Origin of the sequence: Shewanella sp. MBTL60-007 (genome assembly GCF_019654915.1) — a bacterium.
Lineage (GTDB): Bacteria > Pseudomonadota > Gammaproteobacteria > Enterobacterales > Shewanellaceae > Shewanella.
Window position 1 is genome coordinate 1 of sequence record NZ_BPET01000019.1, and the last position, 57671, is coordinate 57671.

At 46.8% G+C, this 57671-nt stretch carries 46 protein-coding genes (1 of these 46 running past the window's edge); 28 read left to right on the plus strand and 18 right to left on the minus strand.

The features are described 5' to 3' along the window. The coding region (locus tag K5Q92_RS08685; protein WP_220768611.1) for a hypothetical protein at positions 1–321 on the minus strand (321 nt) is incomplete at its 3' end. Positions 322–1052: 731 nt separating this feature from the next. Here K5Q92_RS08685 and K5Q92_RS08690 point away from each other — a divergent pair. Together K5Q92_RS08690 and K5Q92_RS08695 are read left to right on the plus strand one after the other, a co-directional pair. Further along, a complete protein-coding gene (locus K5Q92_RS08690; RefSeq protein ID WP_220768612.1) occupies positions 1053–1529 on the plus strand; it encodes a winged helix-turn-helix domain-containing protein in 477 nt (158 codons plus the stop codon). 11 nt (positions 1530–1540) lie between these two features. Continuing rightward, positions 1541–1984, plus strand: a complete 444-nt coding sequence (locus K5Q92_RS08695; RefSeq protein WP_220768613.1) for a hypothetical protein — start codon at positions 1541–1543, stop codon at positions 1982–1984. Between the two features lie 139 nt (positions 1985–2123). On the opposite strand, the gene K5Q92_RS08700 is transcribed toward K5Q92_RS08695, so the two are convergent. Further along, positions 2124–3218, minus strand: coding sequence for a fimbrial protein (locus K5Q92_RS08700; protein ID WP_220768614.1), 1095 nt, complete (start codon positions 3216–3218; stop codon positions 2124–2126). 470 nt (positions 3219–3688) lie between these two features. On the opposite strand from K5Q92_RS08700, the gene K5Q92_RS08705 reads away from it, so the two are divergent. The 6 genes from K5Q92_RS08705 to K5Q92_RS08730 all read left to right on the plus strand — a co-directional run bounded on the left by K5Q92_RS08705 (position 3689) and on the right by K5Q92_RS08730 (position 12848). Further along, positions 3689–5980: a nitric-oxide reductase large subunit gene (locus K5Q92_RS08705; protein ID WP_220768615.1), complete on the plus strand. Its 2292-nt coding sequence runs from the start codon at positions 3689–3691 to the stop codon at positions 5978–5980. Positions 5981–6316: 336 nt separating this feature from the next. Further along, positions 6317–7867 (plus strand): nitric oxide reductase transcriptional regulator NorR, encoded by a 1551-nt coding sequence (norR, locus tag K5Q92_RS08710; RefSeq protein ID WP_220768616.1) that lies wholly within the window; start codon positions 6317–6319, stop codon positions 7865–7867. 101 nt (positions 7868–7968) lie between these two features. After that, positions 7969–9405, plus strand: a complete 1437-nt coding sequence (locus K5Q92_RS08715) for a pitrilysin family protein (RefSeq protein WP_220768617.1) — start codon at positions 7969–7971, stop codon at positions 9403–9405. Between the two features lie 35 nt (positions 9406–9440). Further along, positions 9441–10967 carry a pitrilysin family protein gene (locus K5Q92_RS08720; RefSeq protein ID WP_220768618.1) on the plus strand — a complete coding sequence of 509 codons (1527 nt, stop codon included), beginning with the start codon at positions 9441–9443 and terminating at the stop codon, positions 10965–10967. Positions 10968–11120: 153 nt separating this feature from the next. Continuing rightward, positions 11121–12134, plus strand: coding sequence for a plasmid segregation protein ParM domain-containing protein (gene parM, locus K5Q92_RS08725; protein WP_220768619.1), 1014 nt, complete (start codon positions 11121–11123; stop codon positions 12132–12134). A gap of 9 nt (positions 12135–12143) precedes the next feature. Beyond that, on the plus strand, positions 12144–12848 hold the full coding sequence (locus tag K5Q92_RS08730; RefSeq protein ID WP_220768620.1) for a hypothetical protein: 705 nt from the start codon (positions 12144–12146) through the stop codon (positions 12846–12848). Between the two features lie 136 nt (positions 12849–12984). Here the strand turns inward: K5Q92_RS08730 and dsdA are convergent, their stop codons facing one another. Together dsdA and dsdX are read right to left on the minus strand one after the other, a co-directional pair. Continuing rightward, on the minus strand, positions 12985–14307 hold the full coding sequence (gene dsdA, locus K5Q92_RS08735) for a D-serine ammonia-lyase (RefSeq protein WP_220768621.1): 1323 nt from the start codon (positions 14305–14307) through the stop codon (positions 12985–12987). 22 nt (positions 14308–14329) lie between these two features. Continuing rightward, positions 14330–15667, minus strand: coding sequence for a D-serine transporter DsdX (gene dsdX / locus K5Q92_RS08740; RefSeq protein ID WP_220768622.1), 1338 nt, complete (start codon positions 15665–15667; stop codon positions 14330–14332). A gap of 231 nt (positions 15668–15898) precedes the next feature. Between dsdX and dsdC the strand changes: the two genes are divergently transcribed. The 3 genes from dsdC (at position 15899) to K5Q92_RS08755 (ending at position 18070) form a co-directional block, all read left to right on the plus strand. Next, positions 15899–16843, plus strand: a complete 945-nt coding sequence (dsdC, locus tag K5Q92_RS08745; protein ID WP_220768623.1) for a DNA-binding transcriptional regulator DsdC — start codon at positions 15899–15901, stop codon at positions 16841–16843. Between the two features lie 110 nt (positions 16844–16953). Next, on the plus strand, positions 16954–17223 hold the full coding sequence (locus K5Q92_RS08750; RefSeq protein WP_220768624.1) for a hypothetical protein: 270 nt from the start codon (positions 16954–16956) through the stop codon (positions 17221–17223). Between the two features lie 163 nt (positions 17224–17386). Then, on the plus strand, positions 17387–18070 hold the full coding sequence (locus K5Q92_RS08755; RefSeq protein ID WP_259649530.1) for a leucine-rich repeat domain-containing protein: 684 nt from the start codon (positions 17387–17389) through the stop codon (positions 18068–18070). A gap of 100 nt (positions 18071–18170) precedes the next feature. On the opposite strand, the gene K5Q92_RS08760 is transcribed toward K5Q92_RS08755, so the two are convergent. From K5Q92_RS08760 to glnE, 5 genes are all read right to left on the minus strand, one after another. Continuing rightward, a complete protein-coding gene (locus tag K5Q92_RS08760) occupies positions 18171–18683 on the minus strand; it encodes a DUF3592 domain-containing protein (RefSeq protein ID WP_259649531.1) in 513 nt (170 codons plus the stop codon). 522 nt (positions 18684–19205) lie between these two features. Further along, a complete protein-coding gene (locus K5Q92_RS08765) occupies positions 19206–19451 on the minus strand; it encodes a hypothetical protein (RefSeq protein ID WP_220768625.1) in 246 nt (81 codons plus the stop codon). A gap of 638 nt (positions 19452–20089) precedes the next feature. Then, positions 20090–20512, minus strand: a complete 423-nt coding sequence (locus tag K5Q92_RS08770) for a hypothetical protein (protein WP_220768626.1) — start codon at positions 20510–20512, stop codon at positions 20090–20092. Positions 20513–20665: 153 nt separating this feature from the next. After that, complete coding sequence (locus tag K5Q92_RS08775) at positions 20666–21415, minus strand: DUF4347 domain-containing protein (protein ID WP_220768627.1); 750 nt, start codon at positions 21413–21415, stop codon at positions 20666–20668. A gap of 260 nt (positions 21416–21675) precedes the next feature. Next, complete coding sequence (glnE, locus tag K5Q92_RS08780) at positions 21676–24531, minus strand: bifunctional [glutamate--ammonia ligase]-adenylyl-L-tyrosine phosphorylase/[glutamate--ammonia-ligase] adenylyltransferase (protein WP_220768628.1); 2856 nt, start codon at positions 24529–24531, stop codon at positions 21676–21678. Between the two features lie 349 nt (positions 24532–24880). Between glnE and K5Q92_RS08785 the strand changes: the two genes are divergently transcribed. The 8 genes from K5Q92_RS08785 to K5Q92_RS08820 all read left to right on the plus strand — a co-directional run bounded on the left by K5Q92_RS08785 (position 24881) and on the right by K5Q92_RS08820 (position 31816). After that, the gene (locus K5Q92_RS08785) at positions 24881–25840 is read left to right on the plus strand and encodes a hypothetical protein (protein WP_220768629.1); all 960 of its coding nucleotides are present in this window, start codon (positions 24881–24883) and stop codon (positions 25838–25840) included. 13 nt (positions 25841–25853) lie between these two features. After that, positions 25854–26753: a DUF350 domain-containing protein gene (locus K5Q92_RS08790; protein WP_220768630.1), complete on the plus strand. Its 900-nt coding sequence runs from the start codon at positions 25854–25856 to the stop codon at positions 26751–26753. Positions 26754–26917: 164 nt separating this feature from the next. Beyond that, entirely contained in the window at positions 26918–28645 is a 1728-nt protein-coding gene (locus K5Q92_RS08795; RefSeq protein WP_220768631.1) for a polyamine aminopropyltransferase, read from the plus strand. A 91-nt stretch (positions 28646–28736) separates the two neighbouring features. Beyond that, a complete protein-coding gene (locus tag K5Q92_RS08800; protein WP_220768632.1) occupies positions 28737–29150 on the plus strand; it encodes a YjfI family protein in 414 nt (137 codons plus the stop codon). Between the two features lie 12 nt (positions 29151–29162). Further along, entirely contained in the window at positions 29163–29852 is a 690-nt protein-coding gene (locus K5Q92_RS08805; RefSeq protein WP_220768633.1) for a PspA/IM30 family protein, read from the plus strand. An 11-nt stretch (positions 29853–29863) separates the two neighbouring features. Continuing rightward, entirely contained in the window at positions 29864–30514 is a 651-nt protein-coding gene (locus tag K5Q92_RS08810; protein WP_220768634.1) for a hypothetical protein, read from the plus strand. 116 nt (positions 30515–30630) lie between these two features. Continuing rightward, on the plus strand, positions 30631–30960 hold the full coding sequence (locus K5Q92_RS08815) for a hypothetical protein (protein ID WP_220768635.1): 330 nt from the start codon (positions 30631–30633) through the stop codon (positions 30958–30960). Between the two features lie 58 nt (positions 30961–31018). After that, positions 31019–31816 carry an ion transporter gene (locus K5Q92_RS08820; RefSeq protein WP_220768636.1) on the plus strand — a complete coding sequence of 266 codons (798 nt, stop codon included), beginning with the start codon at positions 31019–31021 and terminating at the stop codon, positions 31814–31816. Between the two features lie 88 nt (positions 31817–31904). On the opposite strand, the gene K5Q92_RS08825 is transcribed toward K5Q92_RS08820, so the two are convergent. After that, complete coding sequence (locus K5Q92_RS08825; RefSeq protein ID WP_220768637.1) at positions 31905–33392, minus strand: inorganic triphosphatase; 1488 nt, start codon at positions 33390–33392, stop codon at positions 31905–31907. A gap of 232 nt (positions 33393–33624) precedes the next feature. On the opposite strand from K5Q92_RS08825, the gene K5Q92_RS08830 reads away from it, so the two are divergent. From K5Q92_RS08830 to K5Q92_RS08855, 6 genes are all read left to right on the plus strand, one after another. Further along, positions 33625–34305 (plus strand): TIGR00153 family protein, encoded by a 681-nt coding sequence (locus K5Q92_RS08830; RefSeq protein ID WP_220768638.1) that lies wholly within the window; start codon positions 33625–33627, stop codon positions 34303–34305. A gap of 25 nt (positions 34306–34330) precedes the next feature. Further along, positions 34331–35599, plus strand: a complete 1269-nt coding sequence (locus K5Q92_RS08835) for an inorganic phosphate transporter (protein ID WP_220768639.1) — start codon at positions 34331–34333, stop codon at positions 35597–35599. A gap of 162 nt (positions 35600–35761) precedes the next feature. Beyond that, positions 35762–36337, plus strand: a complete 576-nt coding sequence (locus K5Q92_RS08840) for a TIGR04211 family SH3 domain-containing protein (RefSeq protein ID WP_259649532.1) — start codon at positions 35762–35764, stop codon at positions 36335–36337. Positions 36338–37033: 696 nt separating this feature from the next. Continuing rightward, positions 37034–40225, plus strand: coding sequence for a bifunctional proline dehydrogenase/L-glutamate gamma-semialdehyde dehydrogenase PutA (gene putA / locus K5Q92_RS08845; protein ID WP_220768679.1), 3192 nt, complete (start codon positions 37034–37036; stop codon positions 40223–40225). A 382-nt stretch (positions 40226–40607) separates the two neighbouring features. Further along, positions 40608–42488 carry a methyl-accepting chemotaxis protein gene (locus K5Q92_RS08850; RefSeq protein ID WP_220768640.1) on the plus strand — a complete coding sequence of 627 codons (1881 nt, stop codon included), beginning with the start codon at positions 40608–40610 and terminating at the stop codon, positions 42486–42488. 302 nt (positions 42489–42790) lie between these two features. After that, positions 42791–44671, plus strand: a complete 1881-nt coding sequence (locus tag K5Q92_RS08855) for a methyl-accepting chemotaxis protein (protein WP_220768641.1) — start codon at positions 42791–42793, stop codon at positions 44669–44671. 99 nt (positions 44672–44770) lie between these two features. Here K5Q92_RS08855 and cydC read toward each other — a convergent pair whose 3' ends face one another. The 4 genes from cydC to K5Q92_RS08875 form a co-directional block, all read right to left on the minus strand. Next, positions 44771–46510, minus strand: a complete 1740-nt coding sequence (gene cydC, locus K5Q92_RS08860) for a cysteine/glutathione ABC transporter ATP-binding protein/permease CydC (RefSeq protein ID WP_220768642.1) — start codon at positions 46508–46510, stop codon at positions 44771–44773. Then, positions 46510–48363, minus strand: a complete 1854-nt coding sequence (gene cydD / locus K5Q92_RS08865; RefSeq protein ID WP_220768643.1) for a cysteine/glutathione ABC transporter permease/ATP-binding protein CydD — start codon at positions 48361–48363, stop codon at positions 46510–46512. The genes cydC and cydD overlap by 1 nt, the downstream gene beginning before the upstream one ends. Before the next feature lie 352 nt (positions 48364–48715). Further along, entirely contained in the window at positions 48716–49063 is a 348-nt protein-coding gene (locus K5Q92_RS08870; protein WP_220768644.1) for a DUF3622 domain-containing protein, read from the minus strand. A gap of 206 nt (positions 49064–49269) precedes the next feature. Continuing rightward, positions 49270–49485, minus strand: a complete 216-nt coding sequence (locus K5Q92_RS08875) for a DUF3565 domain-containing protein (protein ID WP_220768645.1) — start codon at positions 49483–49485, stop codon at positions 49270–49272. A 395-nt stretch (positions 49486–49880) separates the two neighbouring features. Here K5Q92_RS08875 and K5Q92_RS08880 point away from each other — a divergent pair, with 395 nt between their 5' ends. Beyond that, entirely contained in the window at positions 49881–51437 is a 1557-nt protein-coding gene (locus K5Q92_RS08880; RefSeq protein WP_220768646.1) for a DEAD/DEAH box helicase, read from the plus strand. Between the two features lie 72 nt (positions 51438–51509). Here the strand turns inward: K5Q92_RS08880 and dbpA are convergent, their stop codons facing one another. The 3 genes from dbpA to K5Q92_RS08895 form a co-directional block, all read right to left on the minus strand. Next, entirely contained in the window at positions 51510–52919 is a 1410-nt protein-coding gene (dbpA, locus tag K5Q92_RS08885; protein WP_220768647.1) for an ATP-dependent RNA helicase DbpA, read from the minus strand. Between the two features lie 297 nt (positions 52920–53216). Further along, positions 53217–53897 carry a DUF3313 domain-containing protein gene (locus tag K5Q92_RS08890; protein ID WP_220768648.1) on the minus strand — a complete coding sequence of 227 codons (681 nt, stop codon included), beginning with the start codon at positions 53895–53897 and terminating at the stop codon, positions 53217–53219. Between the two features lie 140 nt (positions 53898–54037). Continuing rightward, positions 54038–54244 carry a YheV family putative zinc ribbon protein gene (locus tag K5Q92_RS08895; RefSeq protein ID WP_220768649.1) on the minus strand — a complete coding sequence of 69 codons (207 nt, stop codon included), beginning with the start codon at positions 54242–54244 and terminating at the stop codon, positions 54038–54040. 152 nt (positions 54245–54396) lie between these two features. Here K5Q92_RS08895 and K5Q92_RS08900 point away from each other — a divergent pair, with 152 nt between their 5' ends. After that, positions 54397–56307, plus strand: coding sequence for an ABC transporter ATP-binding protein (locus K5Q92_RS08900; protein WP_220768680.1), 1911 nt, complete (start codon positions 54397–54399; stop codon positions 56305–56307). Positions 56308–56387: 80 nt separating this feature from the next. Further along, on the plus strand, positions 56388–56861 hold the full coding sequence (locus K5Q92_RS08905; RefSeq protein ID WP_220768650.1) for a TIGR02444 family protein: 474 nt from the start codon (positions 56388–56390) through the stop codon (positions 56859–56861). On the opposite strand, the gene K5Q92_RS08910 is transcribed toward K5Q92_RS08905, so the two are convergent. Beyond that, positions 56858–57671, minus strand: the 3' portion of a protein-coding gene (locus K5Q92_RS08910; protein WP_220768651.1) for a GMC family oxidoreductase. The gene runs 776 nt beyond the window's last position; only the last 814 of its 1590 coding nucleotides appear in the window; its start codon lies off the right edge, out of view; its stop codon occupies positions 56858–56860. The two genes, K5Q92_RS08905 and K5Q92_RS08910, sit on opposite strands and share 4 nt — an antisense overlap.

Below are 57671 nucleotides of genomic sequence, written 5' to 3' on the forward strand. Positions count from 1 at the left end.
AGATTGTGCATCGATTTGCTTATATTTCTCTCGAATAAAGTCCAATTGTCGCTTCACAAGTCCAACAGAAAATGACCAACTGCTTGATACTAAGTATTCACTCGTATCAACAGGCTGTTGCTTATCTTTGCTTCGATCAATTAATATTTCGTAACCTAACACCTTACGTTTTCTACTAACTATGGGTTCAAACTTAAACCCTGTATTGTTCAATTTTGTTTGAATGGGATCACACGGAGGCTGTTTAGAAAAACGTTCGTATAAATAGCCACAGACTACCCCACCACTCGTTTGGATAATTTGAATATCTTCATCCAACATATTAGCCTCCCTTCAAAAACGAAATAACACGCAAATCCATCTAGAAGCTAATTCTATGACGCCGACTTAAAAAACTTAAATTAATAGTTATTATGAAAATTAATCTGACTACTAAAAACATAAAGAAGGAGCAGTAAGCAAAAGCCACTCATATTAAAACTTATTAAGATTTCACAGCATCGACACAAAACATAAGACTGAGAAACTACACTTTCCCAAAAAGTCATCACATAGAAGCCAGCCCTGTTATTAGATAACAGTATTAGATAACAGTATTAGATAACAGTATTAGATAGCAGTAGTATTTCATTGGGTAAGCATAAACAACTTAACGCTTTTGGCTTGCAAGTAAGTGTTTTGATAATATTGCATTTTTACTTTTTGTTGCTCGCTTTAGCGTCGTATAGTCGCGTACAAAACGGTTATTAAAGGCTAAAGCGATAATTTATTAAACGAGACTATTTACTAAACGAGACTATTTCAAGTAAATGATAGATTCAGGTAAATGATAGAAAGCAGAATTATCATTTTTTTGATAATCCGCACATCTACGCCCCTCCCTCTGTTTAACAACACTGCTTTAGCCTTAAAACAGTTTGTCACCGCATAGCTCCCTACCACCTAGCCCCTATCACCCCCTATCACCTTGACTACATTTTGTACAGAAACTTACCTAACAAAGCACAAACCTCTAGAATGGCGCGCAAATTCACCTAGATCCGACTGCAATCATGTTAATAAGAGTTACTTTTAACAAGCAAACTAGAAAATTGACCAATGAACTAACAGGTGAGACTAGCGTTAATTTGTTGTCGCTATCAGAGATCAAAATCCTTGAGTCATTGATTGAAGAGCAAGCAGGATGCAGTCGGGAAATGCTATTAGATGCAGCATGGAAAGGAAGGGTTGTTACTGGCACATCGCTAAATGTAGCCATAAACAACATAAGAAAGCTTACCAAAGAAGTTGGTGGGCCGAATCCAATCGACGCCATACGAGGATTTGGTTACAAACTTTCTGAGCAGGTAGTATTTACATTGGGTGATACAACAGCCAGTATTCAGACTGAAAAGACCTTAAACAAGCAAACAAAAAACGTAATAAATAAGGAACCTGTACTTTCTGTATACCTTGCTAAGCTGCCTCTATTACTTGTCAATATCGGCTTGTTAATAGTGATCATTAATCTCATAAAACTGTATTTTTAATTATGATTCTATTGAAAAAAATATTCTGGCTTCAGCTAGCTCTTGCCGTGTTATTGACCGCACCAATTGTGTATAGAACAATGGCGACTGAAACCACAGCTATCGTTGAATTTGATAACTATAAAGTAAAATGGGTATTCGATAAGAACCGTTTTTTCGCTATATCAACAAATCGCATAGGCACACTTGATACTATCAAAGGTAACTCTATTAAAATATCTGATAAGCATTATGTTTTATATAACATTGAGTATAAAACAAATCCTGAGACCTTACATGCAGAGAAGTTTAACTGGCTGACAGCTTTAGACGTCAATGTTAATGGACAAGACGTGACTATTGAACTATACCCTAGTGATTTAGTAATCAAGGGAAAACTCACAGAAGTCGCCAGCAAAGTAGGTCTATTTAACCAAGACTACTACAGCAAAAGAAATGAGTTTAGCCTGAATTAATACCAATCAGTATAAAACACATATTCAAATATATTATTAGCCTTACTTATAAGCGTTATTAATAATTTATATTAATACCAGTTAGTGTAAGGCCATTGCCCACTAAAAAGAAAATACCTCATAGTTATCACTCTTTACATTAAAGATACTCAACAATGAGGGTTAAATTGGTGTCTATCTTTCCGGCAGTGGTGTTTTCAGTATGCAAATTAGCGTTAAAGCTAATTCGATTCGGTAGGCTATTAGCCTGTGCATTAAAATCATAACCTCCAAATAAATTCACATTATCACCTTCAAGATCGGTAAAGGTAATATAGGCGCCATCTGCGCAATCAGTGTCGTTGCAATTGGCTAACCGTGTACCAGACATATTGATTCTAGACGAGGCAAAACTCAGCTTAGCGCTAGCTTTAAAATCGATAAGATCTTGACCATCACAGCCTGTTAGCCAAATATCAAAGGACTTAGTGTATACATCAGAGCCTCTTGTCCGTTCCCCAAAGTCGATGGTTTGATTATGGCCAGCCATAAAACAATTTGCTGCTTCAAAAGTAGCGTGCACAAATTGAAGATCCCATTTACCAACACTCGCAGTATATGAGCCTTTCTCCCAACCTAAAGAATAAAGGCTAAAGTTTGGCAGCGAATAAGTTCCTGCTGGTATGGTCCCCACTCGTACTATCTCAGCAAACACACCACTATAATTTGCCGTCGTTAGGCTTCCGTTTGCGATGGTAATTAATCGATTAGATGATTGGTTCGCCCCCATTCCACAGGGAACAACATCACCATCTGCATTATAAAATCTTACCCCCATACCTGAACCATTAAACTCAGGCAGTAGGCACACAGTTGGGTCTCCAATCCAGCCGGAGGCAAAAGTTGTTGGAAAACCTAGGAGCCAATGTCCAGATTTAGGATAAGCTGGATAATCATAATCACGGTTACAATAGAAGTTCCATTGTCCTCCTACTGGCGCAACAGTAGTAATGACCTCACCTACACTGGTGTTAATTGAAACTTCTGTATTTTGGAGCTCAGCAACTAAAGTCCATTCCCCGTTAGAGCTGTTGGTTGAACAACGAGATTGCCCTTGCCAACTAGAATTTGAAGGAATGCTTGCGTAAGCAGTGGCATTTAACCCTATTAATAATCCAATTGTAAACGCTAGCAAAACACACCATTTTAATTTAAATAAGCGCACTTTTTGATAATCCCATATTGATAATCCCATACCGCCCTCTCCTTGATTGTGCTAACGCCTCCATGACATTGTGGTTTTATCATCCAAACCTTGGCACCAACAGCCAAATAGAATTAAAGCTTATTAAAAGTTATCAAAATAATTAACAGCAACGAGTAACCAATTGATATACATAAAAATAAAATAGTGAGATTTTATTGCTATTTGCACCCTAATTATTGCTATTGGCAGTCGTTGTAAACTAGATATCACCATTTGAATTACAGAAGAAATAACCTAGTGAGCATTAGATACCAATTTAGAAATGATAAGAAATTGTCAATTTGACTTTCAAGCGTCATAAAGACACTCAAACCCAATGTTAAAATGACACTAAAAACCTGTACAGCGCACTCGTAAATAAAAAATAAGCCCATAAAAACAATAACAAAGCAATTTGGCACACTCTTAGCAATAACAGGGCTCGCCTGTATCAAAAAGACTTTGCGCTAAGAGGAAATATGAGCAAACAAAAAATCACCGCAATCGCACTGCTGCTAGTGCTAATTGCTTCCTTCACTGTACTCCTGAGCATAGGCAGTGAAATTTATCGAGAAAAGCCACCTATCCCGACGGCTTTTGTCGATAACCAAGGAGAAACACTATTTAGTCAAAACGATATTGAACGCGGACAGCTGGTTTGGCGCTCTATGGGGGGGCATCAACTAGGCTCAATTTGGGGACACGGCTCATACGTGGCACCGGACTGGACTGCCGACTGGTTACACAGAGAAGCGCAAGCTTGGCTCAATATTACCGCTAAGCAACGCTTTAATACCGAGTTCGCTAAACTGAACTCCCAGCAACAAGCTGGACTTGAGCAAGCGCTACGTGAAGATATACGTAAAAATACTGCACTGACAAAAGCCAACGGCGAAATAGAAATTAGCTTGTCACCAACCCGTATTGCCGCAATTAAACAGGTTGAGCAACATTATCTAGCTCTGTTCGGTAACGACCCTAAGCTATCGGCCTTACGTGAGCAATATGCGATGAAAGAGGGCACGGTGCCTAGCCTTGAGCGTCGTGAGCTGTTAAATGGCTTTCTATTTTGGGGAGCCTGGGCCGCAGTAACCGAGCGTCCTGATGCCGATTACACCTATACCAATAACTGGCCGTTTGACCCACAAATTGGTAATACGCCGACCTCTGACAACGTGGTTTGGTCGATCCTCAGTATCGTCACCTTGATTGCCGGTATTGGCGCTCTGGTGTGGTACCACGCTGCGGGTAAGCACGAAAGCTTGCCAACTCCTGCAGAGCAAGATCCCTTGTTCTACAACAAACCAACCGCTTCTCAACGCGCCGTGGGTAAGTACTTTGTCACTGCAATAGGGCTATTCCTGCTGCAAATTTTATTAGGCGGCATCACGGCTCACTATGCGGTTGAGGGGCAAAACTTCTACGGTATTCCGCTTGCAGAAATTCTACCCTATTCAGTTACCCGCACTTGGCACACCCAGCTCGCGGTATTTTGGATTGCCACAGCATGGCTTGGTACCGGACTTTATATCGCTCCTGCACTTTCGGGATATGAACCTAAGTACCAACGTTTAGGTGTTAATGTGCTTTGGGTAGCACTGGTAATTGTGGTGCTGGGATCAATGGCGGGGGAATGGATTGGTGTACAGCAGTACTTCGATCTCGATATGAACTTCCTGTTTGGTCATCAAGGTTATGAGTACATTGATCTTGGTCGTGTATGGCAGATACTACTCTTGGCCGGTCTACTCATCTGGTTAGCACTGGTCACAGCATCGATGCGCCCAGCATTAAAGGTAGATAGTGAAATGCGCCCTGTTATTTGGGTGCTATACGCCTCTTGTGTTGCTATCGGCTTATTCTACGGTGCCGGCCTATTTATGGGTAAGCACACCAACTTAGCCATTGCCGAATACTGGCGTTGGTGGGTGGTTCACCTATGGGTAGAAGGCTTCTTTGAAACCTTTGCCACCTCAGTCATTGCCTTGATGTTAGTTCGCCTTGGCCTGATCCGCGCGCGAAGTGCCAATGCAGCGGTATTATTTGCCACAGTAATCTTCTTAACGGGTGGATTAATCGGTACCTTGCACCACCTATACTTTACTGGCACACCAACCTCTGTGATTGCTTGGGGTGCCATCTTCTCGGCGCTAGAAGTCGTGCCACTTGCACTTATCGGTTTTGAAGCAGTTGAAAGCTACCGCTTGCGGGCAGCTAGCCCATGGATGATCCGTTATAAGTGGGCAATTATGTTCTTTGTTGCAACCGCGTTCTGGAACTTAGTCGGTGCTGGCATACTTGGATTCTTAATCAATCCACCTATCGCGCTGTACTTTATTCAAGGCTTGAATACCACCGCGACCCACGCTCATGCAGCCTTTATGGGGGTATACGGCATGCTAGGTATGGGGCTAATGTTGTTCTGTTTACGCGGTTTAACTGGCCAGATGCAGTGGAACGAGAAGCTACTAAAAGGCGCGTTTTGGACTATGAATATTGGTCTTGCGGCTATGGTATTTATATCACTGCTTCCAGTTGGAATTGTGCAGTTCTTTGCGGTAATAGATAACGGTTACTGGTTTGCCCGCTCACCCGAGGTGATCCACAGCCCACTGGTTGAAACCTTAGTCTGGATGCGTATGCCAGGTGATGTACTGTTCAGCTTCGGTGGAATATTTATGGGCTGGTTCCTATTCGATATCATCAAAAAAGCCATCGCTAAGAAAAAAGCGGTTGCCGTGATTGATGATGAACAATCGGTAAACGCTTAAGTTTAAAGAAGGCTCTAGGATTGAAACAAGGTTCTAGAGCCTAGAAAAAACTGGAAAAGCATAAATGGAGACCGACATCTAAACTAGAGTCTTCAGAGCTAGGGCTCTTCAGATTGGAGGCCCTAGTTTTTAATTACCATCTTGTCATCAGGTTAAAATCAACACCATTTGCAGCTTGCCACCAGCCCTGTTGCTAGACTAATCGGCTCCCCCACGCTTATCAGGGTGTAAAATTGACATATAAACAGCAGAATTCAATACTGTTAAAAAGACACTACCTAGCAGTGCTAAATACTAAAGCAAGGTTACACTGTTAGCCATAAATTGGAGTTCATCATGGCACTAAGCCAAAGCGATCTTACTCGTATCGCACTCGATATCACTTCAGGTCTTTCCGACCATGACCGCTTCGCTCGCCTGTTAGATACCATACGGCAAACCCTACACTGTGACGCGGCCGCATTGCTGCAATTTAGTGGTAAACAATTTACCCCACTAGCTATCGATGGCTTGAGCCCCGATGTGCTCGGCAGACGCTTTATTCTGTCTGAACATCCAAGGTTAGAGGCCATTGCTCGTGCGGGCGACGTGGTGCGCTTTCCTGCCGACAGTGAGCTGCCAGACCCATACGATGGCTTAATTCCCCATCAAGGAGATCATTTGATGGTGCATGCTTGTATTGGCCTGCCCTTAGTTGCCGATGGGGCTCTTATCGGCGCGGTCACTATCGATGGTTTCGACCCAGAGCAATTCAATCGATTTAGCGATAAAGAACTACGCACCTTAAGTGCTATCGCTTCAGCCTCACTCAGTAATGCACTACTTATCGAAAAGTTAGAAAAACAGGCTGTGCAATCGCAAGAGCCATCATCGTTTAATCATAGCAGCGACAGTGAAGTGGAGATTATTGGTCAATCACCTGCCATGCAAGCGATGCGAAATGAGCTTAAGGTCGTGGCCAGTACCGATCTCAACGTTTTAATTCTAGGCGATACAGGCACCGGTAAAGAGCTAGTTGCTAAGTCGATTCATCAGGAGTCACTACGCGCCAATAAACCTCTGGTGTATTTGAACTGCGCCGCACTGCCTGAATCTGTCGCAGAAAGTGAGCTGTTTGGTCATGTAAAAGGTGCCTTTACTGGTGCCATTAGCCACCGCAGTGGTAAGTTTGAAATTGCCGATAACGGCACGCTGTTTTTAGATGAGATAGGCGAGTTACCCCTGTCATTACAGTCGAAGTTATTACGAGTATTGCAGTACGGCGATTTACAAAAAGTCGGCTCAGACAAAAGCCTTAAGGTCGACGTACGTATTATTGCCGCCACCAATAAAGATCTTAAACAAGAGGTATTGGCAGGGCGTTTTAGGGCTGACTTATACCACCGCTTGAGTGTATTTCCCATCGTTGTGCCACCGTTAAATGAGCGTGAGGGTGACGTGATTTTATTAAGCGGCTTCTTTGTCGAACGCAGTAGAGAAAAGCTCGGTTTAAAGAGCCTAAGCTTGAGCCCTGATAGCATTAGCCTATTAAATAATTATGACTGGCCAGGCAATGTTCGTGAACTCGAACATGTACTGCGCCGAGCGGCCGTATTATCAAGAGCCCAGTCTCAGTCTGATATTGCGGTGATCACTCCGCAGCACTTTGCTCTGTTAGGGCAAGACTCACAAGGACAGCAGTCTTTACATAGGCCTCACGTTGAACTAAAAACGGGCAGCCAAATCAATTCAGGGCACTCATTAAAACAAGCCACTGAGTCATTTCAGGCGCAATATATCCGTCAAGCATTAGCCGCCAATGGCAATAACTGGGCTGCGACGGCTCGTGCGCTCGATCTAGACTCTGGTAACCTACACCGTCTCGCAAAGCGCATAGGATTAAAGTAAAAACACGCCTGCTACCGACTATAGAACACCGCAGATTAAGCTGATATAACTTAACTTGTTTATTAGTGCTAAAAAGCCGTTAAAAAGGAATTGAGACTAAATTGAAGCGATTAATAATAAGCTGCATTACTGTTTTATACGCGGCCTCTTTGCCAGTCTGCGCAAAGGACACTGATAAACCAAAAAGCTGTGCGCTCAGTACACTTGCCCAGCCACTCTATGATGCAGAGCAGAAAATTCAATATCGCCAGCTCGATAATGGCTTACAAGTGCGCACTCTGCCCCTTAAAAACACCCAAGCCGTCTCCATTGCTAGCCAGTTCGATGTAGGATCTCGCAATGAAGTGAAAGGCCAAACCGGTTATGCCCATCTATTTGAACATATGCTGTTTAAAGGCAGTAAAAATGCCCCCGGCGATAGCTATACCCAGACCATGAGCGCCTTAAGTGGCCAGTTTAATGCCAGCACCTTTTTTGATTTCACCAACTACTACCTGACGATTCCCTCTCAGGCACTCGAGTTGAGTCTATGGCTGGAGGCCGACCGCTTTCGTTACCCAACGCTCAATGAAACCACAGTCAAAAATCAGCAAGGGGCTGTGCTTGAAGAGATGGCCACCAGCATAGATAACCAGCCCTATGTACGCAAAGCGATGGAGTTTTTACTGTCACAGGTTGAAGGCACGCCCTATGGCCATGCGGTGATCGGCAGTGTAGAAGATGTCAAAGCTGCGACACCCGAGAGTTTAAATGCATTTCATCAACAGTTTTATCGCCCCGATGCCATGCAGCTCAGCTTAGTGGGCGATATTCCGCCTCAGACGCAATCATGGATAGACGCGCAGCTTGGCGACTGGCAGGCGCCGGATATCGAACGCCTCCAACTGAGCGACCTTAAGATACTTCCTAAACCTGTGCATGGCGAAATCATCGATGAACGTGGCCCTTGGCCGGCAGTGCTCTTTGCTTGGCATACCGCTGGGACCAATTCAGCCGATGCTCCGGGACTAGCGTTGCTCGAAGCCTACTTGTTTCAGAACAAGAGCAGTTTAATTCAGGGCACTAGCCTTAAGGATCCCGACCAACTGCTGAGTTACTCGATTCCCTTAACCATGGCTCACCACGGCATGACAAACTTAGTATTGGTGCCCCGCGCCCGCACTTCGCTCGATAAGCTCAGTGACAATGTCGAGTCATTGATAGCCTCTGTTGCCGCACAGCCCATAGATGATGAGCAGCTTTGCCAGTTAAAGCAGATCTGGCTCAACAAGGCGTTATCCACTCTAGACTCGCCGTCACAGCTAGCGAGAAGCCTTTCGGCTACTCAACCACGAGATAGACTCCATCCCCTCACCGAGCCATGGCAACGTATCGATGCAGTTAGCGCTAAAGAGCTACAAGCCATCGCCCAAAAGTACTTTAGCGGCAATACTGTGCGTCTGGATCTGCTACCACCTTGGTATATTCGCGCCACCAAATCGATTCTAGAGTTCCTCCCTAAAGGAATGACCGACAGCCTTGAAGAGAGCGTGATGTGATGCCCCATATAATAACGCTACTGATGAGAATGCTAATGAAACCTCTGACAAAGCTCGGCTCATATACTCTCACAGCTGGCATACTCCTGAGTGCGCTTGGCTGTCAGCAGACGCATATCGAATTTACCCCAAAGGCTGAACCGCAACTCCCCGTATTCGATAAACTAAAGGGCGCACCAGAAATTACGCCGCTTAACTATAAAGAGTGGCGCCATTCTGAGCCTGTCTCTATTACTCCCAAACTTGATCTATACCTGTTTGATGACACCTTATCGGGTCTAAACCACCTCTCATTGGTTGCTTACAGCAGCATGCCGATGATAAATCTAGATGTACTCGTGCAAGCTTTTAAGGAGAAAAGAACTTGGCTAGTTCAGCAATCAACACTTGCCTGCGCAGAGAGCCTAAGTATTCGCCCAAGTATGCACAGCTTGACCATTAGTATCGACTGCCCAGACTCCCCCGCTCTTACCAGTGAGCTGTTGATGCAATTTTGGCAAGCAGGTAGTTTTGACGAGCTAGACATAGCGAATGTGCGCCGCCAACTCAAGTTGGCTAAACATATTAACGCCTACAGCGGCGCCGAAATCGATGATGTGTGGGCTAAGAAAATTCTCGGTGAACAGCATGTTTATAACCAAGCGCTCAACGATAAAACCCTTGCCGATGAGCTCGATTTAGACAAACTGAATCAAGTTAAAAAACAAATTTTAGGCCAATCTAATTGGGCGCTTTTAATCAATTCTAGCCTTGAGCAAGACAAGGCGTTTATCTCAGCGCTGAGCCAACAGTTTGAGTCGAAAATTGCTAGCACGCCATCAACCCTATCTGTCATCAATAGCGAAGCTAACACTGAGCCCAACTTAAACAATAGCCTTAGCAATAACCCTAACAATAGCCCAGTGAACAGCCCAGCCATCCCCCTAGGCAATGATAACAAGACACTGTTTATCATCGATGCTCCGGGTAGCGTGCAAACACAAGTACGTATTGGCTATCCACTGAATGCGAACAACAAAAATATCGAAAGTATTCAAGACTGTAAGCTGCTGGCCAGCTGGCTTGGGCGCAGCTTTTCTGGACGGCTTTACTACGATCTTCGCGAAGTGCGCGGCTTAACTTACGGCATTTATGGCCGCTGCTTTGATAACCCGCTATCACGCACACTGAAATTTTATGGCAGCACTAAGCTTGAGCACACTGGCGCCTTTATCAGTGGCGTGCTGGATCACCTCACATTGGCGACACAAACGCCCCCATCGGCTGTCGAAGTGGACGCCTTAACCACTTACCTCACCAGCCAAAAGATGCTACGTCAGGCAAACTTTCGCGCGGTAGAGGTCGATACCATTAAGCAACTTATCCGCGGTGGGTCGCCTGAGCAGGAGCAACAAGCAGCAGACAGACTCGCAGCACTCACACCTGAGCAATTACAACAGATTGCCAGCTCGGTGTTTAACAACACTCCCTACATCGTCATTCGAGGCGATAGAGATAAGATCGAAGCCGATCTAAAAGACAAGTTACCTGAATGGAAGATAGTCGAAGCCATGGCAGACTAGCCGCTGAAGCTTTAACTGGATAAGCTTTAAACAGAAAACAGCGTTTTTTGGTGGTGTCGCCACATCCTAGAAAATAAACCCAATAAAGATTTCAGTTCTTTGTAAATCGGGTCGCATTAACTTGCAAAATTGGGTTTATTTATAGGAACACTCATGCATTCAAGCATCATGAAATTCGCCATCGACGATGGCTCGACCAACGTTAAGATCAGCTGGCTTGAGGACGGTCAAGTGCGTAGCGTGACCTCGCCTAACTCTTTCCGCAAAGACTGGAAAAGCGCAGCGCTACTTAGCGACCGTAAGGTGTTCAACTATCAAATCGCGTCGACCAAATATACCTACGATGCCACCTCTGACAAGGCACTTTCGACGACCCATGTTGCCTTTCAGTACGATGACTTAAATCTACTATCAGTACACCATGCTCTACTACAGACAGGTGTTAAGCCTTGTCCCGTTAGTATCCTAGTCACCCTGCCTATCACCGAATATTACAAGGCCGATGACTGCCAGAAGAACGAAGACAACATCGCTCGCAAGAAAGCCAACCTAATGCGAGAAATAACCCTTAACAAGGGCGAGCTATTTACCATAGTCGATGTTGAAGTGCTACCCGAGAGCCTGCCAGCGGTGCTAACCACCTTAATGGATTCAGGGGTCAATGAATTTGCCAAGTCTTTAGTTATCGATTGCGGCGGCACCACCCTTGATATGGGTGTCATTGTTGGTGAGTTTGACGATATCTCCGCCGTGTACGGCAATGCCGAGATTGGCGTATCTATGGTCACCAACGCAGCGCGCAAAGCCTTGGCCGCAGCCGACAGCGACGCCAGCTACTTGGTGGCTAACGAGCTGATTAAGCGCCGCCATAACCGCGAGTTTGTTGAAGAGGTGATCAATGACATCAGTAAAGTTGATTGGGTGCTAGAGCGTATCGAAGATAAAATTGCCGAGCTAGGCGCGGCAGTTGCCTACGAAGCCAAGACCTTCACTCGCAACCCAAACCGCATCTACTTAGTAGGCGGTGGCGCTATGCTAATTGAAACTGCGATTCGCGAGGCCTACCCTTCGCTAAACGATAAAATTGTCATGGTCAAAGATCCTCAAGAGGCCTTGTCCCGTGAGATCTGCTGCTATCACGCGGCAGAACCAAGCGACGCGGCGTAAGAGGAAGCTATGCGCATTCGATTCAATGTTAGCCTAGAACCTGAGCTCTACGACTCCCATAGCTACGCCATCGCCAGCCTTAGGCAGTGGCAACAAGCGGAAAAAGAGCGTGATGACGACTCCGATACAGCACTGGTGCGGCGCAATCGCTTTCATCGTAATCTGTATCTGTCAGGGCTGTTCCTGCATGAGCTCGCACCTCAGCTACCTTCTATGCTGGTGCAGATGTTGCAGCAAGACAAGGTGAACTGCAAAACCTTAGCGTCTCAAGTGCGCGCCGTTGGTCTGCCGCTGGAGAACGCTAACACTCGCGCGCTTACTGAACCCCAGTGGCAGAAGCTAACATCGCTACTCGAAAGCGCCAACTTACCCGAAGCGCCTGTAGAAGCGCTTGGCGAAACAGCACTCATTAGCGAGCTAGCCCTCGAACAATTGCAGCAACAACTCAGCCTTTTACAACAGGGGCAGCAGCAGATGTTAACCGCTTTGGCAGACTTAGCAGCGGGAGCGGCTTCAACGGAAACGGGATCTGATTTTAGCGCTCACTTTAGTCAGCTAAAGCGCGGCCAAGATAAGCTGATGACCCAGATTAACACCCTGCGTGAGCAAGTTTCTGGTTCAGCTATTCCAACGACGCAGGCGCTAGCCGACAGCCCGAGTATCGAAACCCAGCTCGAACGTGCCAGCCGAGTAAAATCTAAAGGCCTGTGGTAGGCCTTTAACCTACTCTCTAGCATTCTAAATAGAAGATTAGAAACAACAAAGGCAGAGCCAAGACTGAATATCCCAGTCAACGCTCTGCCTTTTTTGTTATTGCGCTTATCTAGTGCGATAAACTAGCGCTTATACATTAGTTAGCCGATTGCGCCAGATACTTGGCCATCTCTGTGGCTGGCACCATTCCGCCACCTGTCGCCCACACCACGTGCGTCGCGTTCGCCATCATATCGCTTGTCAGCCCCATACGTGCCTGATATTCGCTATCAGCGCTCACTCTCAGTGCGCCCGGCATACCTGCAAGCGCCGATGGCTCAAGCTCGATACCTTCGCTCTTAGCCAGTAGACCGAGTAGATCATACATGTGCTGATCGCTTAGTGTGTAGTAACCATCGAGCATACGCTCCATGGCGCGGCCGACAAAACCTGATGCGCGACCTACCGCTAAACCATCGGCTGCAGTCACGTTATCGATGCCTAAATCTTGCACCGCGATTTCGTCATGTAGACCCGTATGCACACCCAGTAACATACAAGGAGAATGTGTTGGCTCGGCAAAGAAACAGTGTACGTTATCACCAAAGGCTAGCTTAAGACCAAAAGCCACACCACCTGGGCCACCGCCCACACCACAAGGTAGGTAAACAAATAGCGGATGCTCACTATCCACCTTGATGTCAGCCGCATCAAACTGCGCCTTTAAGCGCTCGCCAGCCACCGAGTAACCTAAGAAGAGGGTGCGCGAGTTTTCATCATCGATAAAGAAGCAGTTAGCGTCAGACTCTGCCGCCTTACGGCCTTGCTCAACCGCAACGCCATAATCTTGCTCATATTCATGTACCGACACGCCGTGGCTACGTAGCTTGTCTTTCTTCCACTGGCGCGCATCGGCAGACATGTGCACGCTCACCTTGAAACCAAGCTTGGCACTCATGATGCCGATAGACATGCCTAAGTTACCGGTCGAGCCTACCGCAATACTGTAACCACTAAAGAAGTTACGCATCTCTTCAGTGAATAGCATTTGGTAGTCGTCAGACTCTTTGAGTTTACCCGCTGCAATCGCTAGCTTTTCGGCGTGGGTCAGTACTTCATAAATACCGCCGCGCGCCTTGATAGAGCCTGAGATCGGCAGGTGACTGTCTTTTTTCAGCATCAATTTACCGGCAATCTTTTGGCCGTACTTGGCTTCTAGCGCCTGCTTCATCTGAGGGATTTCAACCACTTCAGACTCGATAATACCGTTAGCCGCTGCCGTTTCAGGAAAAGCTAGTGCTAGATAAGGCGCAAAGCGCTGTAAACGTGCACTGGCATCGGCCACATCTGTGCTGTCTAAACCTACAAACGGCAGGGCTTCGACTAAGTTAGTCGCCTTAGTTTCAAACCAGCTAACTTCTTCTAGCTTGATAAGCTGAGTCAGCAAAGGGAAGTCGTTTATCAGTTGTTCAGTGTTCATGGTTTTAGTTCCCCTTTTAGGATTAAATAACATAAGACAGTGCGAAAGTCGCAGCCAATGCCACCAGCGAGGCGATAAAGGTTGCGGTGGTGTAATAGATAAATGTTTGTTTCATGGTGGCGCCTGTGTACTGCTTAACCAGCCAGAACAGTGAGTCGGTAACAATAGTGCAGCCAATTGCACCAGAGCCGATAGCCAAGGTCACGATAACTGGGTTTAAGTCTGGGTACAGCACCAACAGTGGTGACACAATCGCCGTTGCGCCCATCATAGCTACGGTGGCTGAGCCAACTGCAGCGTGCAAAATGATGGCAACTAGCCAAGCAAGCAGCACTGGATGCATATCAAGGTTAGCCAGAATTTGCGCCAAGCTGTCGCCCATGCCGCTGCCACTTAATACGCCGTTAAACGCGCCACCCGCACCGATGATCAGCAGGATGTTAGCGATTGAAGCGAAACAGTCTTCGGTTTTGGTTAGCAAGCTACCCATGGTCATCTTGTTGCGCAGACCTAGCAGGTAGTACGCCACAAAGGCTGCGATAAACATCGCGGTGATTGGGTTACCGATAAACTCAAGGGTTGTGTAAAGCGTGCTGCCCGGCTCCATGTACAGCTCGGCCACTGTTTTAACCAACATCAAAATAATTGGCAAAAGGATGGTGAACAAGGTGGTGCCAAGTGAAGGTAGCTCACTCTCTTGGCGAGTCGACACTTCGTTAAACTCAGCAGGTACGCTTAAGTGTGGCAGCTTGTCGCCAAACAGCTTAAGGAACAGTGGACCGCCAATTAACGAAGCCACTAGGCCTATTAGCAGACCCCAAATAATCACCGAGCCAACATCAGCCCCTAGTGCGTTAGTCACAAACAGCGCAGCTGGGTGTGGCGGCACGATGCAGTGTACGGCCATCAAAGCGGTACATAGCGGAATGGCGAGCTTTAGCAAAGAGGTATTGGTTTTACGTGCAATAGAAAATGCCAATGGAATAAGCAGAACTACACCCACTTCCACGAACAGGGTGATGCCACAGATAAGACCCACCAGCACCATGATCACATCAGGGCTTAAGTAGCGTGACTTTAACAGGGTGATGCCAATTCGCTCGGCTGCGCCTGAGATCTCCATCATCTTACCTAAGATGGTGCCAAGACCGATAACGATAGCCAAGAAACCGAGAGTACCACCAATACCAGACTCCATCGCCTTGATCATTTCAAGTGGTTCCATGCCCATCATGCCGCCCACAAAGAAGCTGGCTAACAAGAGCGCTAGAAAAGGATGCAACTTGAACTTAACGATGCTGATGACAATCAACAAGATACTGCTAAGCAGAGTACCGATAATCCACAGTTGTGATTCCATTGTATTTCTCTATTTAGTTAAAAGAAGTAAAAAGTGGCGCTATTAAAGCCAATCAATGAAATGCTGACAAAAGATATAAATTGCTGTTCGCTTGAGCCAGATTGTGGCAACAAGCGCTCAGGCGTCACAAAAGTGGGGGTTACATGATCTAAGCTTCAACTGTGTTGATGTAATCGGCGCTAAAAAGTGACTTAGGGTAAAATGCTCACATCAAAATTTGAGAAGTTAGTCATGTACTCCCAACAAGATGTGTTCAGCAGAAGTCGCCTACTCAGCAGCTATCAGCTGGCAAAACTGCATACCTTCGAAGTGGTGGCACGCCACCAATCCTTTTCCCTTGCCGCCGAGGAGCTTTGCGTTAGCCCCTCAGCCGTGAGTCATCGAATTACTGCACTGGAGAATGAGTTAGGCTTTAAGTTGTTTGCTCGCTTTCATCGCAGGATTGAGCTAACAGAAGATGGCAAGCGGCTGTTTTCAAAGTTGAAAGACAGCTTAAAAAGCTTGAATCAGGAAGTGTTTGAGATTAAAAACCAAGAGGTATCGGGTAAACTGACAGTTTACTCGCGCCCCTCTATTGCACAGTGTTGGCTGGTGCCCAAAATTGCCGATTTCAGCCGCCAGTATCCGGCCATTTCAATCAATATTTTGACCGGCAACGAAAATGTTAACTTCAACAGCTTTCATATCGATCTCGCCATCTACTACGACAATCACCCCCGCAGTAAACTGTTTTGCCAGCACTTGATGGACGAGACTATCATGCCTGTCTGCAGCCCTGAGTACGCCGCCGAGCATGATCTCATCGGTAAGCCGGAGCACTTGAGTCGCTGCACCTTACTGCACGATAACCAAGCCTGGGAATATGACTCAGATTGTGATGAGTGGAAGTATTGGGCCGATAAACAGGGCCTCAGCATTGATGATAACCGTTCTATCGGTTTTGACCGCTCAGACTTAGCCGTTATCGCCGCCATGAACCATGCAGGCATAGCCATGGGACGCGGACAATTAGTGAGTAAGCGCATTAATCGAGGCGAACTCATCGCCCCTTTTGCCGGCCAGCAGGTCGCATGCGAACAGACTTATTATGTGGCTTCACACGATAAGGACCTTAACCCTAAGGCTAAGCTGTTTGTGGATTGGTTAAAGCAACAAGCTAATTTGGCTTCCCAGTAATGCAGATACTCATGCTATTGCTTGCAAGGTTCTAAAATTTTGATAGCCAATCTATTGCTTGCATTAAGCTTGCGGCATAATGGCGCTAATTACATTACAGAGTCGTAAAAATGGATAATCAGCAAGACAGTTACATGACTGAAGAAACCTTAATTGAAACAGTCGAAAATCAAATCGCCGATGGTGAACCTAAAAAAGTCAAAGAGACCTTAATGCGTTTGGTGATGACAGGCACGCCTCGCGAGGAAGCGATTCAATGGATGGCTTGTGCGCTAGCGATAGAGGTGAGTGATGTGATGCTAAATAACGCCTCGTTTAACGAAAAGCGTTACAACCAGCATTTAGATGCATTACCAAATTTAGATTGGATGGAAGACTGATATTAACGACGCTAACACCCGCTTACCTCGGCTGTTTATTAGCGCGACAGTCGCCATCTTGCTTGGGCTTTCTATTACAGAAAGCTCAGCTCAACAAATAACTGAAGCAGCTGAAATAGCTGAAATAATTGGGCCTACAGCACAAACAAAGGGAGAATTGATCGTGAGCCAGCCGCATATACTCACATTAAAAGATGTATCTTTCGATAAAGAGCAAGGCAGCATTGATGCCTATAAGGGCAACCATCAGCACATTATCATCCCCGACAATTTTGCTGGCATTGCTGTTACAGAGATCTCTGATTACGCCTTTTCAGAAGTAGAAGACATTGACGAAGATGCGACGCCAAAAAATCAGCTTATCAGCATGGTTATTCCTGACACAATCACCCATATTGGCGAAGGCGCGTTTCAGCGTAATGCCTTAACTGAAATTGTCATCCCAAGCTCTGTTACTCGCATTGGTTACTACGCATTTGCAGAAAATGCTCTCACCCAAGTGGATATCTCAGATTCAGTGGTTGAAATTGTCGAAGGTGCATTTCGTGATAACGCTATTGAGCAGCTCACTCTCGGTAAGTCGGTGTCGATTATTGAAGACTATGCCTTCGCTAACAACGCCATTAACAAGTTAAACCTGCCAAGCTCATTGAGCGAGATTGGCAATGAAGCCTTTGCTAACAATGCCATCACTCAGGTGTTAATTAGTAAAAACATCACCTATATCGGCTATGACGCTTTTGTTGGCAACCCACTAATTGGTCGACCAATAAGGCACTTTGGTGAGAAAAAGCCTCCAAGAGAGCTGACAGATGAAGAGTGGCTCGAAGCGCTTGGTGATTTATAAATTTAAGTCGCCCTCAAACTTTTTTGGAGGAGCAGGTAATCAAGCTGCACTTGATAAAGATCGTGGCATAGCCCCAACCACTCTATAAAGGGAGCAGGGCTTACACATTGCGCACGATAAAGCTGTCAGCGGCTGAGGTCATCTGCAGGTACATCACGTAACAGACGGGAATTAACACCAAAGAGAACACCACCAACATCACAATCATAAACAGATGCATTGTTGGCTTGATGACAGCAGTATCGGGGTTACTGGGCTTGTAGTGCACTAAAATCTTCTTGTCACTAGGAAACTCTGCCACCAAGGCTTCGGCCTCCTCTATAGAGTAACCGGGGATGGCACCTGTGATGTCTGTCTTATTGCTCTTGTGGTAAATTTTACCGTCAACAGCATAGAAATACTCGATAGCAACCTCGTAATGAGAATCGGCGCTGCTTCTTTCATGGTAGCGTTCAATGATCCAGCTATTCACCACCATCCCTTTAGCCGTCGGCCAATTAAAAGATGCATGAAACTGATGCACAACATAGGTTGCCAGACCCACAGCAAAAGAGAACATGATAAACATAAACCACATTAAATTTGAAACTTGCGACAGCTTAAACCGCTTCACTATTATTCCTCTTGTTATCCTCATAATTAGCCATCAAAGCTCGATAGCCTTTCATTAGCCTAATCAATGGCCAGAAAGTGACAATGCTCAGCAATAGTGCCCCTGAAAGCCTAAAAGTTTCCTTTAATCTCATTTGACCAAGGCAATGCAATCAAGCTCTGCTTGATAAAGGTCGTGAGCTTCCAGCTCACACACGGCCAAGAGGGGATCAACAGCAATCCCCTCTTGGATCACCCTGCCGCCCCAGACGAAGTTGTTGATCCTCAGTCATTTTCGAAAATCGCTATCGCCTCAGAATCGCCATCCATGGCTCTACTAAGGCTACCTCGTCATCCATGACTCGCTCACGCGATTTGTCTTCAATAACCTCGGCAACTCCGATGGGGATTAGGTGTTTTCTGTGAGTCCATTGGAAAATGTAATTTAATCATTTGCCATCTATTCGCCAGCATCTTTCAAAGTCGCCAACTATGATTTCCACATTGATTTACAACAGAAAAATCATCATTCAACGGTTACCCTCTAACTGATTACAGCCTTTATGCCCCAACCTAATCCAAACAGCACAGACATAAAAATGCCTTGGATAGGAAGAGAGGAGAAAAGTACCTTCCAATAAATCCCCCTAGACTTTGCCATATCAGCCTTCCCAACAGGGAAATGCAAACCAATAAAAGCTGCGGCTATAGAAGCAGGGATAAGCAGCCAAAAGGTAACTTGCATGTAACCACAAACAATAACCGCAATAATTAGAAATGTTCCAAGCATACAACCTATCCTTCACTATTCGATAAATTTACTCTGACCCGATAATTACGATAATTAAAAGTTGTTCCTCATAGAACTTTTATTAACTCTTCGTAAACTTCCATATCCACCTTAAGCTGCTAAGAATTTAATATGAGACATGCGCACCGCATGGATGCTGCCCTAAACAATTTCACAGCATTATTTATCAAAAAAACCATTAATAACAATAAATTACAAAGCCACACAAAAGCTCACAGGAAACACCAATCCCCCATCGGAGTTGCCGAAGTACGTTGAAGAAATAGTCGTGATGCCGACATGGATGTCGGCGTAGCTTTCGCGGGGCAGGATGCCCCATCGGAAGCGTTAGACTATTTCGAATAAGTACGAGGGAGACAACTTCGTCTGGGGCGTCATGGTGGATGCAAGGAGGATAAGGACGAGCAGTCCTCCTTGCCCGGGTGTGGGATGGAATCCCACGACTTTGGTCAGGCGCAGCCTGATGCATTACCAATGTGGGACGAAGCGCCACGACTTTTATCAAACGAAATTTGATTGACTCTTATGTGGGATGAAATCCCACGACTTTAATAGTTAGACGGAGTCTAACTTAAAGGTCAGGCAGAGCCTGATAAAAAACAGTTTTTAGACAAAGTCTAAATAAACATGGCTATCATGCCACCCACAGTGGCTGCGGCCTTAACATATTGGCCTGCCGAATATGACGGGTCACCGTTCTCATCGATCTCTTCAGGATGATCGAGCCCCAGCGCACCAAAGACAAAGGATTCAAGCCCCCCCTCTTCTTCCGGCGCGGCATCGGCCTTAGGTGTAGAGCTATCTGCTTTAGGTAAAGAGCCTTCGTCTTTAACAGCCTGCTGCTCATCGGCCAACTTTTGCTGGGCTCCCGCAGAAATCGCCACATTGGTACTGGCGCCCACATTAGGTAAAGGCGCCACTGAAGTCGCTGCTAGGGTAGCTGTTTTATTAGCCACAGGTGTATTAGTGACCGAAGCCGTAATTGCGCTCCCGACTGCACTCCCTACTGCACTTGCTATAGCACCATTAACAGAAGTCATCAAACATTCCTCTAATTAATCCCTTTTACAACAGTGGGATATACTCGTGCAGATAGTAAGCAGGAAACCATTAACCTCAAAGTAAATTTTGTCGAAAGTTTGATACAAAACGTATCATAGCTTACCCCTTAGCTTATCCCTTAGCAGCTCCTCTTAAAAACTAAAGCGAGTACGCTTGACCCAGTGCGGATCTTCTTGAGCCCCTTTAATATGGACAATATCGACATTGAGCCGGGTTAGATTTGCCAACACTCCGATAAACTCTTGACCATAATGGCTAGTGATGAGATTTGTCGTGTAGAGAGTCAGCTCGCTATTATCGCTAAATTGCTCTCCAAAAAGGCTTAGGCTGGACTGATGTTCAAGCAGATAGTTTTTATCTACCCAGCGGCCGCCTAGGTAGATTGCCGAGCTTGAGGCTTTAGCGACTATGGTCACATTAGAATAGAGCGGCTCATCATATAGCGCCCGATTTATCTGCTCAAACGGTTCAGCATCCTCCTCAAGAATAAGCAGATGCAACTCGCCTCTCACGCCTGAGAGGATCCGCTCAATCTGCTCGAGCCTGCGATCGACAATGATTAGATTGATGCTTTGCTCCGCATCGACAAAGGCACTATTTATCTTGGTTGGCACAAGACTCTTTGGTCCTGCCATAACGCTATTAATCAATAGCAATAGGCACAGAAGCAGTAACCAGTAAAAGGGAAACTCATGGGTTCGTCTATGCTTGCGCTTTTTTTTGCTGCCACCTCTCGTTAAAGGCCATCGACTACCTAGGTATTGAGTGAAAAAGTACCGAGTAAAAATCTTGCAGATAAAAAACTGCCCCTTACAGATCTTCATCTCGGTAAGACTATCGTTAAAAGTGCTGTAATGGCTTGCCTGTTTGAGAGCGTTCATCGTGAGCTCCTTAAAAAAGAGAACACACTCACTACTGCATATAACAAACCAAATTATCTTTACCCTTTAACCTCAAAATGTTAGCGAACTCGTTGCCGCCTTTGTTAAGCGTTACTCACCAGCGCTCTTATTGTGCAATGCATTTTGCTTGCGCTTTGGCGGCAACATGATAAACGCAAAAAGCCTCTCATCTCCGTCACATTAATAGTGGAGATGAGAGGCTTTCTTCACCGAGAAAATCACGGGGGTTACAGAGGTGATTATTCGCCTAAGATCTGTTTATAGATAGCTTCTACCCGCTCACTATGGGACTTAACGGCATCAATCGGCAACACAGGCTTCTTCTGCTGCAGTACCAATCTATGGCTTTCGTCACGCAGGTGACAATAGGCCTGAGTTAGTAGCTGTGCAGTCTCAAAGGGGAGCAGTTCTAGCTCGGCCAGCTCGGCAAAGATCCTCACATTATCAGACCAGAACGACAGTGACTTGTGATCGCAGGCGTGAGCCAATACTAGGTACTGAGCGATAAACTCGATATCGGCGATACCGCCGCTGCTCTGCTTAAGATCGAACATTCCCTCATCGACCTTTAATAGATGATCGCGCATCTTAAGCCGCATCTCTCTGACATCTTTGGCCAGCGCCTCGTTATCTCGTCGTGTCTCTAGCACTTCGGCTCTGATCTCATTGAATCGACTGCAAAGGGAAACGTCACCAAACATAAAGCGCGCTCTCACCAAGGCTTGATGCTCCCAGGTCCAAGCATCACTGCGCTGATACTCGCCGAAGTGTTCGATTTCGCTCACCAATAACCCGGATGCACCCGAGGGCCTTAGGCGCATATCCACCTCATAGAGTTCACCAGAGTTAGTACGGGTCGAGAACAGGTGTAACACCCGCTGGGCAAGCTTTAAGTAGAAGTGACCGATATCGATCGCTCTGTCGCCATTGGTCTGCCCGGCTTGACTGCCATTATGGAGAAAGACCAGATCTAAGTCTGATCCGTAGCCGAGTTCGATGCCTCCGGCCTTGCCATAACCCACGACGGCAAACCCCATTTCATTGTCTTTAAGATTTCCAGGCACCCCATGGCGAGCACTCACCTGAGCCCATGCCTGATGCACTACCTGCTCGATAATCGCTTCGGCTAGGAAGGTTAAGTGATCACTCACCTCCATCACTGGCAATACTCCCGTCACGTCTGCTGCGGCAATCTTTAACTGCTGTGATAACTTAAACTGGCGCAGCGCCTCCATCTGCTGCTCCATATCATCCTCAGGCACTCTAAGCAGGTACTGGCGTAACTCACTGCCGTAATCATCGAGGGATGTGGTGTCATAGAGCTGCGCCGGATCGATAAGCTCATCGAGCAACATGGGGAACTTAGCTAACTGCTCGGCAATCCATGGACTGGCAAGACAAAGGCTCACAAGCTGCTGCCGTGCGCCGGGATTTTCACATAAGAGTTCAAGGTAGGTGGTGCGCGTCAGGATCTGATCTAGCACTTTTGAAACTTGCTCAAATGCTTTAGATGGATGCGGAATATTGGTGAGTTCACATAAGAGCTTAGGCATCAGCTTGTCTAAGGTCTCACGCCCTCTAGGGCCAATAGTGCGGCGTACCACGGTGTCGTGCCAGCTGTTCAGTAGAGGCCACAGCTCCACGTCATCTATGCCCTGCTCCTCTAATATAGCTAAGGCGTGATCATCTTCATAGGCATTCCATAACTGCTGTGTCCAGGTCTCGCTATGATCATCAAGGTTATTGCCGCCAACGGTATCGTTAAAATGACGATGGATCCGCCTCATCGCGGCCTCGATCTGCTCGCGTAGATCCATCTCTGTGTCGGCTCCAAGGGCATAACATAATCGCTGCCAGTTCAGTTCACTGCTCGGCAGGGTCTGTGTCTGCTCATCATTGATGGCCTGCAGTAAATTCTCGACTCGGCGCAACAAGATATAGCTTTTTTCAAGCTCATCGACGGCCAAGTATTCCAGCTGACCTAGCTGATACAGGGTATTGATGGCACCAAACAAGCTCTGCTGGCGTAATGCGGGCTCACGGCCGCCACGGATAAGCTGAAAGCTCTGCACCACAAACTCAACCTCACGGATACCGCCTGCGCCGAGCTTAATATTGTTAGTAAGCTTTCTGCGGCGCACCTCTTGGGTGATCAAGCCCTTCATCTTTCGCAGTGACTCGATGGCCGAAAAGTCTAAGTAACGGCGGTACACAAAGGGGCGTAATAAGTCATGTAGTTCGTCGGAGTCCGATGTCCAAGGCCCGAGCGCCCGAGCTTTGACCATGGCGTAGCGCTCCCAATCACGTCCTTGCTCTTGGTAATAATCTTCTAGCCCGCTAAAGCTCACCACCAATGGCCCACTCTCGCCGTACGGGCGCAGGCGCATATCGACGCGGTAGACAAATCCATCCACCGTAACTTGATTCAAGAGGTTTACTAGACGCTGGCCCATACGAATAAAGAACTGCTGATTCTCTATGGCGCGGCGTCCGCCAATGGTTTCACCATGCTCGGGGAAGGTAAAAATAAGGTCGATATCTGAGGAGAAGTTCAGCTCACGGCCACCCAGTTTGCCCATGCCCAAGATCAATAATTTCTGCGGCTTACCTTGCCTATCGCTTGGGGTACCCTGTGAGGCGCACATCTCGCGATACAACCAGTCGCGAGCGGCAATCACCAGCGCTTCTGCCAGCGCCGATAGGTCTAATAGGGATTCTTGCAGTTCACTGTAATCACAGAAATCACGCCAAGCAATACGCACCATCTGACGATTACGGTACTGACGTAAAATACGTTTTACCTGCTCTTCATCGGTAATATCGGCTAACAGCTTACTCAGTTCGCCGTCGAAGGCTTGGCGCTGAATGTTATCCAGTTCATGCTCAAATAATGCGGGGATCCACTCAGGATTGCGCCATAGTTGCGTGCCGATAAAGTCACTTAACGCAAAGATAGTTTTTAGCTCTTGTTGCTGCGCCTGGGTCAAGGATGAAACTAAGTGCGCGGAGTGGTCATTCAACCTTTGCCAATACTGTTCTGCACTCGCAGCCATTTGAGTGGAAACAAGCTTATTACCCATTGAAGCCGTGTGCATAATAATCCCTAACAAATTTGTATATCGACATATTATGTCGTTGATGATATAGATAGAGCGTGAATAATTGTGAGCAACTTTTACTAATAATGTTGGCCAATTGAGGCTTTTTTCTCTAACTGCGCCATGAAAACAGGAACGGTAGTATTTTTGTGCTCTAATAAGCAATACTATACTCAAGCAGTGGCAATTGCAGTAAGGCAAATAATTTCTCTTGCGAATTCAATGTTTCAGCAAGTGAAAAGGACTTAATTAACTAAGGCTCATCGGTCTTTTAGGTCTGTGTAGCCCTGCATTAAGTGATATGAATTTGGCCACTTTAAGCACAATAACCCAATTTGGAGAAACTATGGCAGGAATGCTAATCCGCGTTCTCACCGTCTTAATGGTTTTCGCCCTCGCAGGATGCGGCGATGATAGACCCGCTCAAGTTGCTAAGTATCAGCAGCTAACACAGCAGCGTCTGGACACCCTTAGCACTATGCTAAGTGACGGTCAGATCCGTAATGCGAATTTGCTTAAGCAATACGTTCAAGTATTGGAAAAGCAAAAGCCCGATTTAAGCCCCTTGCTAAACGAGCTCGCCACCGATGCAACTAATCGTGGCCCTATGTTTACCTCGCTCACACGGCGCTTAACCGAGTCGCAAAACCCTGCAAACTTTGTCGATATCGATCAGCAACTTGCCGAAGTAGAGAACCTCTATCAAGCGGCAGATCCTAGCCTATTTAACGATATGCTGTCCGACCCCCTGAACGTGGTCGCCGATATGTCTGACGGTGCATTGGCACGAGTTAACTCTATTAGCCGTGAAGCGGCGGCACTCGCCAATGGTGCAGAAGATTTTGGTGCTGGCAGTCAATTAGTGGGTAACCCAGCTTATGGTAGTTGGCAGACGGGCTCAAACGGCATGTCGTTTTGGGCGTGGTATGGCATGTACTCTATGTTCTCCAACCTGACCCGCGGTCCAATCGGTTATGATCGCTGGTCTAGTCGCCGTAACTACAGTTACTACAACGATGTTGGCCGTTACCGCTACACCTCGCCAAAACAGGCCAGAGCACAGACTCAAACCTATGAGCGCACTAAGAAACAATTTAACTCTCAAGGTCGCAAGTTTGATAGCCCTTACGCCAAGTCGCGTACTGGCTCAACCAGCCTTTCGAGACAGAGTAGCAGCACGCCAAAAGCCAGTTCAACAGGACGCACCACGAGCAGCAAGAGCAAGTTCCGCTCTAACTACTCTAAGGACAGCAGCTTCCGTAATTCCAGCAGTCGTACCACTCGCGGTGTTCGCCGAGGCAAATAATTAAGGAACTCTTATGACATTTTTACAAAACCACGGCCTCACCCCAGAGCTGATGATCATCCTATTCATAGACATCACGATTGCCGTGCTGTTACTGGCCTTGATGCGCTACCTACAGGGGTGGACGGTAAAGGTAAACAGCCGCCATGAGCTAGCGGAAAACGACAACTTTGCCTTCGGTATTAGTACTGCGGGTGCTGTGATGGCTTTAGGGATCGTGCTAACCGGTGCCATTACTGGTGAAGCCGCCGAGTCTTACTTAGTTGAAGCCATCGGCATGACCGCTTATGGTCTGTTTGGCCTAGTGCTGATTAAGCTCGGCCGTTTTCTGCACGATAAAATTGCTCTCAATGATATCGATAAGAATGCCTTAATCGTGAAGGGCAACCTCTCGGTCGCCATTGTCGATGCCACCGTAGCCATCGCCACAGCGATTATCATCCGCTCGGTACTGCTATGGGCAGAAGATCTAACGGTTTATACCTTTATCGCCATCTTTAGTGCCTTTGCTATTTCTCAGCTGATGCTAGTGCTGCTCACCCGCGCACGCGAGAACCGTTATGCTAAACGCAACCAAGGCGCATCGATGCAAGAGGCCTTTGCTCAAGGACATGTGGCACTGGCGATTCGCCATAGCGGCTATATGCTTGCCATGGCCTTTAGTTTTAACGCAGCCAGTCACTTCATTATTTTCGACCCACATGCCTATGTGGCGAACCTGCTCGGCTGGCTGATCTTCTCTGTGGTGATGCTGCTTTCTTTGATGCTGCTTATCAAGCTCGTGAAGAAGCTGGTACTGGCCAAGATAAACCTATGTGAAGAAGTTGAGAAGCAACACAATATCGGCCTTGCCGCTGTTGAGATGGCGATCAGCGTCTCGATTGCCATTATTCTCGCCGCCTTGATGGCCTAAAGTGACAAAGTAAGGGAGCGCTCGCTGCGCTCCCTTTTCGATTGTCCTGCTTAGTAATTGGCGATTAACAGGATTTTGAATAGCAGCTATATCGAATAGCAAGGCCTTGAATCGAAACGATCACGACTAAGAATTATCTATTAAAAATAAGCTACCGACACCCAATGCAAACCAACTCAAGCAGCGCTACCACTTCAACCCATAATAAAACCATCGAATCGGGCAAACTCGGCTGGTTCGATGACGCCTTACTACTCGGCATCATGGCCGTTCTCGCTGGCTGCGGCCTAATCTACGAGTATCTACTATCTCATTATGCTGGGCGTATTCTTGGTGCGTTAGAAGCCGCCATCTACACCATGATAGGTTTGATGATCGTCTCCATGGGCCTAGGCGCCTTTGCCGCCCGTAAAATTCGCTGCGCCTTCACTGGCTTTGCTGTGTTAGAACTCTGCGTCGCTCTGTGTGGATCCTTGGCGATCTTAATCACCGCTGCGGTGATTGGCTTTGGGCAGCAGTTACCCCTTGTTATCGCCAATACCTTAGGCCTCCCCGCCGATCAGCTGCCCGACGGTGGCTTTATTGGTACGCTGCAAAAACTGGCCGAATACTTACCTTATGTCTGGGGCGTATTGCTCGGCCTGATGATAGGCATGGAAATTCCACTTATCGCGCGAGTGCGTCAAGCGCTGTCAGAGGCGCACCTAATGCACAACGCTGGTACCATCTATGGCGCAGACTATGTTGGTGCAGGTATTGGCGCCGCGATCTGGGTTGGCTTTATGTTGGCTATCGATATTCAGCTGGCTGCGGCGCTCACGGCGAGCTTTAATCTACTCGCAGGTTTTCTGTTTATCTGGCGCTTCTGGCATCAAATACGCCATGTAAAACTGCTGTTGGTAGGCCACTTCATCGCCACCGGGATCTTAGTCATGCTGGCCCTACATGGTCCTCAATGGGAGCAGAGCTTTAACAACCTACTCTATAAAGACAAGGTGGTTTACGCCAAGGCGACCCGTTTTCAGCAGCTGACATTTACCGAGCGCTTAAGAGGCAACGGCTTAGGCCCAGTGCACTCCCTCTATATCAATGGTAGGCTGCAGTTCTCTAGTAGCGACGAGCATATCTATCACTCCTTTCTAGTGCACCCAACCATGGCGGCGAGCGCGCGTCACGACAAGGTGTTGATCATTGGCGGCGGTGATGGCTTAGGTCTGACCCAAGTGCTGCAATGGCAGCCTGAGCAGGTGACTCTAATGGATCTAGACAGCGAGTTGGTCAAGCTGTTTAAGCAACCATCGAGCGATATGCCTGAGCATCTGAGTAAGGCGCTGTTGGCACTCAACCAAGATGCCCTTAACGATCCCCGAGTCAGAATTATGTATGACGATGCCTTTAACGGTGTCGATAAACTGTTGGCTAAGGAGGAAAAGTTCGATGCGATTATTGTCGATCTGCCGGACCCTAGTCACCCAGATCTTAATAAGCTCTATTCCGATGCCTTCTATTTAAAGCTTAAGGAACTAATGAGCAATGACGCTGCCTTAACAGTACAGTCGACGTCACCTTATCACGCCCCCAACGCCTTTATTTCAGTGGGCAAGACCTTAGAGCTTGCTGGCTTTAATGTCGACCAGTACCACCATAATGTGCCCAGTTTTGGTGAATGGGGCTGGAGCATCGCCACCTTAGGTGGAAAAAGTGCCCGAGCTAGGCTACAAAGTGTGCAGCAACTGCCCGTTGATGACCCTTGGCTAACCTCAGGTCTGATCCATGCAGCTTTCGAGTTTCCAGGAAACTTTTATCAAGATAAGGCAGAGATTAAGCCCAACGTTTTAGGTTCAAGCCAGTTGTATCAATACCATCAGCAGGCTTGGTTAGAAAATCAGTAGAGTTTATTTTTGAATCGTAAAGATAGCGCTTGACATATTATGTCTCGGTGTTATCTTTAATCACAGACATAATATGTCAATAAGGACAAATATGAATATCCACACAATTGCCAACCACCTAAATGAACTTGGCGACAACAGCCATACTGGCTTTCAATTTGATTGTTATCCAATTAATGGTGACGTGGAAGTCTTACAAGTTAACGTAGTTGGTCGTGAAGAGATCCCGGTATTCGTATCGGTCACGGACAACCAGATCCTTTGCATCAGCTATTTATGGGGCGAGGATGAAGTAAATCAACAACGACGTGCTGAGATGTTTGAGACCATGTTAGAACTCAACATTCCAATGCCACTGTCATCGTTTGCCAAGATTGACGATAAGTACGTGGTTTACGGTGCGCTATCAGTGCATTCAAGCATGCAAGAGATCGAGCAGGAGCTATCTGTTCTTTCTGATAATTGTCTCGAAGTCATCGACGAACTCGTCGATTACCTGAATTAAAGGAGCCACACCATGGGCATTCTAAACAAAATTCTTACAGCCTTCCGTGGCGGTGCCACTGAAGTAGGCCAAAGCATCGTAGATGCAAACTCTACTCGTATCTTCGAACAAGAAATTCGTGATGCAGAGAAGCACCTCACTAAGGCTAAGCGCGACCTAACCGAAGTGATGGCGAAAGAGATGCAAGCGAGCCGTGAAGTCGATCGCCTAAAGCGCTCTGTAGCTGAGCACGAAGGTTATGTGACTCAAGCCCTTGAAAAAGGTAACGAGCCTCTAGCACTTGAAGTTGCAGAAAAGATTGCACAGCTTGATCAAGAACTGGCCGATCAGCAAGCTGCAAACGACAGCTTTAGCGCCCATGCGACTCGCCTAAAAGAGCTTGTGCGCAAGACTGAGCGTCAAGTTGCCGATTACCAACGTCAGCTGACTATGGTTAAGACTACCGAAAGCGTGCAAAAAGCCACAGCGACGATTACCGATTCGTTTGCGGGCAGCAACTCAAAGCTGCTTAACGCTAAGGATTCACTAGAACGAATCAAGGCACGTCAGCAATCATTTGATGATCGCCTCAAGGCTTCTGAAACGCTGGCGGAAGAGAACAGCGATAAGGCATTACATGACAAGCTAGCCGCGGCAGGTATTGGCGAGCAGAAGTCTAACGCTAACGCCGTACTGGATCGCATTAAAGCGCGTAAGGGCTAAAGGAGACTGGCGTGGGATTTCTAAACCGCCTATTTGGCAAGAAAGAGGAACCTAAACGTCAACTCGACCACCCGTCAAAACTCAACAAGGGAGATATGATCTCCCTTGATGACAGTTTTGCGCTGCCCCCACAACTTCGTGGTCAGCAGCTGCGAGTTGAAGCGGTGAACACTTATGAGTATCAGCGTAAACAACAGACCGAGTGGGTGCTAAAAGGTCACAGTGGCGATGCCATCTTCCTCGGCCTTGATGAGGATGACGAAACCTATCTGGCCCTTTCGATTAAGATAAGTCGTGGTCAGGTTGAGCAGTTCTTCGATCTCGATCAGTTCAGTGAGATTTTCGAAGAAGAAGGTAAAGCCGAGTTAACGACGCTACCGTTAGCCGCAGACTTAAATGATTATGAGCAGTGGTTATCACCTCACTATCATCAAGTCACATCTGGTAACTTTGGCTATTTCCACCGCCAAGATTACCGTGGTCTTAGACCACCGCAAGACACCGATGGCGCAACCGGTGAGCCATTTGAGTCCTATCAGCTACTTGACGATAACGAAGACAAGGCTGTCGATGTCGAGGTCTATGAAAGCGGCGATACAGATGTAATGCTCACCCTCTATCGACCTCTATCAGATATCAGAGAATATTGGCCGGGCCAATAAACCATTGGTTCTAGATGCAGATCTAGAACCATTTCTGTTTCAACTCCGATGAATGATAGCATGGAAGCGTTTCCGTACCTTGTTAATACGGATCAGTAAATTTAGGTATAGTCCCCATGACCAAACAAAAAAATCCCTTACCCGCGCAGTGGCAACAAAACCAAAAAGCGGCCAAAGCGACTCAAATCGCCTTCGATCTGGATGAGAAATTCCAATATGCCATCCGCAAGGCTGCACTCGATGCTGGCGTGAGTCCATCGGATCAGATTAGGGAAATTCTCGGGTTAAGCGTGACAAAACGCCCTAAACGCCCGCGCCTTACCGTATCATTGAGTCCGAGTGATTATGAGATTTTGGCAAAGAAGTACAATCTATCAGCAGATCAACAACTTGAAATTAAAAAGCATGTGTTAGATGATTTAGTACAATTTAGTGCCGACAAATAAGCACAAAACATGGTGCCAGATGAACACGGACTGGCACCAATCAAGACGGATCTAAGCCATGGCAACAAAAAAGCGCTGGCTACTTCAGCCTGAAACGCCCCCCACTCCCGGTCAGCTAGCGATGATGCTGCTATCGCTACTATCAGTGATAGTGGTACTGGTACTGACGTTCGGTCGCGTCGATGGCGAAACGAAGCGACTATTGTTTATGATAGATTTCAGTATCTGTCTTATCTTCATGTCTAACTTCTTTTTCGAACTCTTTAAAGCCAGTGATAAAGTCGATTACTTAAAGAGTCACTGGATAGATTTTATCGCTAGCATCCCCGCTATTGAAGCCCTACGTATGGCGCGTCTGTTCCAAATTTTGCGAGTGATCCGACTCATTCGTATGACCCGCTCGCTGATAGTTCCCATGGTCAAGCAGCGCAGACAGGCAACGGTTGCTAGCCTGCTAGTCGCGCTAGTCATTATTTTAACCCTGTCGTCTGTATTGGTACTGATAGTGGAAAGCGGTGTAGAAGGGGCCAATATCGATACCGCCGAGAGTGCGATTTGGTGGGCCTTAGTCACCATATCGACCGTAGGTTATGGCGATTACTACCCAGTCACAACAGCGGGCCATATCATAGGTGGCGTCGTCATTGTCTGTGGCGTGAGCTTTTTCGGTGTGATTTCAGGCTATATGGCATCGGTATTCGTCTCGCCAGACGAAGCAGAAAAACTTGATAGCCATGCCGAAGAGATCCGCTCCGAGCTCAATACCAGTTTACGAAGGATGGAAGATAATCAGCAAAAACTGCTAGCGGAAATTGACGAGCTTAAGCAAGCCATACAAGACAAAAAGACTGAGTAACCTATCCACTCGACCAACAAAAAGCCCACACTTTAATTACCAATGCAAAAAAGTGTGGGCTTTTCTATTTAAGCGAATAGAGCTGGGATTAACGCCAATAAGGCTCACTCTGCATTGCACTGCGACGCGAGAACTCCATCGCCTGCACTAAGCTCTGCTCTTTATTTTCAAGCCAGTCGCTGATATCCAAATAAGCCGTCTCGCTAATAGACTTTAGTTGGCGGTAGGCTGCTAGCGTACGGATCCCCAACGCCAAATCCTGCCATGGCGCTCTAAATTGATCCCGTGACTTTTCACTGTAGAGGCCACCATAGGCGACACCCACAAAAATACTGTCATCAAGTGCCTTAGCAACCGAAAGGTAGTCGGAGCTACTCAACTCATTGTCGAGCGGCATCACGTCTAAAATTTTCTGCCAAGAATTTTCCTGCATCTTATCGGCAAAGCTTCTCAGATCTAGCTCTTTGTCTATGATCACTTCACCATCATTTAACTGCATCAGCAGACTGACTAAGTGCACTTGTAATCGGCCATAACAAAGGTCGCCAAGTAGCTGTTCAACTTGGCCAATAATATCTAACTGCTCAAGCTTAGCGGTTGCCACATCCACCAGCGCCTGATGCATAGGTAACTTAGCCACTAAAGCGGCATTATTTTCAATGATGCTATAGAGGCTTAGCCCCTCTTCAATAAAATTAAGTCGTTGCTCGATACTATCGAAGTCGGTTTGAAATGAGTCTTCAAGCAGCTCAAACTGTTTCAGGGTGTTTTTAATTAAGCGAATGCAGGCACGTAAACGGTAGCTGAGCATAGGTAAGGCCATCACAGCCTGCGTTGGCGCTATAATCAACGCTTCTATGGTCTGCCAGCGATCTAGGCCGACTGCCAACAAATTAACTGCGACTTGTTTAAGGCTTTGGTTTGGATCTATTTCAATAAACTTCAGTGCTTCAATCGTTTCGAGACTAGATTGACCAGCTAACTGGTAGCCGCGTTGCGCCTTACTAGCTTTACCCAAGCGTACCGGGATCTCTCGACTGACGAGGCCCGCTAAGGTCAATAACGCACAGGTATCACCTGCTAGCAATTCAAACTCTAACTCACAGATAGGGTCGAAGTTGTCACCGACTCGGATCTCGCCAACATCTAAAGCGACCTCGACTAAGCTATCATCAACAAAAATATGCCAGCTCTGACGTTCAAAATCGGTATTAAACAGACACTGGAGTTCTGACTGAACTTGTTCGATATTTGACTCTGCTGGCCAAATTTCATTCGGGAATAAATTTAATTTGGGAAAATCTTGATCTATATCAACATTAAATTCGGGGCGGGAATGGATACCGCCTATAACTTGACCAGCTGTCTTAATTGTCTGCTCTAAATGGTCATTTACGCCTCGGATCCGTAGACCCATATCCCATTTTCTTAGAGTGAGGTCTGGAGTATCAAAGTAACTATTTGTTAGTTTCTTTACGCCCTTCCCATCGCAACTTGGAAGGCTATCTAGCAGGTTTATAAGGTTTTTTTCATGGATCTCATTAAAAAAAAGTTTCAGCTCTATTTCAGCTTCCATCGTTCTACCGTTCACCTTGTCATTAAAAATTAATCAAACTGTCACTAAAGGTACATAGTGTAATATTTCTGTAATAATATCGCCGTAGGATCCGCTTTGCAGTTAGGATATAACTAGCTAGAATAAAAAACTGTCTATTTAAATATAAAAACACAGTTTTCTTACGCGGCCGCTTGGGTTAACATGCGCCCGCTTTTTCCAATAGTGGAATAACCAAAATAGGTACACGGCAATGCCAGTAAACTCTATTTTAGGCGTGTTTGCAAAATCGCCAATTAAGCCTCTTCAAGAGCATATCGACAAAGTATACGACTGTGCGTCATTACTTGTCCCATTTTTTGAAGCTACTGTCGCAGGAGACTGGGACAAAGCCGTTCAATTACGTAAGCAAATTAGCTCTGCAGAGCAAGAAGCGGACTCACTAAAGCGTGAGATCCGTCTGACTCTGCCTGGCGGTTTGTTTATGCCTGTTGAGCGTACTGACTTACTGGAGCTATTAACCCAGCAAGATAAGATTGCTAACAAAGCAAAAGACATTTCCGGCCGTGTCATTGGCCGACAATTAGAATTACCTCTAGCTATTCAAGAACCATTTATTGCCTATTTACAGCGCTGTATCGATGCAGTTTCGCTGTCTAAAGAAGCAATTAACGAACTCGACGACCTTTTAGAAACTGGTTTTAGAGGCCGTGAAGTGGATCTCGTGGCTAAAATGATTGGTGAACTCGACTCTATTGAAGAGGATACCGATGACTTACAGATTAAGATCCGTAGACAGCTTTACGCTATCGAATCTGAATTAAACCCTGTAGATGTAATGTTCCTCTACAAGATAATTGAGTGGGTTGGTGACTTAGCAGATCTTGCTGAACGAGTCGGTTCCCGCCTAGAGCTAATGTTAGCTCGCGTCTAATCGGAAAGGTTATCAAGGTAATAACATGGTTGATGTATTAGTCACCAATGGCCCGTGGCTTATTGGCATTGCGGCTGTATTTGGATTTTTAATGGCATGGGGTATTGGCGCGAACGACGTAGCCAATGCAATGGGAACCTCTGTAGGTTCTAATGCGATTACAATTAAACAAGCGATTATTATCGCTATGATCTTCGAGTTTGCCGGTGCGTATCTAGCGGGTGGTGAAGTAACCAGTACTATCCGTAAGGGTATTATCGATTCAGCTTACTTCGTCAACTCTCCAGAACTACTCGTTTACGGTATGATTTCAGCCTTGCTTGCTGCCGGTATCTGGTTGATCGTTGCTTCTGCACTAGGCTGGCCTGTATCTACCACTCACTCAATTGTTGGCGCCATCGTTGGTTTCGCCGCTGTGGGTGTGGGTAGTGATGCAGTAGCTTGGGGTAAAGTAGGTGGTATCGTTGGCTCTTGGGTCATCACTCCTGCAATATCTGGCTTTATCGCCTTTATGATATTCCAGAGCGTACAAAAGCTTATTTTCAACACTGACAACCCGTTAGAAAACGCTAAGCGTTATGTTCCTTTCTATATGGCGTTAGCTGGCTTCGTTATGTCGCTAGTGACTATCAAGAAAGGACTTAAGCACGTTGGTCTACACTTCACTAACGTTGAAGCGTATGCCCTAGCTGTTGTTCTAGCGATACTTGTTGGTATTGGCGGTATGATCGCCATTAAGCGCCTTAAGATGGACAGCCAGGCTGACCGTCAAACACAGTTTGGTAACGTTGAGAAAGTATTCGCTATCTTAATGGTTGTGACCGCATGTTGTATGGCATTCGCTCACGGTTCAAACGATGTTGCTAACGCGATTGGCCCTCTAGCAGCTGTTGTATCGGTTGTTGAAAGCGGCGGTCAGATTAACAACACTGCGCCTCTAGTCTGGTGGATCCTACCTCTAGGTGCTGTGGGTATCGTTATGGGTCTTGCTATCTTTGGTCAACGCGTAATGCAAACCATCGGTAAGAACATTACTCACCTTACACCAAGCCGTGGTTTCGCTGCTGAGCTTGCAGCGGCATCAACCGTTGTTATCGCATCGGGTACAGGTCTACCAATTTCAACTACGCAAACACTTGTGGGTGCGGTACTAGGTGTGGGTATGGCTCGTGGTATTGCTGCGATTAACATCGGTGTGGTACGTAACATTGTTGTTTCTTGGGTTGTAACCCTTCCAGCAGGTGCTGGTCTTTCAATCATGTTCTTCTTCATGATTAAAGGTATTTTCAACTAAGATTGAGCAACATCGGCTTTACAAGAATTACGTAATATTAAGGGAAGTTTGATTATTTTTGTATCAAACTTCCCTTTTGCGTTTTATCCCTCTTTTGCCACTTGCATTAACCCCTTTAAATCCCTAGCATGTGGGCTAAATTTCGTAGATGAGAATAGATTAGTGTTAAGACTTCTAATTATTGCGGGAATGATGCTACTTTCCCCCTCTTTGCTTGCCGCAAACCAAACGCGCTACATCTCTGATGATGTTTACATCTACCTTCATGGTGGGGCTGGAACGCAGTTCCGGATCTTGGGCAGCGTAGAGGCTGGTCAAAAGGTGACTTCACTTAATGAAACTCAAGGCGACTACAGCAAGATAATCGACCATAAGGGTCGTGAAGGCTGGATCCAGAGCAAGATGCTAAGCGCTAAACCAAGCCTTCGCGTGCAGCTACCAGCGATTCAAGCTGAACTAGAGCAGACTAAGGCTAAACTTGAAGCCGCTCTTGATAGCAGCGACAGCAATGCTCAAGAGCTTAGCCAAGTTAAGTCTCAACTTGCTGCGGCTCAAAAAGCCCTAGACAGTGCGACTAACGAACGCGATAGCGCCAAGGCAAAGCTTGCCAGCATGCAGAAGAACGAGCGTTTCGAGATGTGGAAACAAGGTGGCTATATTGCTGCCGGTGGTCTGATTTTAGGTATCATCTTAGTCTACTTGCCAAAGCCACAGCGTAAGCCTAAGAACCGCTGGTAATCGCATAGTTATAAGTAAAGTTAACTACATTAAAAGCCTGTATTAAGTATATACAGGCTTTTTTATTGGCTGGATCTAATAGAGTAGCCCCATAATCGCTCATAAGCGCCTCATTTAACAAACGGATGTTATTCGGCTGACGGCCTTACGGATCCAATAAAGTCCTACACAAGTCTGTTTATAAGCTTTAGTGTACTCACTTTAACAACTAGCTTATCTCTCTATTCGAATCGTTGAAACCTCTCCCCTCCCCAGTTAACCCGCTCGGACTCTTGTAAATTACGCCAACACCTAATCACAGGACAAAGCATTTGCGTTCTCATAGCAAAATCTTTCTATGTAAGCTTCATTTCTTAATATCATATTGGTTTATCAGGTAATTTTTTAGCGATTGAAATTAAACTCCTGACCCCTATGAAAACCGTCGGTAATAATTCAGTAAAACCGCATATAAAGCCGATATGATTAAAACGCTGCACTTTTTTTAATCTTTCCACAGGCCCCACAATACAAGGGCTAGCGCGCATTCCTTAAAATCAAAATCAAACGCAGATCACAATAAATATGACATTATTGTCACCCGTCACATTTTATGGTTATAATCGGCCGCGCGGAGGCCTTAGATTGTATACAAAAGAATAACAACAGAGGTTTTGTCGCGACACCTTATCCAAGCAATCAGCCCCTGTGGCTAAGATGGAAGCGATTACTATGTTCAAAGCGAGTGAAGTTCTAGCAGGTCACTATGACTCAGCTACCCTCGATGAGCTGTTTAAAGCCATCACCAATAACTACATTGTCGATGAAGATGAATATCTGTCGGAACTGATCAAACTTGTGCCATCTAGTGATGACGAGATCCAACGCGTTACTAAAAGAGCTCATGATTTGGTGGCGAAAGTTCGCCAATATGACAAGAAAGGCCTAATGGTGGGTATTGATGCCTTCTTGCAACAGTACAGCCTAGAAACGCAGGAAGGCATTATTTTGATGTGTCTTGCCGAGGCATTATTGCGTATTCCTGATGCGGCTACCGCTGACGCGTTAATCGAAGATAAGCTATCGGGTGCTAAATGGGATGAACATTTAAGTAAGAGTGATTCACTGTTAGTTAATGCGTCAACATGGGGACTCATGCTAACGGGTAAAATCGTCAAGCTAGACCAAGCTGTTGACGGTAAACCAAGTAACCTATTAAATCGCCTAGTCAACAAAATGGGCGAGCCTGTGATTCGTCAAGCCATGCTTGCTGCCATGAAGATCATGGGTAAGCAGTTTGTTCTTGGTACAAGCATCAAAGATGGCCTTAAAAACAGTGAGAACAATCGTAAACTTGGCTATAGCCATAGTTATGACATGCTTGGCGAAGCGGCGCTCACTAAAGCTGACGCTGATAAGTACTTCTCTGAATATTCATCAGCGATCGCGGCTCTTGGTGCGCAAGATTACGATGAAACTCAGGCTCCTCGCCCCACTATCTCTATCAAGCTATCGGCGCTTCACCCAAGATACGAAGTGGCCAATGAAGATAGAGTCCTTAATGAGCTATATGACACGCTAATCAAGCTTATTGTGCAGGGTCGCAGTCTCAATGTCGGCATATCTATCGATGCCGAAGAGATGGACAGACTCGAACTCCACCTCAAGCTATTTAAGATGCTCTACAACTCAGACGCTGCTAAAGGCTGGGGACTTCTAGGCATTGTTGTTCAAAGCTATGCCAAACGTGGTCTGCCTGTACTTTGTTGGCTCACGCGTCTTGCAAAGGAGCAAGGTGATGAGATCCCAGTGCGACTGGTTAAAGGCGCGTATTGGGACAGTGAGCTTAAGTGGGCCCAGCAAAATGGTGAAGGAGGCTACTCGCTGTTTACTCGCAAAGCGGGCACCGATGTCTCTTATCTTGCTTCTGCGCGTTACCTACTGTCAGATGCAACAAGAGGCGCTATCTACCCTCAGTTTGCAACCCATAATGCTCAATCTGTTGCGGCCATCATGGATATGGCAGGCGATCGCCTCTACGAATTCCAACGCCTACATGGCATGGGTCAAGAGCTGTACGATACCTTGCTGGCCGAAAGTCCTACGACTCGGGTTCGCATCTATGCGCCAATCGGTGAACATAAAGAACTCTTACCCTACCTAGTGCGACGACTATTGGAAAATGGTGCTAACACCTCATTTGTTCATAAACTTGTCGATCCTAAAGTAGCAATCGAATCACTCGTGGTTCACCCGCTGACGACCCTGAAAAAGTACCAGACACTTTCAAATAACATGATCGTTCAGCCAGCCGATATCTTTGGCTCATCGCGCAAAAACTCAAAGGGACTCAATATGAACATCATCTCCGAATCTGAGCCATTCTTCGCCGCACTAGATAAGTTTAAAGACACCACATGGCATGCTGGTCCACTGGTTAACGGTGAGACCCTAGCTGGCGAAACCAAAGAGGTTGTGAGTCCATTCGACACCACACAAGTGGTAGGTAAAATTGCTTTTGCCAACAACCAAGCGGTTGAGCAAGCCCTTGCAAGCGCCAATGCCGCATTCCCAAGCTGGTGTTCCACACCGGTAGAAGTGCGTGCCAATGCACTACAAAAACTTGCAGACTTGCTAGAAGAAAACCGTGAAGAACTCATCGCGCTCTGTACCCGTGAAGCGGGTAAGAGTATTCAAGATGGTATCGATGAAGTCCGTGAGGCCGTAGATTTCTGCCGCTATTACGCGGTACAAGCGAAGAAGATGATGGCCAAGCCAGAACTGCTTCCAGGCCCGACCGGGGAGCTTAATGAGCTATTCTTACAGGGTCGCGGCATCTTTGTCTGCATCAGCCCTTGGAACTTCCCATTAGCTATCTTCTTAGGACAAGTGGCAGCGGCGCTAGCAGCTGGTAACACTGTAGTGGCAAAACCAGCCGAGCAAACATCGATTGTTGGTTACCGTGCGACTCAGCTCGCTCACGAAGCGGGAATTCCTAAGGAAGTACTACAGTTTCTTCCAGGCACAGGCGCAACAGTTGGCGCGGCAATTACTGCCGATGAGCGCATTGGTGGTGTTTGCTTTACGGGTTCAACAGGTACAGCCAAGCTCATTAACCGCACACTAGCGATGCGTGAAGGGGCGATCATCCCGCTTATCGCTGAGACTGGTGGTCAAAATGCTATGGTGGTCGATTCAACATCACAACCAGAGCAAGTGGTTCACGATATCATTGACTCTTCGTTCACCAGCGCTGGCCAGCGATGCTCAGCATTACGGGTACTCTTCCTGCAAGAAGATATTGCCGACCGCGTACTCGATGTGATGAAAGGCGCAATGGAAGAGCTAAGCATAGGTCATCCTGGCTTGGTCAAAACCGACGTGGGCCCGGTTATCGATGCCACAGCCAAAGCAAACCTCAATGCCCATATCGACCATATTAAGCAGGTCGGTACCTTACTTAACCAGCTAGAGTTGCCAGAGGGCACCGAGAATGGTCACTTTGTGGCGCCGACAGCGGTAGAGATTGATTCGATTAAAGTGCTGGATAAAGAGCATTTCGGCCCGATCCTGCATGTGATCCGCTACAAGGCATCTGAACTTGATAAAGTCATCGATGAGATCAACTCAACAGGCTTTGGTTTAACCTTAGGTATTCACAGCCGTAACGAAGGTCACGCACTCAATCTTGCAAGCAGAGTGAATGTGGGTAACGTCTATATCAACCGTAACCAAATTGGTGCAGTTGTGGGTGTACAACCATTCGGTGGTCAGGGCCTATCGGGTACGGGACCTAAGGCAGGCGGTCCACACTACCTGACTCGCTTCGTCACAGAAAAAACTCGCACCAACAACATCACCGCCATTGGTGGTAATGCAACCTTGCTGTCATTAGGTGATAGCGAGTAGTAGCGCTAAATCTTCCCTGTGCATGCTCAGGTGTGCAGGGGAGTGAATTGACTAGAAAGCCGATTGTATTGCAATCGGCTTTTATTCTAACGAGAGTAGGCTTACCATCATTACCACCAAAAGCCTAATGCCGTACTGGCTTGTTTTCATGTAAATTATTCAGTTCCTCAATAAATTATACAAATGTGTACACATGACTCTTTTATCATTGTCTTGATATTTGAGATAACTCTCCCATTTATCATGAGCTTGATATACATACTTAAAACCTTTGCTTTATAATTCAATCGTTTTTAAACATGGGATTTATCTACGCTTCCATTCTTTTACTAGTACTAGCCAAAATGGTTGCTTAACCTAAATTTTATTAGTGATAAATAAAATGAACCTTACGATAAAGCACAAAATTCAACTTGCCGTTTTAGTGACTATTCTTGCTATTAGTAGCACCTTGGCCACCCTGTCGACCCGCCAATTAATCCATGATACTGAGCTGGCGATCTCAACACGCTTCGAGTTACAGGCTGAAGCTTTGAGTAATAATATTTTCAGTTGGCTAGAAGATAAGAAGCGCATCGTTAAGGCTAACCAATCTCGAATAAAGCAAGGCTTAGACAGCGATAGAGAGCTATGGTTATCTGTCAATAGCGGTGGTTTCATTGATGTGTATGCTGGATTTGATACTGGCGATATCATTTCTGGTGATAAGAGCCAACCTTGGCCAGACGATTATGAACCACGAACACGCCCTTGGTACATCCAAGCTTCTAACAGCTCTGAGATGATCCTCACGCCTCCCTATATCGATATCACAGGTGCCGCAGTCGTGACACTGGCCCAGCGTTTTAATGGCGCGATGAAGGGGGTTATCGCTGCCGATTTGAGTATCGGTTACATAACGGAGCAGATTAATAACCTGCAGATTGAGAATGCAGGCTTTGCCTTCCTCTTGGATGAAAACAATAAAGTCCTCGCATTTAGGGATACTAACTATGCGCAAAAAGATGCTAGCCGTCTCGCGCAAACATTAACGCCAGCAAACATTGAGACTATCCGCAACAGCGGTGAGATCAGCACCGTCGAGTGGCAAGACGGTAATGAGAAGCTGATCCGTTTAACTCACCTAAAGGGCACCAACTGGACACTGGGTTTAGTTGAGGACAAAAACCTTGCCTATCAAATGATTGAGAAGCAAGTCGTTAACAAGCTGATCGTGGTTGCAGTGCTTGCATTCATCATCTTGATGATTGCTTCTTTCATCGTGAACCAGATGTTCAAACCGCTGCAACAATTGACCAATGCGATTGAAACCCTGTCTAAAGGCGATGGCGACCTGACTCAGCGCTTTGCTGCAAGTAAACAAGATGAAATTGGTCTACTTGAAGGCCATATGAACCGTTTCCTTGAGAGCCTGCAACAGATGGTTAAGGCGATCTCCAGCGATACCGAACAGCTGATCAAGCAGATCCATGAGTCTTCAGCTATCGCATCTAAAGCCAGCGAAGGCGTTAACGGTCAACATCAAGATGTGGATCAGATAGCCACCGCTATCCATGAAATGTCTGCAACCGCAAGTGAAGTGGCTAATCATGCAGAAATGACAGCCAATGCTGCGCAAGTGTCGACCCAAGCTTGTGTTGAAGGTAACGAGGTTATCGTTAAGAGTAGCGACTCTATCGAGCTGCTTTCTGAACAGTTAGGCGATGCCTCTAAGGTGGTTTCAGCACTCGAAGAGAACGCTACAGAGATCAACCAGATCCTCTCAACAATTCAAGCAATTGCCGAACAAACAAATCTGCTGGCGCTTAACGCTGCGATTGAAGCGGCCAGAGCTGGTGAACAGGGACGAGGTTTTGCCGTGGTGGCAGATGAAGTGCGAGTACTGAGTCATCGAACCCAGGATTCGACCGAAGAGATCAGAGCCATGATCACCACCTTACAGCGAAACAGCCAACAGGCGGTATCTTCTATGGCATCGAGCACAGATATCGCCCATCAGAGTGTCGAATTCGCTAACATGGCAAAACAGAGCCTAGAGCGCATTACTGACTCAATTACTGAGATCTCCGATATGTCGACCCAGATCGCCAGTGCAGCAGAAGAGCAACGTGCGGTGTCTGAAGATATCAGTCGCAATACACAAGCGATAAGTGATACTTCTCATCAACTGTCGTCTCAAACCCAAGAGGTCAGTGACAATGCATTAGAGATGCTGCAGACCTCGAATGAACTAAGCGATCGCGTCTCACGCTTTAAGATCTAAATAGCCGATAACGCCTCTATAAGCCCTGTAAAATGCAGGGCTTTTATTATAAAACCGCTCCCTTTAGTGACATTTCCAATCGCTGCTAAACGATAAAAGGTGCAGCTGACATAGTTGTTTCTGCGTTATGTAACCATTAGCAATTTTGGTATTAGTTATTAATAATTTGAGACAAATCTCTCAGTGATGAAACGATTCAAATGCTCAACTAATTATCATCCCCTATAATCCGCTCCACTCCCAACAAGACCTTGCCGTACTGACAGTCTTTAGCCAATGATTTGTCGGTCAAAATTATTAAAATGAACCTTACAATTAAGCACAAGATCCAACTCGCGGTTTTAGTCGTCATAGTGACGATAACAGCGACACTCGCCCTTATTGCGACCAAGCAGCTAAACCAGCACACAGAAAATGCCATCACAACCCGCTTTGCACTGCAAGCCGATGCGGTCAGCAACAATATCTTTAGTTGGCTCGCAGATAAGAAGCGTATTATCACAGCCAATGAGGCTCCACTGCAAAGCGGCCTAAATAACGCAAAAGAGCTAGAACTTAGCATTCAAGCAGGTGGCTTTATTAACCTGTATATGGGGTTAGAAAACGGACAAGTGATTTCTGGAGACAAAGCCGTTGAGATCCCTGCCGATTTTGACGGTCGTACCCGTCCATGGTACCAAGCTGCCTACAACAGTCACGAGATCATTACCACCTTGCCTTATGTGGATATCTCCGGTGATACCGTAGTGACCTTAGCTAAACGCTTTAACGGTCAATTCTCTGGAGTGCTAGCAGCGGACCTAAGCATCGGCTATATCACAGAGCAGATCGATAACCTCAATATCGCTAATGCCGGTTTTGCATTCTTGTTGGATGAAAATAATAAAATCTTGGCCTTCAGAGATAGAAGTTATACTCAGCAAGATGCGAGTCGTTTAGCGGCAAATTTAAATCCACAGACTATTCAGACCCTGCGCGATAGCGGCAAGATAGCCACTATTGAATGGCAAGATCGCCAAGATAAACTAATCCGCTTAACTCCACTAAAGGGCACCAACTGGACCTTAGGCTTAGTCGAAGACAAAGCCCTCGCCTATGACGCTATTCAGGAGCAAATTTTACAATCACTCCTAGCAGTAACAGTATTAGCCTTTATCATTTTATTAGTAGCCTCTGTTGCTGTTAGCTACCTGTTTAGACCACTGCAGCAACTCAGCCTCGCCATTGAGAAGCTATCTCAAGGCGATGGTGACTTAACTCAACGCTTCGCTGCCGATAAGCAAGATGAAATAGGTCAGCTTGAATGCCATATGAACAGCTTCCTCGCAAGTTTGCAGCAGATGGTACAAGCCATCTCAAATGATACGCAAATATTGATCAAGCAGATCAATGACTCTTCTGATATCGCTGTCAAAGCCAGTGATGGTGTCCATGGCCAACACCAAGATGTGGATCAGATAGCCACAGCGATCCATGAGATGTCGGCAACCGCTAGCGAAGTCGCCAATCATGCTGAGATGACTGCTAATGCGGCACAGGTATCGACTCAAGCCTGCATTGAAGGCAATGAAGTCATTGTTAAGAACAGCGACTCTATCGAGCTTTTGTCACAGCAACTTGGTGATGCCTCTAAGGTGGTTTCAGCCCTCGAAGAGAATGCCACCGAAATCAATCAGATCCTCTCTACAATTCAGGCGATTGCCGAGCAGACCAATCTGCTAGCCCTTAACGCAGCGATCGAGGCGGCGCGAGCTGGAGAGCAAGGCCGCGGTTTTGCCGTTGTAGCCGATGAAGTGCGTGTACTGAGCCACCGCACCCAAGACTCGACCGAAGAGATCCGTGCCATGATCACCGCCTTGCAGCAAAACAGCCAGCAAGCGGTATCCTCGATGACATCGAGCACAGAGCTTGCCCATAATAGTGTCGAATTTGCCAACCAAGCCAAACATTGCTTGGAGAGCATAACCAACTCCATTACTGAGATCTCGGATATGGCGACCCAGATCGCTAGCGCGGCAGAAGAGCAACGTGCGGTTTCAGAGGATATCAGCCGTAACACTCAAGCGATCAGTGATACCTCTCATCTACTGTCATCGCAAACCCAAGAGGTTAGCGATAATGCCCAAGAGATGCTGCAAACCTCAAGTGGATTAAGTGAGCAGGTTTCTCGTTTTAAAATCTAATACCAGCAGTACAAACCAAATTACCTATAATTAAGCCCTGATTATTCAGGGCTTTTCTTTACACTCGATTTCAATAGTGGTCAGTCTTTATCGATGAGATTAGGCTAAACGCTGGAACAAGCTAGCATAATAGTCATCAGAGCTAAGTAACTGCCTATGACTACCACTAGCACGAATAGTACCTTGGTCCATTAAATGGATAGTATCCATCTTGTTCATGGCGGTGAGTCGGTGGCTTATCATCAGCATCGTCTTGCCCTCGGCAAACTCGAACAACAGACGCAGTATTTCACGTTCGGTGCGCTTATCTAGGCCTTCGGTTGGCTCATCAAGCAACAAGATTGGTGCATCACGTAATAAAGCCCTTGCGACACCGATACGGCGCTGCTCACCACCAGAGAGCTGACGTCCACCCTCGCCTAGCCAAGTATCGAGCGGCTTTTCTCCCTGCAGTAAGCTATCTAAGCCGACCTTTTGTAGCACGGCAATTAGCTTGTCATCATCCTTACGGGTCGCTCCCTCAATGGCCAAAGCCAAGTTGTCTCGCAAGCTACCGCTGAAAAGATAGATCCGCTGACTCACCACCGACATAGATTGGCGCAGTTGCTGCTCGGTATAATCGGCAACCTCATGATCATCTATGGTGATCTGACCGTTTGTCGGTAACCACTCACGAGTCAATAGCGACAATAGGCTCGATTTACCACAGCCCGTTTGTCCAAGTAGGGCCACTTTCTGCCCGGCCGGAATATCGAGATTGAGTCCACTGAGCACACTTTGATTTTTGGCATAACCAAAATCGATATCCTTAAACGCGATATTGCCCGCAGTGATTGCAACGCTCTGCTCACTTGCAAAAGTCACACTTGGTGCTTGCTCAACCACCTCATTAAGTCTGGTCGCCGCCGAACTACAGGCCGATAGATGCTGGAAGGCTCCTGCCAACGGCATCATCATCTCGATTGTTGCCATGGTTAAGAACACCACCATGGCAAGTCTTGGTCCTGGTGGCACAGCCGTACCCACGCCTGTCGCAGCTAAATACAACATCAGCAGCACCGCAAAACCATGACACAAAATCAAGCAGGCTTGGCTTAGTGCCGTCACTCGGTTCATCACATTCTGGCTATTAATCATCACGCTTTGCGCCTGATCAAGTCTGTCTCTATAAGCCTTTTGCGCACCAAACAGCGTCAACTCAGCCTGACCCTGTAGGTATTCCAATAGCTGGACTCTTAACTGTCGTTTTGTCTCTAACTGGGCAATTCCGGGTTTGCGGCCAAGAAAGTAAAAAGTCGTTGGTAGCAATAGCCAAACGGCCAATAACACACTGCATAAGGTTCGCGCCAATTCTGGGTCAAAATGGCCAACGAAAAAGTACAGCGCCAGCATCATCAATAACGAGGCCGCTAACGGCGTCATTAATCGCAGATACAGATGATCTAAGGTATCGATATCGGCAACTAAGCGGTTAAGCAGGTCGCCTTGTCGCACCCCTTGCAAATTCTTAGCACTCAGGGGAAGCAGCTTATTCCACACCCAGCAGCGAAGATCCGTCAATAAACTAAAGGTCGCCTCATGAGTAGCAAGGCGCTCACCATAGCGACTCGCGGTACGCACTATCGATAAGAAACGCACCCCGCCTGCTGGAGTAAAGTAGTTAAAAGTCTGCGCCGTTAATACCGTTAAGCCTGCGACTGCCGTAGCCGAGAGGAACCAGCCAGATAACGACAGTAAACCTATGCCAGCCATCAAGGTTGTCACGCTTAAAAACAGGCCAATAAACATCATAAAGCCTTGGCTTTTAAAGCGTTTAATATAAGGGAATAGTGCTCGCATTACTTATCTCCCTCAGTTTGTGTTTGCTGCGCTGGTGTCGCTTCTTTAGCTTGAGTGTCGTCGTTAAGCTCGGGGTCATGAGCTAGGTCAAGGTCAAACTCACTAGCGCTACTGGCTTCCTCCAACATCTGTTTAAAGCAACCGGGTTCTGACACGAGTTGCTCATATCTTCCCTGCTGCACGATAGCGCCCTTATCTATCACTAAGACTTTATCCATGGCGCTTAGGTTCTCCAGTCTGTGGGTGACCATCACACTGGCTTTACCTTGCATCGCGCTTGTTAAAGCGGTTTGTACTGCCTGCTCGCTCAAACTATCAAGGCTCGCTGTTGGCTCATCGAGAATGAACAGCTGCGCCTGCTGGGCAAGTGCACGAGCCAATGCTATTCGCTGAGCCTGCCCCACAGACAATCCCGCCGTTTGCTCTGCAATAGGGTAATCAAGCCCTTGAGGTTGCAGCTCAACAAAATCTAAGATCTGTGCCTGCTCTAACAGCTTACAGATCGCCTCATCTGATAAGGTTCGTCCCATGGCAATGTTGTCTCGTAAAGTGCCATGAAACAGCTGTGGCTCCTGTCCAAGCCACGCCAACTGCTTACGCCAATCCGCCAGCGATAACTCTTTCAGCTCAGTACCCGCAATCTTAAGTTGTCCCTTGTAGGGTAAGAAGCCCAACAGGGCGTTAAGCAAACTGGTTTTCCCCGCACCACTTGGGCCTACGATCGCCACATGCTCACCCGCTTTTACCTGAAAGCTAACCGGGCCTAGCAGCAAGCTGCCATCGAGGCTATAAACAGTTAAATCCTTCGCCTCTATCTCTAGCACGCCGCTCACTTGCTTATCGCCAACCTGTTGCTCAGTTGGGTGATCCAGCAGCGCCATCAACTCTTCTGCAGCACCAATTGCTTGGGCTTTGGCATGATAGTGGGTGCCCATATCTCTAAGTGGCTGATAAAACTCGGGGGCTAAGATCAATACAAACAAACCAGTAAACAGGCTGATTGACACGCCGTAGTGACCAAAGTCCAGATGATGCAGGTAGCTAAAGCCAAAGTAGACCGCCAGTACCGCAATCGATACCGCAGCAAAAAACTCCAGTACTGCAGAGCTTAAAAACGCCATCCGCAGTACGGCCATGGTCCGCTCACGAAACTCTTCCGAGGCTTTGCGGATCACCCTAGCCTCTTTCTCGCCTTGATTGAATAACTTGAGGGTCGACAGGCCTTTTAGCCTATCCATAAAGTGGCCGCTTAAACGCGCCAGCGCACTGAAATTCTTGCGGTTAGCATCGGCGGCGCCCATACCAACTAAGATCATAAACATAGGAATAAGCGGTGCGGTCGCCAGAAGAATAAGGCCTGCCGCCCAGTTTATTGGGAATACCGCCACTAAAATAATCAAGGGAATGAAGCCCGCCAGCACCACCTGAGGCAGGTAACGAGCGTAAAAGTCGTGCAGATCTTCCACCTGCTCTAGCACGATACTGGCCCAGCTTCCTGCGGGTTTGCCCTTGATGAAAGCGGGACCGAGTAGCGCTAATTTATCGAGTACCGCAGCGCGCATCTGTATGCGCAGTCGTGCACCAGCCTGAAAGCTGGCTCGCTCTCGGGCGAAAGCCAAAATACCGCGCACTATGGTTAGTAGCAATAAAGCCCAAAAGTGATCGATAAAATCAGACTTGGGCAGCTCATCTATGATGATCCCTTGTAAAACGGTCGCGATGAGCCAGGCCTGACACATTAAACTGAGTCCGGTCAACACACCGAAAAAAACCGACAGATTCAGATAGAAGCCACAGGCCTTTTTCTGCTGTTTAAGCCACTTTGTAAGCTTTTTCTCTACTGTTTTATCCATGTTCTTCCAGACTAACCACTGTGGGAGATGAGTCGATGCTTGGCATCTTTGCAAATTGAGCTAGCACGCCTAGTTAAAGACTTTGATGTAAGGCTTAAGTTCAATAACTCTGAGAATGCATCTCAATATGAGCTGAGTATCGCAGGCATTGATCGCAGAATAAAACGGGGTTGATATATTTGCTATCAGACTCACAAAAATTGAGCTAGATCAATAAAAGTGAGATTATCGACAATAACAGAGCCTGAGTAACTCATATAAAAAAACCGCATCAAGCTAGGCTTAATGCGGTTTAGTCTTTGATTTAGGCGAGGCTAAATCAGCTCGGTCTCAAATGACGTTGAAAAATAGATTAACGATCTGAATCAGACTCGTAATCTAGGTTATCTTCATCGAAACCGTAATCAGAACCTTTAGGTTCGCGAGCATCACGCCATGCATCGGCAGCTAGCTCTTTAGCTTCAGCCGCTTCGTTACGCTCTTCACGTGCCTTAGCCTTACGCTCATTACGCTTAATTAAGTTCTCTAAGAATGACTTAAGCTCAGTCTCACCCCAAGCTTGCGCTTCAGCTTCAGTGGCAAAACCTTGCTTGCTCTTAGAAACCACGATCTTACGTGCCGTTTGACGACGAGTGATCTGAGCGGTCCAAGTTGCGCCATCTGCAACTACGCGAAAATCATACTTCTTAGTTTGTGTCATGTTACTTTTATCCTAACAATAATTCTAATACTTGAGCTAAGCAGGCTATGCACTATAAAAGGCGCCCCTTAACAGGAGAGCCAATTCGAGATAGTTATAGCTAAGCTCAATCAATACGCAAGACCAATAACCTAAGTATCACTCTCGCGTTCATAATTCTGTTTATCAACCACGCTGCCAATGATCACCTTTCATTGCCACGAGGTTTATACTGATTGGTATTGTTCCATTTCCGAGTCTAATTCACACAGCTTACAATTGAGCTTATAACCCAGCATGGCATTTCTGCCTTCTCGATGAGTCACCCAGTCTCGCCGCTCCCAAGGAGGACGATGGCGAACATGCTGAGCATGGCCGCAAGACAAATTGGCAACCCAATGATCTTCATCATCTTGATGATAACTCACGATAGGTTGCAGCATGACAAACCGCCGAATTAGGTATAATCCTTACCTAGATTTTGCTGGTAAAAATCGGTAGATGAACTTTCAGGGGCGCGAGATTAACACATGCAGCCCAGATACAACATCTTTTAATCGCCCAAAAATCACACAATCGATGTTTTTTTTCAAAATTAGCCCATTTCAGTGAAAAACGCTTATCGATACGCCCAATAACACAAGCCTAATTAACTGCCATACTCTTATAGATGAAGTGAGTTATGGGATAACTTGATTATTTAGCCACTGATTGTTTAATAATTAGCGCTTTTTAAGCAGATCCTGTAAGCTGCACGGCCGCCAGCATCTGCAGGCCCCCTTAAACCGCTGCCAGTCGCACTTTAACGCCTATTTCGCAGCCGAAATGAGACCTATCTATGAGTTTTGCCTCTCTGGGCCTATCAGCCCAAATTTTGAAAGCCGTTGCCAACAAAGGTTATGACACTCCGTCCCCTATTCAAGCGCAAGCAATTCCAGCCGTACTTGAAGGTAAAGACGTGATGGCCGCCGCGCAGACAGGTACAGGCAAAACAGCAGGCTTTACCCTGCCACTGCTAGAGTTACTTTCAAAAGGCACTAAGGCACCAGCAAAACAGGTGCGTGCATTGGTACTTACACCGACTCGTGAACTCGCGGCTCAGGTAGGTGAAAGCGTTGAAGTTTATGGAAAGCAACTACCACTTAAATCAGCCGTAGTGTTTGGTGGCGTTGGTATTGGTCCACAGATCTCTAAGTTGAGTCGTGGCGTCGATATTCTTGTCGCGACCCCTGGCCGTTTACTGGATCTCTATAACCAGCGCGCAACGAGTTTTAGCCAGCTTGAAGTTTTAGTGCTAGATGAAGCCGACCGTATGCTGGATATGGGTTTCATTCATGACATCAAAAAAATCTTAGCGATTTTGCCTGCGAAGCGTCAGAACCTAATGTTCTCAGCGACGTTCTCAGATGAAATCCGCCAACTCGCTAAAGGCCTAGTTAACAACCCTGTTGAGATCTCAGTTACACCACGTAACGCAACCGCTAACACGGTAAAACAGTGGATCTGTCCAGTCGATAAGGGCCAAAAGGCCGCGGTCTTGGTAAAGCTTATCAAGCAGAATAACTGGAAGCAGGTATTGGTATTTAGCCGTACTAAGCATGGTGCGAACCGTCTGGCTAAAAACCTAGAAGCCAAAGATATTACTGCGGCCGCTATTCATGGTAACAAGAGCCAAGGGGCAAGAACCAAAGCCCTAGCCGACTTTAAGAGCGGCGCGATTCGCGTGCTTGTGGCAACCGATATTGCCGCACGAGGTTTGGATATCGACCAGCTACCTCAAGTGGTTAACTTCGATCTGCCAAATGTACCTGAAGATTACGTGCATCGCATCGGTCGCACAGGTCGTGCGGGCGCATCTGGCCATGCGGTTTCACTTGTGAGCGATGAAGAGGCAAAGCTGCTGCGCGATATCGAGCTGCTGATCAAGCAGAACTTAGAGCGTCGTGTGATTGAAGGCTACGAGCCAACCCATCGCCTACCAGAAACGAACCTAACAGCTAAGTCTCACGGCCAAAACAAAGGTCCACGTAATGCGAGTAACCAAGGCCGTGGCAATGGTCGCTCACGTAGCCCTAACAAAGGCGCTAACTCGGGTGGTGCTAGCAACAAGTCACCCAACCCACGCCGCCAAGGTAATGGTGAAAACAGCGGTGCTAAGGTCGAGCACAAAGATGGTCAACGTAGCGGCGAAATGGCTCGTGGCCACCAGCCAAATGCCAATGCACAACCAAGTAAGCCTAGACGTCAGCGTAGACCAAACGCGAATAACAATGCATCGGGCAATAATGTTTCAGGCAACAATGCTTCAAACAACAATGGTAAGCCTTCAGGTCAACGTCGCCCTAACGCGAATAGAAGTAGCAATGGCAACCGCAGTGCCAATAAGCCAAGCTAGCTTAAGGCGGTTATATCAATACAAAAAAACAGCGCCTAAGCGCTGTTTTTTTGTATCGAAAGAAAAATGCGTCTAGCGCAGTTCCCAAGCTCGATATGAACGACCTTTTAGTTTGCCGTTAACAATTTTATTCAGCGCCTTCTTGGCCACTTTACGATTAACTGCCACATAAGAGCGCATATCGGTGATCTTAATCTTACCCACTTCACTACCTTCGATACCATTGTCACCAGTTAAGGCACCAAGAATATCACCAGGGCGTAGCTTCTGCTTCTTACCACCGTCAATTTGCAAGGTGGTCATCACTGGCTGCACAGGGAAGGTGTCTAGAAGATTCTCTGGCGGCAATGCTTCGTTAACAATATCGCGCTCTAAGTAATCTTCCAGTAGTGCAATCTTATAACCATCTTCATGGTTATAGAAAGTATGTGCTGACCCCTTACTGCCCGCACGGCCTGTACGACCAATACGGTGAATATGCACTTCGGTGTCGTATGCTACATGATAGTTGATCACCGCATCGAGAGCGTCGATATCAAGGCCACGAGCCGCAACATCGGTTGCCACCATGATTGACACACTCTTGTTGGCAAACTGCAGCAGAGTCTGATCTCTATCACGCTGCTCTAAGTCACCGTGTAAAGAGACAACGCTAAAGCCGTCATTCTTTAGCTGCGCCGCAACGTCTTTAGTCTCACGCTTGGTATTGCAAAATACTACAGCGCTCTCAGGACGATACTGCAGTAGCAATAACTTGAGCGCACGCATGCGATCGTTGTTATTACCCACTTCATAAAAATGCTGTTCAATGGTGTTTGTTGCGTGAGTCGAAGCCACTTTCACCATCACAGGTTTAAACATGATCTTGTCAGCAATCGACTTGATCTGCTCTGGAAAAGTCGCGCTAAATAATAACGTCTGGCGCTCAATTGGCATGCGTTCCATGATGCCTTCAAGTTCCACTTGAAAGCCCATCTCTAGCATACGATCAGCTTCATCAAGCACTAAGGTATGTACGTTTTCTAAATCTAAGCGGCCGCGATCTAAGTGATCGATAATACGCCCTGGCGTACCCACAATAATATGAGCACCGTGTTCTAAGGAGCCAATCTGCGGCCCCATTGGCACACCACCACAAAGGGTCAACACCTTAATGTTATGAATGCCACGAGCTAGGGTACGGATCTCTTTCGCTACCTGATCAGCAAGCTCACGGGTGGGGCATAACACTAAAGATTGAATACGAAAACGCTTAACGTCTAACTTGTGCAATAAGCCCAAACCGAACGCAGCAGTCTTACCCGAACCGGTTTTACCTTGGCCAATCACGTCTTCGCCATTTAAGATCGCAGGCAAGCTTTGTGCTTGGATAGGGGTCATCGACTCATAACCCATGGTCTTTAGGTTATCGAGTAATTCAGTCTTAAGGTTAAGACTTGAAAACGGCGCTTGGCCATCGGTATTGGGGACTGTTTGAGTCAAAGTATCTTTCCTAAGTATTCACTGCTCATGAGGGCGTTCTCCCTCTAAGACTCGATACCTTACTCAGGCTCATCAAATCGCGCTTTGCAGTGATAATATCATGGTGACAAGGCTCCAAAATGCTAGGAGCAAAGTTGTCGTTTTCTATCGCTTTAAATTATAGCGCGCTATTGTAGCAGTAATTGCTCTAGTTGCAGCATACCCAATGGATAATAACCGCTAAATATCACTCCCTGTGACAAATCAACTCATCTCAACACATTTGGCTCACCCGCCCTGCTCCTCAAAAGCGATGAGTTACAAACGCTCATTGCGCAAGGTTTTGCCAAGGCGCTCTACCCACCAATCTATGGCATCCTTTGCATCATCGGTTGAGTCGATCATAGTGCTTAAATCTTTGCTGCCCGCTTTCCTGTCAATTACAGCAACGATAGGTTGAGCAGTCTTAGCATCGCTGATCATCAACTCTATGGTCGCGCTACCCACATTGGTATGCTCACCCGTCACGACCTTTGAAATACTGGAAATGCCTAGCCCGACGGGTAGTATGCTGCTGGTCACAGCTAAGATAGGATTAGGTGTTTCGATATTCGTCAGGGCAACACTGACCCTGAGGGTGTTGTCATCTGGCTCTGTGACTAATTCAAAGCGTTGACTGGCTTTGTCTTTAATCTTACTCACCAGATATTGCGACACTTGAATAATCTCTTGCTCGTCAAGGTTATCGTAGCGGGTTTTATCATCCAGCACTAACCAAGCTTGATCGACGATAACCTTGTCATATTCATTGAGAATTTGCCTAAGATCCTGCAGGCTTTTGATTCTCGGCTGCGCCCAGATCAGATCGCTCCCGCCATCAGGCCCAGGGCGAAAGTCATCAAAGGAACTAAACATCTGCGATTTTTTATAATCATGAATCGCTTCGCAGCCCATTAATAGAAGGCTCACTCCAAGCACACACCAACGTATCACCGTCATTACCTTTTACCCGTGTTCGCTAATACCAACATTTTGTTGGCCTACAAAGTAACTAGTTTACACGAGTCAAGATAAATATAAACACCAAGGTACACAGCTGTACATTTTACTAAGAGTGTATTTAGGCAAACTTCCGCAAGCTAATCTGGAGTAAATACGCCAATTACAGCACCCGTTGCCTTCTTTTCCACTTTCTCTTCGGTCTGTTGTTCACGATAGTCACAGTCAACGCACTCAACCGTCTCCACACCATTTTCTTTAAATAGCACAATAGACTCTTTAGCCTGACACTTAGGGCATTTAGCGCCAGCCACAAAACGTTTTTTCACTTTTTTAGTTGTTGTCATGATTTTACTTCCAGTCCATATATACCTAACATTTTGCCATAAAAGCTGCGCCGTGACCGTATTTTTCCCCGATGCGCGTAGAAGTCGCTATGCCTTCTAGGCTATTATCACTTCCCAATATTTGCGCTAACTCAGACTTTAAGCCAACTTCAATGATCACCATCACTCAAGCTCAACTCATTCGTGGCTCGAAAACCTTGCTCGATGAAACTTCGTTAACTGTCTACCCAGGCCACAAGGTCGGTCTAGTCGGTGCTAACGGTAGCGGCAAGTCGTCACTACTGGCACTAATTATGGGCAAGATTAGCCTAGATAAAGGCGAATTCAGTCTGCCTAGCGGCTGGCAGATTGCCACAGTGGCGCAGGAGACTCCGGCACTTGAAGTTGCAGCAATCGAATATGTGATCGATGGTGATACTGAGTATCGACAACTTGAGTCAGAATTACATGCAGCCCAAGAAGCCGATGACGGTCATAAGATTGCCCTACTTCACGGAAAAATCGACGCCATTGGCGGCTACGCGATTCATTCTAGAGCGGCGAGCCTATTAGCGGGTCTAGGTTTTAGCGAGCAAGAACAGGGCAATCCGGTGAAGAGCTTCTCCGGTGGTTGGCGTATGCGCCTTAACTTGGCTCAAGCCCTGTTGTGCCGCTCAGATCTACTGCTACTCGATGAGCCAACCAACCACTTAGACTTAGACACCATGTATTGGTTAGAAGGTTGGATTAAAGCCTACCAAGGCACGCTAATTCTGATCAGTCACGACCGTGACTTTATCGATGGTATCGTCGATGAAATCGTTCATGTCGAAAACACTAAGCTGAACTACTACAAAGGCAACTATACCTCTTTCGAGCGTATTCGTGCCGAACGTATGGCCCAGCAGCAGGTGGCCTTTGAGCGTCAACAGAAAGAGCGCGCCCATATGCAGTCTTTTGTCGACCGCTTCCGCTATAAAGCCAGTAAGGCAAAGCAAGCCCAGAGCCGCTTAAAAGCACTTGAACGTATGACCGAGCTGCTGCCATCACAAGCGGATAGCCCGTTTCATATGGCCTTTAGAGAGCCGGAAGCACTGCCAAATCCACTGGTGACCATGGAGCAGGTTTCTATCGGTTACGGTGAAACCGAGATCCTTAAGAAGGTACACCTCAACCTAGTGCCTGGTGCTCGCATTGGTTTGCTTGGCCGCAATGGCGCCGGTAAGTCGACCTTAGTGAAGCTACTTTCTGGTGAGCTTTCGCCAATGAAAGGGAAATATGAGACCAATCCTGGCTTAAACATCGGTTACTTTGCCCAGCACCAGCTAGAGTTTTTAAGCCTAGATGACTCACCACTGCAACACTTAGTGCGCCTCGCCCCTAACGCTAAGGAGCAGGAGCTACGTAACTTCCTAGGCGGATATGGCTTTAATGGCGATATGGCACTGGCGCCAGTGCGCCCTTTCTCTGGCGGTGAAAAGGCCCGCTTAGTGCTAGCACTGTTGGTATGGCAACGCCCTAATCTATTGCTACTCGATGAACCGACCAACCACTTAGACCTAGAGATGCGCCATGCGCTGACCATGGCACTGCAAACCTTCGAAGGTGCCATGATTATCGTCTCCCACGATAGACACTTACTGCGCCTAAGTTGTAGCGACTACTACCTTGTTGACCAAGGCGAAGTAAAAAGCTTCGACGGCGATCTCGATGATTATCACCAGTGGCTGCTCGATGCCGCTAAGGCCGCCGGTAAGTCAGAAGAAGCTGAGCTAGCTAAACCCGTTCAAGATAAGAAGCTACAGAAGCGCTTGGAAGCTGAACTGAGACAGAAGCTGTCTCCGCTCAAAAAGGTACAAACTAAACTTGAGAAAGAGCAGCAAAAAGCAAACGAGCGCCTAAAAGAGCTTGAAGAGATGCTGGCCGACACCAGTCTTTATGATGCCGATAACAAGGCGAAACTCACTCAAGTACTTGCCGAGCGCACATCGCTGACGCAAGGGCTAGAAGAGAGTGAGATGGAGTGGTTAGAGATCCAAGAAGAGATCGAAACCATAGAGCAGAGCGTTCGCGCAGAAGCCTAATTTAGTGAGCAATACTAGGGGAGCATGGCTCCCCTTTTTGTTACCCTCACCTATACTGGATAACCAGAAGGTCTACCTCGATGACATTGCCTAACCCTATTACTCCAAGCTTGTGGCATGATTGCGATAGCCTCTACATGGAGCATCAGACCCTGTGCTTGCAGTTACAGGATGACCACCAGCTCAATGTCAATTTATTACTATTAGCCCTATGGCTCGATAAACATCACTACTCACTTCCAGAGCCACAATGGCAAACACTGCAACAAGCGACCCTAGCTTGGGAGCAAAAGCTGTTGCTTCCCTATAGGCAGTTAAGACGCCAGAGTAAGACGATGCTTGAAACTGACGAGTACCAACAGATGTTAAAGCTTGAGCTGGTGCTAGAGCGAAAGTCTCAGGCGATGATTTTAAAGGCGCTGCAATCTATGCTTGTTAAAATCGGAGTAAACACCAATAACGCTAACCTCAGCCACTATTTAGCCCTGTTTGACCTAGATAGCCGCGATTTTCCGTCACTGCAAACAAGCCTGCATAACAATAAAAAACCTTAACCGACTTTAAGTTTCTCAGCTAACCGTGTCGCGTTTCTTGCGGTAATACCATAGATAGATAGCTGCGGATTAGCCCCTAGACTCGTTGGGAATATCGAGCCATCCATCACTGATAGGTTATCGAAGTAGTGCGACTCACCGAAGCTATTCACCATCGACAACTTAGGGTCTTCTCCCATTGGACAGCCGCCCATCACATGGGCCGATGCAACAACGGTTTTCAAAGGCGCTAAGTCCATCTCACTGATCACTTTTTTAGCCTCACTCCAGCTCGAAAGATAGGGCATCCCCTCGCTTATCGGCAATACTTGCTGTGCACCGGCTGCAAATTGCAGCTCAGCCATACTAGCAAACGCGCGCCTTGCCGCTCGCCAAAATGCATCGGTTAACGGGTAATCGAGCGTGAAACCACGGTCGGTCAGCTTGACCTGCCCGCCCTGACTATTGTCATGGAAGCCATCTCTAACAAGCGCAATGGTCACTTGTAGCTGATTAAACTTCTCCATCAGCTGGGCATGGCTTTGGCCATAACCAAGGGTTTTAGAAGCAATTAATATCGGATGGATAGGCGGTACTTCAAGCTTATAACCAAGCTCACCATCTGCGCCATCTTGCCAGACGAACTCGTCAGAATAGATAGACTGAGGCGCACCGCTATGACCATTGATTGGATCGCTAAACACCGCGCCGCTCAAAAGAGTGGGATGCAGGAAAGTGCGCTTGCCAATGATTTCATGAGGGTCAGGCAGCTTAGAGCGCAGCATGATAGTTGGTGTGTGGATAGCGCCTGCTGCCAAGATATAATGCTTT

What these genes read in the sequence shown, in the direction of transcription:
- parM (WP_220768619.1), top strand. Translation starts at nt 11,121, where the DNA reads ATGCATTCAAGCATCATGAAATTCGCCATCGACGATGGCTCGACCAAC.
- K5Q92_RS08905 (WP_220768650.1), top strand. Translation starts at nt 56,388, where the DNA reads ATGACATTGCCTAACCCTATTACTCCAAGCTTGTGGCATGATTGCGAT.
- K5Q92_RS08800 (WP_220768632.1), top strand. Translation starts at nt 28,737, where the DNA reads ATGAATATCCACACAATTGCCAACCACCTAAATGAACTTGGCGACAAC.
- K5Q92_RS08850 (WP_220768640.1), top strand. Translation starts at nt 40,608, where the DNA reads ATGAACCTTACGATAAAGCACAAAATTCAACTTGCCGTTTTAGTGACT.
- K5Q92_RS08690 (WP_220768612.1), top strand. Translation starts at nt 1,053, where the DNA reads ATGTTAATAAGAGTTACTTTTAACAAGCAAACTAGAAAATTGACCAAT.
- K5Q92_RS08855 (WP_220768641.1), top strand. Translation starts at nt 42,791, where the DNA reads ATGAACCTTACAATTAAGCACAAGATCCAACTCGCGGTTTTAGTCGTC.
- K5Q92_RS08795 (WP_220768631.1), top strand. Translation starts at nt 26,918, where the DNA reads ATGCAAACCAACTCAAGCAGCGCTACCACTTCAACCCATAATAAAACC.
- K5Q92_RS08705 (WP_220768615.1), top strand. Translation starts at nt 3,689, where the DNA reads ATGAGCAAACAAAAAATCACCGCAATCGCACTGCTGCTAGTGCTAATT.
- K5Q92_RS08765 (WP_220768625.1), bottom strand. Translation starts at nt 19,451, where the DNA reads ATGCTTGGAACATTTCTAATTATTGCGGTTATTGTTTGTGGTTACATG.
- K5Q92_RS08720 (WP_220768618.1), top strand. Translation starts at nt 9,441, where the DNA reads ATGAAACCTCTGACAAAGCTCGGCTCATATACTCTCACAGCTGGCATA.
- K5Q92_RS08870 (WP_220768644.1), bottom strand. Translation starts at nt 49,063, where the DNA reads ATGACACAAACTAAGAAGTATGATTTTCGCGTAGTTGCAGATGGCGCA.
- norR (WP_220768616.1), top strand. Translation starts at nt 6,317, where the DNA reads ATGGCACTAAGCCAAAGCGATCTTACTCGTATCGCACTCGATATCACT.
- K5Q92_RS08835 (WP_220768639.1), top strand. Translation starts at nt 34,331, where the DNA reads ATGGTTGATGTATTAGTCACCAATGGCCCGTGGCTTATTGGCATTGCG.
- K5Q92_RS08890 (WP_220768648.1), bottom strand. Translation starts at nt 53,897, where the DNA reads ATGACGGTGATACGTTGGTGTGTGCTTGGAGTGAGCCTTCTATTAATG.
- dsdX (WP_220768622.1), bottom strand. Translation starts at nt 15,667, where the DNA reads ATGGAATCACAACTGTGGATTATCGGTACTCTGCTTAGCAGTATCTTG.
- glnE (WP_220768628.1), bottom strand. Translation starts at nt 24,531, where the DNA reads ATGCACACGGCTTCAATGGGTAATAAGCTTGTTTCCACTCAAATGGCT.
- K5Q92_RS08730 (WP_220768620.1), top strand. Translation starts at nt 12,144, where the DNA reads ATGCGCATTCGATTCAATGTTAGCCTAGAACCTGAGCTCTACGACTCC.
- K5Q92_RS08815 (WP_220768635.1), top strand. Translation starts at nt 30,631, where the DNA reads ATGACCAAACAAAAAAATCCCTTACCCGCGCAGTGGCAACAAAACCAA.
- K5Q92_RS08830 (WP_220768638.1), top strand. Translation starts at nt 33,625, where the DNA reads ATGCCAGTAAACTCTATTTTAGGCGTGTTTGCAAAATCGCCAATTAAG.
- K5Q92_RS08895 (WP_220768649.1), bottom strand. Translation starts at nt 54,244, where the DNA reads ATGACAACAACTAAAAAAGTGAAAAAACGTTTTGTGGCTGGCGCTAAA.
- K5Q92_RS08785 (WP_220768629.1), top strand. Translation starts at nt 24,881, where the DNA reads ATGGCAGGAATGCTAATCCGCGTTCTCACCGTCTTAATGGTTTTCGCC.
- K5Q92_RS08900 (WP_220768680.1), top strand. Translation starts at nt 54,397, where the DNA reads ATGATCACCATCACTCAAGCTCAACTCATTCGTGGCTCGAAAACCTTG.
- K5Q92_RS08750 (WP_220768624.1), top strand. Translation starts at nt 16,954, where the DNA reads ATGGATAATCAGCAAGACAGTTACATGACTGAAGAAACCTTAATTGAA.
- cydD (WP_220768643.1), bottom strand. Translation starts at nt 48,363, where the DNA reads ATGGATAAAACAGTAGAGAAAAAGCTTACAAAGTGGCTTAAACAGCAG.
- K5Q92_RS08700 (WP_220768614.1), bottom strand. Translation starts at nt 3,218, where the DNA reads ATGGGATTATCAATATGGGATTATCAAAAAGTGCGCTTATTTAAATTA.
- K5Q92_RS08805 (WP_220768633.1), top strand. Translation starts at nt 29,163, where the DNA reads ATGGGCATTCTAAACAAAATTCTTACAGCCTTCCGTGGCGGTGCCACT.
- K5Q92_RS08790 (WP_220768630.1), top strand. Translation starts at nt 25,854, where the DNA reads ATGACATTTTTACAAAACCACGGCCTCACCCCAGAGCTGATGATCATC.
- dsdA (WP_220768621.1), bottom strand. Translation starts at nt 14,307, where the DNA reads ATGAACACTGAACAACTGATAAACGACTTCCCTTTGCTGACTCAGCTT.
- K5Q92_RS08825 (WP_220768637.1), bottom strand. Translation starts at nt 33,392, where the DNA reads ATGGAAGCTGAAATAGAGCTGAAACTTTTTTTTAATGAGATCCATGAA.
- K5Q92_RS08820 (WP_220768636.1), top strand. Translation starts at nt 31,019, where the DNA reads ATGGCAACAAAAAAGCGCTGGCTACTTCAGCCTGAAACGCCCCCCACT.
- K5Q92_RS08775 (WP_220768627.1), bottom strand. Translation starts at nt 21,415, where the DNA reads ATGAACGCTCTCAAACAGGCAAGCCATTACAGCACTTTTAACGATAGT.
- dsdC (WP_220768623.1), top strand. Translation starts at nt 15,899, where the DNA reads ATGTACTCCCAACAAGATGTGTTCAGCAGAAGTCGCCTACTCAGCAGC.
- K5Q92_RS08770 (WP_220768626.1), bottom strand. Translation starts at nt 20,512, where the DNA reads ATGACTTCTGTTAATGGTGCTATAGCAAGTGCAGTAGGGAGTGCAGTC.
- K5Q92_RS08880 (WP_220768646.1), top strand. Translation starts at nt 49,881, where the DNA reads ATGAGTTTTGCCTCTCTGGGCCTATCAGCCCAAATTTTGAAAGCCGTT.
- K5Q92_RS08875 (WP_220768645.1), bottom strand. Translation starts at nt 49,485, where the DNA reads ATGCTGCAACCTATCGTGAGTTATCATCAAGATGATGAAGATCATTGG.
- putA (WP_220768679.1), top strand. Translation starts at nt 37,034, where the DNA reads ATGGAAGCGATTACTATGTTCAAAGCGAGTGAAGTTCTAGCAGGTCAC.
- cydC (WP_220768642.1), bottom strand. Translation starts at nt 46,510, where the DNA reads ATGCGAGCACTATTCCCTTATATTAAACGCTTTAAAAGCCAAGGCTTT.